56 protein-coding genes and 2 pseudogenes (2 of these 58 only partly in view) are annotated in these 56,692 nt (G+C 49.1%); 28 read left to right on the top strand and 30 right to left on the bottom strand.

Annotated features, from left to right (window positions below; all coding sequences use genetic code 11):
* Positions 1 to 1,394, bottom strand: partial view of a formate--tetrahydrofolate ligase gene (locus tag ACIHKT_RS03010; protein WP_086035420.1) — the 5' portion only. Its footprint begins 274 nt before the window's first position; the window shows 1,394 of its 1,668 coding nt (coding positions 1-1,394); its start codon is at positions 1,392 to 1,394; its stop codon lies off the left edge, out of view.
* A 211-nt stretch (positions 1,395 to 1,605) separates the two neighbouring features.
* On the opposite strand from ACIHKT_RS03010, the gene ACIHKT_RS03005 reads away from it, so the two are divergent.
* The 4 genes from ACIHKT_RS03005 (at position 1,606) to ACIHKT_RS02990 (ending at position 6,774) form a co-directional block, all read left to right on the top strand.
* On the top strand, positions 1,606 to 2,763 hold the full coding sequence (locus tag ACIHKT_RS03005; protein ID WP_174193322.1) for an FtsW/RodA/SpoVE family cell cycle protein: 1,158 nt from the start codon (positions 1,606 to 1,608) through the stop codon (positions 2,761 to 2,763).
* Between the two features lie 157 nt (positions 2,764 to 2,920).
* On the top strand, positions 2,921 to 4,516 hold the full coding sequence (locus tag ACIHKT_RS03000; protein WP_174403146.1) for a spore germination protein: 1,596 nt from the start codon (positions 2,921 to 2,923) through the stop codon (positions 4,514 to 4,516).
* 14 nt (positions 4,517 to 4,530) lie between these two features.
* Positions 4,531 to 5,679, top strand: a complete 1,149-nt coding sequence (locus ACIHKT_RS02995) for a Ger(x)C family spore germination protein (protein WP_174403145.1) — start codon at positions 4,531 to 4,533, stop codon at positions 5,677 to 5,679.
* Positions 5,680 to 5,691: 12 nt separating this feature from the next.
* Positions 5,692 to 6,774, top strand: coding sequence for an endospore germination permease (locus ACIHKT_RS02990; protein WP_086035416.1), 1,083 nt, complete (start codon positions 5,692 to 5,694; stop codon positions 6,772 to 6,774).
* Positions 6,775 to 6,862: 88 nt separating this feature from the next.
* Here the strand turns inward: ACIHKT_RS02990 and ispE are convergent, their stop codons facing one another.
* From ispE to ACIHKT_RS02970, 4 genes are all read right to left on the bottom strand, one after another.
* Positions 6,863 to 7,750 carry a 4-(cytidine 5'-diphospho)-2-C-methyl-D-erythritol kinase gene (gene ispE / locus ACIHKT_RS02985; protein WP_086035415.1) on the bottom strand — a complete coding sequence of 296 codons (888 nt, stop codon included), beginning with the start codon at positions 7,748 to 7,750 and terminating at the stop codon, positions 6,863 to 6,865.
* Positions 7,751 to 7,762: 12 nt separating this feature from the next.
* Positions 7,763 to 8,986: a pyridoxal phosphate-dependent aminotransferase gene (locus ACIHKT_RS02980; protein WP_086035414.1), complete on the bottom strand. Its 1,224-nt coding sequence runs from the start codon at positions 8,984 to 8,986 to the stop codon at positions 7,763 to 7,765.
* On the bottom strand, positions 8,940 to 9,425 hold the full coding sequence (locus ACIHKT_RS02975) for an Lrp/AsnC family transcriptional regulator (RefSeq protein ID WP_086035413.1): 486 nt from the start codon (positions 9,423 to 9,425) through the stop codon (positions 8,940 to 8,942). The genes ACIHKT_RS02980 and ACIHKT_RS02975 overlap by 47 nt, the downstream gene beginning before the upstream one ends.
* A 137-nt stretch (positions 9,426 to 9,562) precedes the next feature.
* Positions 9,563 to 10,378, bottom strand: coding sequence for a histidinol-phosphatase HisJ family protein (locus ACIHKT_RS02970; protein WP_086035412.1), 816 nt, complete (start codon positions 10,376 to 10,378; stop codon positions 9,563 to 9,565).
* Between the two features lie 318 nt (positions 10,379 to 10,696).
* Between ACIHKT_RS02970 and ACIHKT_RS02965 the strand changes: the two genes are divergently transcribed.
* The gene (locus ACIHKT_RS02965; protein WP_174193326.1) at positions 10,697 to 10,969 is read left to right on the top strand and encodes an ACT domain-containing protein; all 273 of its coding nucleotides are present in this window, start codon (positions 10,697 to 10,699) and stop codon (positions 10,967 to 10,969) included.
* Positions 10,970 to 11,007: 38 nt separating this feature from the next.
* Entirely contained in the window at positions 11,008 to 12,366 is a 1,359-nt protein-coding gene (locus tag ACIHKT_RS02960) for a PFL family protein (protein ID WP_086035410.1), read from the top strand.
* A 188-nt stretch (positions 12,367 to 12,554) separates the two neighbouring features.
* Here the strand turns inward: ACIHKT_RS02960 and ACIHKT_RS02955 are convergent, their stop codons facing one another.
* Together ACIHKT_RS02955 and ACIHKT_RS02950 are read right to left on the bottom strand one after the other, a co-directional pair.
* Positions 12,555 to 13,490, bottom strand: coding sequence for a hypothetical protein (locus ACIHKT_RS02955; protein WP_086035409.1), 936 nt, complete (start codon positions 13,488 to 13,490; stop codon positions 12,555 to 12,557).
* Entirely contained in the window at positions 13,487 to 14,692 is a 1,206-nt protein-coding gene (locus ACIHKT_RS02950; RefSeq protein ID WP_086035408.1) for a nucleotidyltransferase family protein, read from the bottom strand. The genes ACIHKT_RS02955 and ACIHKT_RS02950 overlap by 4 nt, the downstream gene beginning before the upstream one ends.
* Before the next feature lie 135 nt (positions 14,693 to 14,827).
* On the opposite strand from ACIHKT_RS02950, the gene ACIHKT_RS02945 reads away from it, so the two are divergent.
* A complete protein-coding gene (locus tag ACIHKT_RS02945) occupies positions 14,828 to 16,081 on the top strand; it encodes an acetate/propionate family kinase (RefSeq protein ID WP_086035407.1) in 1,254 nt (417 codons plus the stop codon).
* Between the two features lie 125 nt (positions 16,082 to 16,206).
* Here ACIHKT_RS02945 and ACIHKT_RS02940 read toward each other — a convergent pair whose 3' ends face one another.
* Positions 16,207 to 17,361: a DHHA1 domain-containing protein gene (locus ACIHKT_RS02940; RefSeq protein ID WP_174193328.1), complete on the bottom strand. Its 1,155-nt coding sequence runs from the start codon at positions 17,359 to 17,361 to the stop codon at positions 16,207 to 16,209.
* 246 nt (positions 17,362 to 17,607) lie between these two features.
* Here ACIHKT_RS02940 and ACIHKT_RS02935 point away from each other — a divergent pair, with 246 nt between their 5' ends.
* Complete coding sequence (locus tag ACIHKT_RS02935; protein WP_086035405.1) at positions 17,608 to 18,009, top strand: UbiA prenyltransferase family protein; 402 nt, start codon at positions 17,608 to 17,610, stop codon at positions 18,007 to 18,009.
* Positions 18,010 to 18,045: 36 nt separating this feature from the next.
* Here the strand turns inward: ACIHKT_RS02935 and ACIHKT_RS02930 are convergent, their stop codons facing one another.
* The 7 genes from ACIHKT_RS02930 to ACIHKT_RS02900 all read right to left on the bottom strand — a co-directional run bounded on the left by ACIHKT_RS02930 (position 18,046) and on the right by ACIHKT_RS02900 (position 25,019).
* Positions 18,046 to 19,797, bottom strand: a complete 1,752-nt coding sequence (locus tag ACIHKT_RS02930; RefSeq protein WP_236849662.1) for an ATP-binding protein — start codon at positions 19,795 to 19,797, stop codon at positions 18,046 to 18,048.
* Entirely contained in the window at positions 19,794 to 20,528 is a 735-nt protein-coding gene (locus ACIHKT_RS02925) for a response regulator transcription factor (protein ID WP_086035404.1), read from the bottom strand. Before ACIHKT_RS02925 ends, ACIHKT_RS02930 begins: the two co-directional genes overlap by 4 nt.
* Positions 20,529 to 20,548: 20 nt before the next feature.
* Entirely contained in the window at positions 20,549 to 21,226 is a 678-nt protein-coding gene (phoU, locus tag ACIHKT_RS02920) for a phosphate signaling complex protein PhoU (protein ID WP_086035403.1), read from the bottom strand.
* Between the two features lie 64 nt (positions 21,227 to 21,290).
* Entirely contained in the window at positions 21,291 to 22,196 is a 906-nt protein-coding gene (gene pstB, locus ACIHKT_RS02915) for a phosphate ABC transporter ATP-binding protein PstB (RefSeq protein ID WP_174193330.1), read from the bottom strand.
* Positions 22,197 to 22,219: 23 nt separating this feature from the next.
* Positions 22,220 to 23,122 carry a phosphate ABC transporter permease PstA gene (gene pstA, locus ACIHKT_RS02910; protein ID WP_174193332.1) on the bottom strand — a complete coding sequence of 301 codons (903 nt, stop codon included), beginning with the start codon at positions 23,120 to 23,122 and terminating at the stop codon, positions 22,220 to 22,222.
* Positions 23,119 to 24,018 (bottom strand): phosphate ABC transporter permease subunit PstC, encoded by a 900-nt coding sequence (pstC, locus tag ACIHKT_RS02905; RefSeq protein WP_086035401.1) that lies wholly within the window; start codon positions 24,016 to 24,018, stop codon positions 23,119 to 23,121. The genes pstA and pstC overlap by 4 nt, the downstream gene beginning before the upstream one ends.
* A gap of 71 nt (positions 24,019 to 24,089) precedes the next feature.
* Positions 24,090 to 25,019 (bottom strand): phosphate ABC transporter substrate-binding protein, encoded by a 930-nt coding sequence (locus ACIHKT_RS02900; RefSeq protein ID WP_174193334.1) that lies wholly within the window; start codon positions 25,017 to 25,019, stop codon positions 24,090 to 24,092.
* A 266-nt stretch (positions 25,020 to 25,285) separates the two neighbouring features.
* Here ACIHKT_RS02900 and ACIHKT_RS02895 point away from each other — a divergent pair, with 266 nt between their 5' ends.
* Positions 25,286 to 27,229: a fructose-1,6-bisphosphatase gene (locus ACIHKT_RS02895; RefSeq protein ID WP_086035399.1), complete on the top strand. Its 1,944-nt coding sequence runs from the start codon at positions 25,286 to 25,288 to the stop codon at positions 27,227 to 27,229.
* Between the two features lie 87 nt (positions 27,230 to 27,316).
* On the opposite strand, the gene ACIHKT_RS02890 is transcribed toward ACIHKT_RS02895, so the two are convergent.
* The 4 genes from ACIHKT_RS02890 to ACIHKT_RS02875 form a co-directional block, all read right to left on the bottom strand.
* Positions 27,317 to 27,748 (bottom strand): aspartate carbamoyltransferase regulatory subunit, encoded by a 432-nt coding sequence (locus tag ACIHKT_RS02890; RefSeq protein ID WP_086035398.1) that lies wholly within the window; start codon positions 27,746 to 27,748, stop codon positions 27,317 to 27,319.
* Positions 27,742 to 28,668, bottom strand: a complete 927-nt coding sequence (pyrB, locus tag ACIHKT_RS02885) for an aspartate carbamoyltransferase (RefSeq protein WP_086036822.1) — start codon at positions 28,666 to 28,668, stop codon at positions 27,742 to 27,744. The genes ACIHKT_RS02890 and pyrB overlap by 7 nt, the downstream gene beginning before the upstream one ends.
* A gap of 105 nt (positions 28,669 to 28,773) precedes the next feature.
* The gene (locus ACIHKT_RS02880; RefSeq protein ID WP_086035397.1) at positions 28,774 to 30,558 is read right to left on the bottom strand and encodes an aminopeptidase P family protein; all 1,785 of its coding nucleotides are present in this window, start codon (positions 30,556 to 30,558) and stop codon (positions 28,774 to 28,776) included.
* Between the two features lie 251 nt (positions 30,559 to 30,809).
* Positions 30,810 to 32,192 carry a citrate/2-methylcitrate synthase gene (locus tag ACIHKT_RS02875; protein ID WP_086035396.1) on the bottom strand — a complete coding sequence of 461 codons (1,383 nt, stop codon included), beginning with the start codon at positions 32,190 to 32,192 and terminating at the stop codon, positions 30,810 to 30,812.
* Between the two features lie 243 nt (positions 32,193 to 32,435).
* On the opposite strand from ACIHKT_RS02875, the gene ACIHKT_RS02870 reads away from it, so the two are divergent.
* The gene (locus tag ACIHKT_RS02870; protein WP_086035395.1) at positions 32,436 to 33,326 is read left to right on the top strand and encodes a CFI-box-CTERM domain-containing protein; all 891 of its coding nucleotides are present in this window, start codon (positions 32,436 to 32,438) and stop codon (positions 33,324 to 33,326) included.
* 321 nt (positions 33,327 to 33,647) lie between these two features.
* Here ACIHKT_RS02870 and ACIHKT_RS02865 read toward each other — a convergent pair whose 3' ends face one another.
* From ACIHKT_RS02865 to ACIHKT_RS02850, 4 genes are read right to left on the bottom strand one after another with little or no spacing between them, the layout of a single operon-like run.
* The gene (locus ACIHKT_RS02865; RefSeq protein WP_086035394.1) at positions 33,648 to 35,396 is read right to left on the bottom strand and encodes a glycoside hydrolase family 13 protein; all 1,749 of its coding nucleotides are present in this window, start codon (positions 35,394 to 35,396) and stop codon (positions 33,648 to 33,650) included.
* 57 nt (positions 35,397 to 35,453) lie between these two features.
* Positions 35,454 to 36,746 (bottom strand): maltose ABC transporter substrate-binding protein, encoded by a 1,293-nt coding sequence (locus tag ACIHKT_RS02860; protein ID WP_174193340.1) that lies wholly within the window; start codon positions 36,744 to 36,746, stop codon positions 35,454 to 35,456.
* Positions 36,747 to 36,773: 27 nt separating this feature from the next.
* On the bottom strand, positions 36,774 to 37,598 hold the full coding sequence (locus tag ACIHKT_RS02855) for a sugar ABC transporter permease (RefSeq protein ID WP_086035392.1): 825 nt from the start codon (positions 37,596 to 37,598) through the stop codon (positions 36,774 to 36,776).
* A gap of 3 nt (positions 37,599 to 37,601) precedes the next feature.
* Positions 37,602 to 38,933, bottom strand: a complete 1,332-nt coding sequence (locus ACIHKT_RS02850) for a carbohydrate ABC transporter permease (RefSeq protein WP_086035391.1) — start codon at positions 38,931 to 38,933, stop codon at positions 37,602 to 37,604.
* Between the two features lie 106 nt (positions 38,934 to 39,039).
* Here ACIHKT_RS02850 and ACIHKT_RS02845 point away from each other — a divergent pair, with 106 nt between their 5' ends.
* Positions 39,040 to 39,951 (top strand): LacI family DNA-binding transcriptional regulator, encoded by a 912-nt coding sequence (locus ACIHKT_RS02845; RefSeq protein WP_086035390.1) that lies wholly within the window; start codon positions 39,040 to 39,042, stop codon positions 39,949 to 39,951.
* Positions 39,952 to 40,022: 71 nt separating this feature from the next.
* On the opposite strand, the gene ACIHKT_RS02840 is transcribed toward ACIHKT_RS02845, so the two are convergent.
* From ACIHKT_RS02840 to ACIHKT_RS02815, 6 genes and pseudogenes are all read right to left on the bottom strand, one after another.
* Positions 40,023 to 40,712 carry a starch-binding protein gene (locus tag ACIHKT_RS02840; RefSeq protein WP_086035389.1) on the bottom strand — a complete coding sequence of 230 codons (690 nt, stop codon included), beginning with the start codon at positions 40,710 to 40,712 and terminating at the stop codon, positions 40,023 to 40,025.
* A gap of 64 nt (positions 40,713 to 40,776) precedes the next feature.
* A complete protein-coding gene (locus tag ACIHKT_RS02835) occupies positions 40,777 to 41,637 on the bottom strand; it encodes a class B sortase (RefSeq protein WP_086035388.1) in 861 nt (286 codons plus the stop codon).
* A 313-nt stretch (positions 41,638 to 41,950) separates the two neighbouring features.
* Positions 41,951 to 42,172 (bottom strand): annotated as a pseudogene (locus ACIHKT_RS02830) (hypothetical protein); the annotation flags it as partial.
* 15 nt (positions 42,173 to 42,187) lie between these two features.
* Positions 42,188 to 42,364 (bottom strand): annotated as a pseudogene (locus ACIHKT_RS02825) (DUF2213 domain-containing protein); the annotation flags it as partial.
* A 206-nt stretch (positions 42,365 to 42,570) separates the two neighbouring features.
* Positions 42,571 to 42,771 (bottom strand): CPCC family cysteine-rich protein, encoded by a 201-nt coding sequence (locus tag ACIHKT_RS02820; protein WP_086035387.1) that lies wholly within the window; start codon positions 42,769 to 42,771, stop codon positions 42,571 to 42,573.
* 1 nt (position 42,772) lies between these two features.
* Positions 42,773 to 43,546: a hypothetical protein gene (locus ACIHKT_RS02815; protein ID WP_157658903.1), complete on the bottom strand. Its 774-nt coding sequence runs from the start codon at positions 43,544 to 43,546 to the stop codon at positions 42,773 to 42,775.
* 289 nt (positions 43,547 to 43,835) lie between these two features.
* Between ACIHKT_RS02815 and ACIHKT_RS02810 the strand changes: the two genes are divergently transcribed.
* A complete protein-coding gene (locus ACIHKT_RS02810; RefSeq protein ID WP_157658902.1) occupies positions 43,836 to 44,129 on the top strand; it encodes a hypothetical protein in 294 nt (97 codons plus the stop codon).
* Positions 44,130 to 44,236: 107 nt separating this feature from the next.
* On the opposite strand, the gene ACIHKT_RS02805 is transcribed toward ACIHKT_RS02810, so the two are convergent.
* Positions 44,237 to 44,818 carry a site-specific integrase gene (locus ACIHKT_RS02805; protein WP_086036821.1) on the bottom strand — a complete coding sequence of 194 codons (582 nt, stop codon included), beginning with the start codon at positions 44,816 to 44,818 and terminating at the stop codon, positions 44,237 to 44,239.
* On the opposite strand from ACIHKT_RS02805, the gene ACIHKT_RS02800 reads away from it, so the two are divergent.
* The 16 genes from ACIHKT_RS02800 to ACIHKT_RS02725 form a co-directional block, all read left to right on the top strand.
* Entirely contained in the window at positions 44,817 to 45,551 is a 735-nt protein-coding gene (locus tag ACIHKT_RS02800) for a PBSX family phage terminase large subunit (protein WP_236849664.1), read from the top strand. The two genes, ACIHKT_RS02805 and ACIHKT_RS02800, sit on opposite strands and share 2 nt — an antisense overlap.
* 4 nt (positions 45,552 to 45,555) lie before the next feature.
* Positions 45,556 to 46,080 (top strand): phage portal protein, encoded by a 525-nt coding sequence (locus ACIHKT_RS02795; protein ID WP_086035383.1) that lies wholly within the window; start codon positions 45,556 to 45,558, stop codon positions 46,078 to 46,080.
* Positions 46,081 to 46,083: 3 nt separating this feature from the next.
* On the top strand, positions 46,084 to 47,025 hold the full coding sequence (locus tag ACIHKT_RS02790; RefSeq protein ID WP_086035382.1) for a phage portal protein: 942 nt from the start codon (positions 46,084 to 46,086) through the stop codon (positions 47,023 to 47,025).
* Positions 47,025 to 48,536, top strand: coding sequence for a hypothetical protein (locus ACIHKT_RS02785; protein WP_086035381.1), 1,512 nt, complete (start codon positions 47,025 to 47,027; stop codon positions 48,534 to 48,536). Before ACIHKT_RS02790 ends, ACIHKT_RS02785 begins: the two co-directional genes overlap by 1 nt.
* Positions 48,512 to 48,670 (top strand): hypothetical protein, encoded by a 159-nt coding sequence (locus tag ACIHKT_RS02780; protein ID WP_157658900.1) that lies wholly within the window; start codon positions 48,512 to 48,514, stop codon positions 48,668 to 48,670. The genes ACIHKT_RS02785 and ACIHKT_RS02780 overlap by 25 nt, the downstream gene beginning before the upstream one ends.
* A 170-nt stretch (positions 48,671 to 48,840) precedes the next feature.
* A complete protein-coding gene (locus ACIHKT_RS02775; RefSeq protein ID WP_086035380.1) occupies positions 48,841 to 49,419 on the top strand; it encodes a phage scaffolding protein in 579 nt (192 codons plus the stop codon).
* Between the two features lie 65 nt (positions 49,420 to 49,484).
* A complete protein-coding gene (locus tag ACIHKT_RS02770) occupies positions 49,485 to 50,024 on the top strand; it encodes a N4-gp56 family major capsid protein (protein ID WP_274379836.1) in 540 nt (179 codons plus the stop codon).
* Positions 49,913 to 50,566 (top strand): N4-gp56 family major capsid protein, encoded by a 654-nt coding sequence (locus ACIHKT_RS02765; RefSeq protein ID WP_338084225.1) that lies wholly within the window; start codon positions 49,913 to 49,915, stop codon positions 50,564 to 50,566. The genes ACIHKT_RS02770 and ACIHKT_RS02765 overlap by 112 nt, the downstream gene beginning before the upstream one ends.
* Before the next feature lie 7 nt (positions 50,567 to 50,573).
* Positions 50,574 to 50,918 carry a hypothetical protein gene (locus ACIHKT_RS02760; protein WP_086035379.1) on the top strand — a complete coding sequence of 115 codons (345 nt, stop codon included), beginning with the start codon at positions 50,574 to 50,576 and terminating at the stop codon, positions 50,916 to 50,918.
* A 1-nt stretch (position 50,919) separates the two neighbouring features.
* Complete coding sequence (locus ACIHKT_RS02755) at positions 50,920 to 51,261, top strand: hypothetical protein (protein ID WP_086035378.1); 342 nt, start codon at positions 50,920 to 50,922, stop codon at positions 51,259 to 51,261.
* A 5-nt stretch (positions 51,262 to 51,266) separates the two neighbouring features.
* On the top strand, positions 51,267 to 51,620 hold the full coding sequence (locus ACIHKT_RS02750; protein ID WP_157658899.1) for a hypothetical protein: 354 nt from the start codon (positions 51,267 to 51,269) through the stop codon (positions 51,618 to 51,620).
* A 13-nt stretch (positions 51,621 to 51,633) separates the two neighbouring features.
* Positions 51,634 to 52,212, top strand: coding sequence for a hypothetical protein (locus ACIHKT_RS02745; protein ID WP_404352711.1), 579 nt, complete (start codon positions 51,634 to 51,636; stop codon positions 52,210 to 52,212).
* A 62-nt stretch (positions 52,213 to 52,274) separates the two neighbouring features.
* Complete coding sequence (locus ACIHKT_RS02740) at positions 52,275 to 52,661, top strand: hypothetical protein (RefSeq protein ID WP_177344997.1); 387 nt, start codon at positions 52,275 to 52,277, stop codon at positions 52,659 to 52,661.
* Between the two features lie 188 nt (positions 52,662 to 52,849).
* A complete protein-coding gene (locus tag ACIHKT_RS02735) occupies positions 52,850 to 55,639 on the top strand; it encodes a phage tail tape measure protein (protein ID WP_086035374.1) in 2,790 nt (929 codons plus the stop codon).
* Complete coding sequence (locus ACIHKT_RS02730) at positions 55,590 to 56,276, top strand: hypothetical protein (RefSeq protein ID WP_404352709.1); 687 nt, start codon at positions 55,590 to 55,592, stop codon at positions 56,274 to 56,276. Before ACIHKT_RS02735 ends, ACIHKT_RS02730 begins: the two co-directional genes overlap by 50 nt.
* A gap of 45 nt (positions 56,277 to 56,321) precedes the next feature.
* Positions 56,322 to 56,692: the beginning of a peptidoglycan-binding protein gene (locus ACIHKT_RS02725; protein ID WP_174193402.1), read on the top strand. Its footprint extends 817 nt past the window's final position; 371 of the gene's 1,188 nt are visible here — the first part of the coding sequence; the start codon lies at positions 56,322 to 56,324; the stop codon falls past the right edge of the window.

Below are 56,692 nucleotides of genomic sequence, written 5' to 3'. Positions count from 1 at the left end.
TTTTTGGTATATACCACATCTTTGGCTCCGTAAATTTCCGAGGCAATACGGGAAATCTTATCTTCCAGCGGGCTGTCACCCTCATAGAGAAAATGGAAATGATTCGGCTGTTCGCATGCCTTGACTACTTTTTCGGCCACTGCTATGCCGCCTTCTCCGCCTTTGGCGAAAACTTCTGACAGCGCAAAATCAGCGCCGCGCTCATGACAGTATTTCCCGATATACTGCAGTTCTTCCTCCGGGTCATTGTTAAAGCGGTTGATAGCGACAACGACCGGCACGCCGTACTGATTCATATTGTCGATATGTGCGCCCAGATTGACAATGCCTTTCTTCAGCGCTTCCATATTTGGTGCCGCCGTGTCGGTCTTAGATACGCCGCCGTTATATTTTAGCGCACGGTCCGTTGCCACCAGCACGATTGCCGAAGGATGCAGTCCGGTTAAACGGCACTTAATATCCAAGAACTTTTCCGCACCAAGGTCACTGCCGAATCCGGCCTCCGTAATGCAGTAGTCGCCGAGCTTCAGCGCAATCTGTGTTGCACGCACACTGTTGCAGCCATGGGCAATATTGGCAAACGGTCCGCCGTGCATAATAGCTGGTGTATTCTCCAGCGTCTGTACTAGATTCGGGTTAATAGCGTCTTTCAGCAAAGCTGCCATGGCGCCCTGTGCGTGCAGGTCGCTGGCATAAATCGGTTTGCCCTCTACAGAATAAGCCACCAAGATACGGCCCAAACGCTCTTTAAGGTCATGCATATCCGAAGCAAGGCAGAAAATAGCCATCACTTCGCTGGCAACGGTAATGCAGAATCCATCCTCACGGACAAATCCGTTCGGCTTTCCGCCCAGCCCAACAACAACACTGCGCAGGGCGCGGTCGTTCATGTCCATGCAGCGGGTAATCAGGATGCGGCGAGTGTCAATATGCAGAGCATTTCCCTGATGAATGTGGTTGTCCAGCATGGCGCAGAGCAGATTGTTTGCCGCTGTAATGGCGTGCATATCACCGGTAAAGTGTAGGTTGATGTCCTCCATAGGGACAACCTGTGCATAGCCGCCGCCAGCCGCGCCGCCCTTAATGCCGAACACCGGACCAAGGCTCGGTTCACGCAGAGCGATGACCGCTTTCTTCCCGATTCTGCCCATTGCTTCGCCGAGACCGATGCTGGTAGTGGTTTTTCCCTCTCCGGCAGGAGTCGGGTTGATTGCTGTCACCAATACCAGCTTTCCATTTGGCCGGTCCTGCAGGCGGTCAAACAGCGACTGGTCCAGTTTGGCCTTATATCGGCCGTAAGGCTCCAGCTCTTCTTCCCGAATTCCAAGTTTTGAGGCAACTGCAGTGATTGGCTGCAGTTTTGCCTGCTGTGCAATTTCGATATCCGTCACGATGCGATTCCTCCTAGCACATTCTTGTTTTTAAGTATAACACAACTGCGGCCCTGGTGGAAGTACAGATTCTGTGCTTTTGCGACATTTTCCCGCTGGAACAGCCGAAAAACAAACTGCAGCGGCGGCTGCCGCAGGCTAGTGTACGGGTCTGTTTTGTGCTATAATAGCACAGGAAATCTGCCGCACACACTGCGGTGAAAGGACGTGTGTAATGAATCACTTTGGTGCCCGTGCGGCCGATTACTTTCGGCGCACTGACAAATTTCTGTGGGTAGTCATGCTTTTAATCTCCACCTACAACCTGCTTCTGCTGAAAACCGTCCCCCGAACCGACGGCGGCCGCAGCTGGCTTTCCGTGCAGCTTATGGCTATAATTGTGGGGTATATTGGTGCTGTGCTTCTTTCCCTTGTTGACTACCACACCATTGGAAACTATTGGTACATGGTAGGTGGCTTCTGCATTTTCTTGATTTTGCTGACTTTGGTAAAGGGTGTTACCATAGAGGGCACGGCTGGTGTTGCCGCCAAGGCGTGGCTGAAACTGCCGGGCGGCATGACGTTCCAGTCCAGTGAGCTTGTAAAAATCGGTTTCCTCATCACCTTCGGCAAGCATCTGGACGAGCTGCGGCGCCGGGAAGAACTGGACCAGCCGCTGCAGGTGTTGCTGTTGGCGGCCCACGCAATGATCCCCATTGTCTTGACGCACCTGCAGAAAGATGATGGTGCTGCCGTTATCTTTGCCTTTATGTTCCTATTTATGGCCTTTGCCGCCGGTGTACAGCTGCGTTATTTCGCCGCGCTGGCGGGCGTTCTGGCAGTTATGATTCCAATTGTGTGGAAATTTGGGCTGGAAGATTATCAAAAGACGCGGCTGCTAACTTTCCAGCACCCGGAAGCGGACCCGCAAGGGTACGGCTTTCAGCAGCTTGCCGGCAAGCTGAGCATTTCCAGCGGACAGCTGACCGGCCGCGGGCTTTTCGTTTCTCCACGTGTCAATTCCAGTTCCGTACCGCTGCAGTGGAGTGACTTTATTTTCTCCGTTGCTGGTGAAGAACTGGGCTTTGTCGGCTGCGTCGGCATTTTGGTCCTGCTGATTGCCTTAATGCTTGTATGCCTGCGCAACGCGCGCCGCGCAGAAGACCTGCTGGGCAGTAGCATTTGTGTCGGCTTTTTCGCCATAATCTTTTCGCAGACACTGTTTAACATTGGCATGTGTCTTAATCTGCTGCCGGTCATGGGCGTAACCCTGCCGTTCTTTAGTTCCGGCGGTTCCTCTGTCATGTGCCTGTATTTTGGCTTTGGCCTTGTGGAAAGCGTAGCGGTCCACCGCAAACGGAATAATATTGGGCAGCGGCTTTTTCTGGATTGACTGCTGTGCTTCTCGAGTGAAATTTTAATGTTTTGTCCCCGGTTTTTTACCGGGGACATTTTTTATTTACACTTAATAAATGTCAGCACTGTATTTTTGACCTTAAAGTTGAAACAATAATAAAAATCGCTTTAAAAATAAAGGTGTAGACAAAATCATGATACAAGCAATTTTGAAAAAAATCAGATACTGGCAGCTTATCAAAAATTCAAATAACACTGACGAAAAACCTGTGAAGAAGGAAAAAAAGAAGCTCAGTCTGTCATTAAGCACAAATATAAAATGGTTTAAGGAGCTTCTGGGAAAAAGCGATGATATTAAGGTTCGCGAATTTACATTTGGAAACAAACGTGTTGTAAATGCTGCTTTGATTTTCATTGACGGTCTGGTCAGCAATGAAATCATCACTGAAAGCATCATGAAACCTCTTCTGCTCTATGATGAATCATTACAGGAGACTCCCACAAACAATGCCCATGATTTGATGAATCAGATACAAAGGCGCGTTCTTTGTTCCGGCGATGTAACGGCAAATTCCTATGTGGAAGACTTAGTTACCAGCTGTCTGCGCGGCGATACAGTTCTGCTGCTAGATGGAACCTGTCAGGGTCTGGTCGTAAGCAGCAAAGGTTGGGATAAACGCAGTGTAACGGAACCGCAGACAGAATCTGTAGCAAGAGGTCCCAGAGAAGGCTTTACAGAAAATTTCAGAACTAATACTTCTCTTCTTCGCAGAAAAATTCGCAGTCCCGCGCTGCGAATGGACAGCTTTACAATAGGCGAAAAGACACACACGATGGTCTGCGTGGCTTATCTAAAAGGAGTTGCCGACGAAAAACTAATAGAAGAAATAAAGCGCAGACTGAACACACTGAAAGTAGATGCCATACTCGAATCTGGCTATATCGAGCAATATATCGAGGATGCACCATTCAGTCTATTCCCAACAATCGGAAAAAGCGAAAAGCCCGATGTAATTGCGGGAAAAATTTTAGAGGGACGTGCCGCAATCATTGTAGATGGTACACCATTTGTTCTAACCGCTCCCATGCTGTTTACAGAAAGTTTTCAAACCGCAGAGGATTATTACAGCCGAACTCTTTACGCCAGCGCCATCCGGCTGATGCGTTTCTTATCTTTTTTGATTGCTGTCTTTGCTCCGGCATTTTATGTGGCAGCGACCATATTCCACCAAGAAATGATTCCTACCAAACTTCTTTTTACCATTGCCGCTGCAAGAGAGGGCACACCTTTCCCTGCAGTAGTAGAAAGCCTTATTTTGCTGCTTGCATTTGAAGTACTCCGTGAAGCAGGACTTCGATTGCCTCGGCCTGTCGGACAAGCGGTAAGCATTGTTGGTGCACTGGTTATGGGAGATGCCTCAATTTCGGCTGGTTTGGTAGGGGCTCCGGTCGTTGTCACCGTTGCCATATCTGCAATGGCCGAATTCGTTACTCCGGAAAATCAGGACTCCATTACTTTGCTGCGGCTAATATTTCTTCTTTTGAGTGCAGCCTTAGGTGGCTACGGAATTATGCTCGGTACATTGGGAATGCTGATTGATTTGGCATCACTGGAATCTTTTGGTGTCCCCTATTTTGCCGGCATAGCACCGGCACACTCGCATGATATGGAAGATTTGTTCGTTCGGGCACCGCTCTGGTCAATGACTGAACGTCCACCAGAGTTTGCGCGTAAAGACCGGACGCGTCAAAAGGGATCCAAGCCACCTTTTTTTCATCATAAATCATAACGGCAGGAGATAAAATGAAACGAAAAAAATATATTGGCGTATTTCTTGCAGCTGTGCTAATTCTTTGCTCTTGTACCGGCTGCTGGGGCAGTAAAGAACTTACGGACATGGTTCAGATTATCGGCACCGGACTTGACAATGCAGAAAACGGACAAACCAAACTGACCGTTCAGGCTGGAAGCGCCAGCACTTCTAAGTCAGATAACAAAAAGAAAAGTGCCGAGTCACAGATAATTTTATATCAAAAAACTGGGAACGGAATTTTTGACATGGTTCGGGATATTACACACGAAAGCAATCGCAGACTGTTTATAGGACATAACCAGTGCATTGTTTTTGGAAAGGAAGATGCACAAAAAGGTGTTAAAAATCAGCTGGATTTTTTTCTGCGTGACTCCGAAGCTAGGATGGATGTCAACATTCTGGTTTCCGATTCTACCGCAGAAGAAATTTTAAGCACACAGACAGAAGACTATGATATGCCTGCAGTGGGCATTAAACAGCTTTTAGAAATGCAGCAGGCAAATGCTGAATCCGTCAGTACTGATTTGATGGACTTCTCCTTAGCTCTCGCCAGCGAAACCACCTGTCCTGTTGCATCCATGATTCATCTTTCCAAAAGCAATGGCAAACCAAGATTTGTTGTTTCCGGTACTGCCGTATTCAAAAAGGATAAATTGGTTGGCACATTGGATGAAGAAAAAACACGGGGATATTTGTGGGCAATGAATAAAATGAAAAACGGTGTTGTAAATATTCAATCCCATTCTCAGCCTGTCTGCCTTGAAATACTAGGCAGCCGGGCGGCTATAAAACCTGTGCTGCAGGCGAATCATCATTTAACCGTTCATTTTCCCATCAGTGTCAAACTTGGCATTCGCGAAATTAAAAATCAGGATGGCATCAGTTATGACGAGTTGTCCAAACAACTGGAACAGGATGTCAGTCACCTCATTCAGAAAAAGATTTCAGACTGTTTTCATGAAACGCAGCTGTACGGAACAGATATTTATGGAGTTGGAAAGTTGGTAGAGGAAAAATATCCGCAGGATTGGGACAATATCAAAGATAAATGGGACACTTTATACCGGAACAGCATTCCTGAAGTGAGCGTTGAGGTCAAGGTGAAAGATTCTGGTGAAATTTCTAAAACTTACGGCTAATCAGGGGCGGCTATGAAAAAGACGAAAATCAGCAGTTCACAACTATTTTATACCATAATATGCTATATACAATCATTTTCGATTGTTATGAATTTCTCATTCGGCATTTCCGGCAGAGATACTTGGTTTGCACTCCTTTTAGGAAGCGGAATTGCCTTCCTGTCTCTGCGAATAAATATAGCCATTATGCAACATTTTCCCGGTAAAACTTTGGTTGAGATCAATTCTATTCTTTATGGTCGCAAAGTTGGAAAAATCCTTTCGCTTTTTTATCTGCTTTATTTTCTGTTCCTGTCATCTGTTAATTTACACGATATAGGTGACTTTGTAGGCCTGAGCATTCTGCCTGAAACACCCACTGTTGTAATCCTTGTTTCCTTTATGATTGTTTGCGGCTGGGCAGTCATGAAAGGTTTAAGGGTTATTGTTCGGTACAGTGCCGCTTTCTCATGGATAACTTTTATTGCTTTCATTGTAACAACAATATTAGTCAGCAGCAAAGTGAACTGGCACAACTTACTTCCAGTTTTAACAACTGCGCCGAAAAGCATCCTGCAAAGTGCTTGGATTACTTCCTTTATTCCGCTTAGCAGTGCCGTTTTACAGATGGTTGCTCCCAATGTCTGCAAACCTAATGAGATTTCCAAAATACTGACCAAAGGGCTTTGGACTGGAAGCTTGTTTATGATTGCAGTAATTATCAGAGATACTGCTGTATGGGGAAATATGGCAAAGTCGTTTGTTGTTCCAGCTTATGAGACACTTCGCCTGTCCGGATTTTCAGAAGTTTTTCAGGGAATGGACGTTGTTTATGCGGTTATTCTGATAACCCTTGAATTTTTCAAAATCGCACTTCTTGAATCTGTTCTGCTGTCTGGTTTTTCCCAGCTAACAAATCAAAAATCTCATCCGAAGATAATGGCCGTGATTGTCAGCGTGCTGATGGCGCTGATTGCATCCCAGATTTTCCCATCCATTCCACGGCATATTGTTTTTGCACAGAAAACCGAACCATTTATTCTGTCAATATTTGAATTTTTTCTGCCTTGCATATCCCTTTTGCGCATAAAATGGACCTGCCGAAGCAGGTCCTGATGGAATCAGGCGGCGCCCTGCTTAGAAAATAGCATAAAAAATCTGCCGGGCCAAAGGCTCGGCAGATAAGCTTTCTGATGGGTTTTAATTAAAACTGCAGCTTATCCTGCGGTATGCATAGGAATGCGCAGGGATACTTCTGCTGCACCTCTTCAAGCGCCTTCTGTGCCGTCGGTTTTGTACAGAACAAACCGAAAACGGCAGAGCCGGAACCCGTCATACAGGCACCCAGCGCACCGGCCCGCAACAGCCGCGCACGAATATCCGCTGTTTCCGGCAATGGAATCAGTGTCTGAAAGGCATTGCACAAAGATTGCCCCACTGCTGCCAGGCTGCCGCGGCGCAGAGCCGCTTCCACTCTTGGTGTTCCACGCTGCGGGGGCAGGCCATCTTCATCGGCACGGCGGTATGCCATAGCTGTGCTGATACCGGCAGCAGGTTTACAGACCACAAACCAGCAGGGCGGCAGGGCCGGCAGCTCCGTCAGCTGTTCCCCAATGCCTTCCACACGTGCCGTACCTCCCTGTACACAAAACGGTACGTCTGCACCAATGGACTCTGCCGCACGGCACAGCCGCGGCGCCGGAATCGCACAACCATACAGACGGCACAAACCGCGCAGCGCCGCCGCTGCATCTGCACTGCCGCCGCCAAGCCCCGCCTGACTGGGAATCCGTTTTTGAACTGCAATGCACACATCTTGGTCCTGTATGCCGCTTAGCTGAAAAAACACCTCCGCCGCACGAAAGACCAGGTTGTCTTTTCCTTCCGGCACATTAGGGGCACCGGGTACGGCGGACAAAGCGGAATCCGGTTTGCAAAGGACCTGCAGTCCCTCTCCGCCGCGGGAAAAAGAAAGCGTGTCATGCAGGGAAATACTGACATTGACCATGGAAAGAAGATGATACCCGTCCACGCGCCGGCCGGTAATATCCAGCGAAAGATTCAGCTTGGCAAAAGCCGGTTCCTGCAGCATGAAGCATCCTCCTTACAATGTATTCGCGTGATGGCTCTGCATAAAATGCCTGATGCGGGACAGGGCCTCTGTAATATGTTTAATACTATAGGAATAGGACACACGAACAAAGCCCTCGCCACAGTCCCCAAACGCATTGCCCGGCACAACGGCCACATGTTCTTCATGAATCAATTTTTCACAAAAATCCTCACTGGAAAGGCCGGACGAACGAATACATGGAAATACATAAAAAGCCCCTTCCGGCTCGAAGCAGGACAGACCCAGCTTGTTGAACCCATCTACAATCAAACGGCGGCGCATATCGTACTGTTCCCGCATATAAACGCAGTCATTGTCCCCGTTGCGCATAGCTTCGACCGCCGCCAGCTGGCTCATGGTCGGCGCGCTCATAATAGCATACTGGTGCAGCTTTGTCATCTGCTGAATAATAGGTGCCGGCCCGAGTGCATAGCCCAGGCGCCATCCGGTCATTGCAAATGCCTTGGAAAAGCCGTTGACAACAATTGTGCGCTCACGCATATCCGGAATATCTGAAAAAGTGACGTGGCGGGTATCCCCGTATGTCAGCTCACTGTAAATTTCATCGGACATGACAAGAATATCCGTCCCGCGCAGCACGTCGGCAAGGGCATTCAGGTTTTCCCGGCGCATAACAGCACCGGTCGGATTGTTGGGGTAAGGCAGAATCAGCAGTTTAGTGCGGGGCGTAATGGCTGCCTTCAATTCCTTAGGTGTCAGACGAAAACCGTTTTCCGCTTTCGTTTCCAGAATAACCGGCACACCGCCTGCCATTTCCGTTAAAGGCTGATAGCAGACAAAACTGGGCTGCGGAATCAACACCTCGTCTCCGGGCTGAATCAGTGCACGAATACAGTTGTCGATTGCTTCGCTTCCCCCAACAGTGACCAAGCATTCGGTTTTTGGTTCATAGGCAATATGGTAGTGCCGCTGAAACCACCGGCAGATTTCCTCCCGCAGTTCCATAAAACCGCGGTTTGGACTGTAGAATGTTTTACCGTCCTCCAAAGAGCGAATGCCCGTCTGCCGAATATGCCACGGCGTAACAAAATCCGGCTCGCCGATAGAAAGGGATATGACGTCTTCCATCTCGCTCGCAATATCAAAGAATTTACGGATGCCGGAAGGCTTCAGTGCCTGAATATTTGAGTTCAGGCGTTCTGTGTAGTCAATCACAGAACAGGTCCCTCCTCTCGTCCTTTTCCTCGGCGGCATTCATGACAATACCGTCCGCCTTATAGCGTGTCAGGACGAAGTGCGTGGTAGTAGAAAGGACACTGTCCAGCGTGGAAAGCCGGCGCATGACAAACATGGCAATCTCCTGCATACTGCCGCCGTGCATAATGACACCGAGGTCATAGCCGCCGGAAACAAGGTAAACACTGTCCACTTCCGGCAGGCTCATAATTTTGCCGGCAATTTCATCAAAACCACGCTCCCGTTTGGGAGAAACCCGCAGTTCTATAATGGCAATGGCGTTGTTCCCATCCACCTTTTCCCAGTTGATAACAGCTTTGTAGCCGCGGATAACGCCGCTCTTTTCGTACTGGGTGATGGCGTTGCTCACTTCTTCTTCGGTTTTGTCCAGCATAACCGCCAGCTGGTGGGTTGTCAGGCGAGCATTCTCATTCAGCAAAGTCAGCAGTCTATCCATTGATTTCATTCACTCCTCAGGTTGTTTTTCTATTCCAGTCTGAAACAGAAAAATGCAGTTTCTCTTTTATTTGCTCCATTATAGCACACCGGTTCCTCATAAGCAGCTGCATTTTTTGCTTTTCGCCGCTTTTTTATTCAGGAAATCGGGTACATCTCCGCCTGCCGACCTGTATAAAGGGCAAAATGTGTAAATCCTAGATTTTCCAGCATACGCAGGCCATCTTCAATGCCGCTGGCCACGTCGGCCCAGCGATGGGCGTCGCTGCCCAGTGTTACCCGCTTACCGCCAAGCTCTTGGTAGCGCTTCAGAATCGGGCTGTCCGGCAGGGTGCGCCCAATACGCTGGCGCAGGCCGCTGGTGTTGACCTCCAAACTTTTTCCGCGGACAATCAGTTCCCGCAGCACGGCATCGATTTCCTCCCGAAAGGGTGCATAATCGATGTGCATGGCATTATGCTCGCCGCCGGTATAGCGCCATGGATAAGTCATATGTGCCAGTGAATCGAACTGTCCCCACTTCACTGTTTCCAGCATTTCCGCAAAATAACGGTGCAGAAGGGCATAAATGTCACAGGTGGAATAATCCAAATCATAAAAATCCGGCTGTCCCGTGACGTTGTGAATGCTGGCCAAAATGAAATCATAATTGCACTGGCTCAACACATGCTGTGCAGCCTTTACGTCCTGCAGCGGCTGCCCCAGCTCTATGCCCGCACGTACATGCAATCTGCCGCGGAAGGCAGCCTGTGCCCGGCGCGCCTCGAAATAAGACTGCAGCGCTACTCGGTCGTATTCTTTGGTCCAGTACTCATTACACTCGCAGTGGTCTGCTATTGTCAAAGAAAAGAGGCCCTGCCGTGCAGCACTGTCGCACAGCATCATAGCCGAGTCGTGGCCGTCAAAGCTGCAGTCCGTATGGCAGTGGGAATCCGATGTATAGCGATACCGCATAAACCAAATGCTCCTCTCTGGTATAACATAAACGCAGAACGGCCTCCGCCCCATAACAGAAACCTTTCTGTACAAAAACAACTCTTTTTATTGTAGCATAACCAAAAAGAAAATCCTACCTTCAAGGTTCCTTTTTTGCCATAGATGCCACCGAATATTTTGAACACTTTGACAGGACATTGACAATTTACCGATTCACGTTCATAATAAACTTATGCATTTTTATTGTTTCTTTCAGTCATTTCAATCACAAAACGCAATCTATACCGGCTTCTGCGTACAAAAAAGCGCAGAAAGAGAAAGTGGAGGGAAAAATCTATGCGGCGTGCCGTTATAACTGTACTGGGCAAGGACATGGTGGGAATTCTCGCAAAGGTTTCAGCCATCTGTGCGGAAAACAGTGTGAATGTGCTGGAGGTCACCCAGTCCGTTCTGCAGGACCTGTTTGCTATGATTATGCTGGTAGACATTACTGACCTGAAAGTTCCTTTCAGCCAGCTGATTGACTCTTTCAGTGCAATGGGCAAGAAAGAGAACCTGACCATTCACGTTATGCATGAAGATATTTTCGATGCCATGCACAAGATTTGAATACCTGCAAATACAGTAGTGAGGCGGTATAAAGAATTATGATCGACACCCATGATATCCTGGAAACTATCCAGATGATTGACAATGATAACCTCGACATACGCACCATCACCATGGGTATTTCGCTGCTAGACTGTATCGACAGCGACCCGGACCGCGCGTGTGATAAAATTTACGACAAAATTTGCCGCTATGCCGGCAAGCTGGTGCAGACCGGCGAAGAAATCAGCAAGGACTACGGAATTCCCATTATTCATAAGCGTATTTCCGTCACACCGATTGCCATTGTGGCCGGTGCCTGTCAGGACCGGAATCCCGTGCGCTTTGCCAAGACACTGGACCGTGCCGCCAAAGCGGTCGGCGTCAACCTCATTGGCGGCTACTCCGCACTGGTGCAGAAAGGCTTCGGTCCCGGCGACTATGCTTTAATTGACAGCATTCCGCAGGCTCTGGCGGAAACAGACTGTGTCTGCTCCAGTGTCAACGTCGGCACCACCAAAGCCGGCCTGAATATGGACGCCATTAAAAAAATGGGGCAAATCGTCCTGAAATGTTCAGAAGCAACCGTGGACCAGGGCTGCATCGGTCCCTCCAAGCTGGTCGTTTTCTGCAACGCACCCGAGGACAACCCCTTTATGGCAGGCGCCATGCATGGCATTGGCGAGCCGGACTGCGTCATTAACGTCGGCGTATCCGGCCCCGGTGTCGTGCGCGCTGCACTGCACAAGTGCCCGGACGGCGACCTTAGTGAAGTGGCGGATATTGTGAAAAAGACCGCTTTTAAAATCACCCGTATGGGACAGCTGGTGGCACAGGAAGCCAGCCGCCGCCTATGTGTGCCGTTTGGCATTGTGGACCTATCCCTTGCACCGACGCCAGCCGTGGGTGATTCAGTCGCGCATATTCTGGAGGAAATGGGACTGGAGCGCTGTGGTGCCTGTGGAACGACCGCCTGCCTTGCCTTGCTGAATGACGCTGTAAAGAAAGGCGGCATTATGGCAAGCTCCCATGTTGGCGGTCTGTCCGGTGCCTTTATCCCTGTATCAGAAGATGCCGGTATGATTGACGCGGCAAAGTGCGGCTGTCTGACAATCAACAAACTGGAAGCCATGACGGCCGTGTGCAGTGTTGGACTGGATATGATAGCCATCCCGGGCGATACGCCTCCTGAAGTGATTTCTGGTATTATTGCGGATGAAGCCGCCATCGGCATGGTCAACCTCAAAACGACCGCTGTGCGTGTGATTCCGGCCATCGGCAAAAAAGCCGGCGACGACCTCAACTTTGGCGGCCTGTTTGGTCACAGCCCAGTTATGGAAGTCAACCGCTGGTCTCCAAAGAAATTTATCGACCGCGGCGGCCGTCTGCCCGCACCCATGCAGAGCCTGAAAAACTAAATTGATGTGATTAGATAAAGAACAGCACTTCGATAAAATATCGAAGTGCTGTTTTGCCTATCAATCGGCCGTTTCAAATAGATTTTCGTCTGGATATAGGAGGTTCTTCATACCCGAAAGCAATGACGTCGATTCCACCGAATAGGCCCGCAAACGTGCGTCCTCTGTACTTTGCCGCCGGGAAACACCTAGATACCCAAATGACACACAAAGTCATCTACCGTTGCTTCCGGCAGATTCATCTGCAGGTCCGGCGAATGAAACAATGCGATATTTTCCACATGACGAATGCCCTCCCCCGGCTCTACTGTGTAGAGAGGCGAAAGCGTGCGCAGGTCCGCGTAGTCGTCGCAGATATACGTTTCCAGCGAAGAACCAAAGTCTGGATACGGCTGCCCCACCGCATGAACAAAGCGCTTAACCAGCGTACAGCCGTGATTGGAGTATCCAACCCAGCCCTGCAGGTCATTCACACCGAATTTTAAATTCTTTCCATACAGGGACTGCCGTACCAAAATATACTTATCCCCCAGTGACAGCCGCTCATCCCGGAAACTGGAAAAAGGCCATAGGCTGAAGTTCCGGTTCGGCATGTGTTTTTCCTCACTGCCAACGTTCTGCGGAATAACCACTATACCGCCCGGCGCCAGCATGGTGCTGCCGCATAAAGACAAACGCTTCTTTTCATGGGAACAGTTCCGCAGCTTATTGACAATCATTAGGTCAGAGGCATCTGCCCCCATCATAACGTCAAAGGACAGCTGCAGGTCATTTTTTTTCTGCTGCGGCGGTGTAAAGCTGACACCGCCGTTCAGCAGGCCGTAAACAACCGGTTCGTTGTCCGGGTAATAGCTTTGCGGCATTCGGTCCGGCGCAGGGCAGATACGGTGACCGCCATATTCATAAAATGCCGCTTTCGGTCCATAATAGGCTTTTAGCTTTTCATTGGCAAAGACGTGGCTTCTCTCCTCATCCCAGTAAAGCAGGTTGGGACCGTCCAAAAAGCCGATACGGGCAATGCGCGGGCCAAAGTCAATGGTAACCAGTACATCAATAAAGTGGTTGCTGATGCGCAGGCATCGGCCGTAGTTACTGTACTCCACTTCCTTGACATCGATACTCATGTACAACACTCACCTTTTTCAAGTACCAGTATTCCAGCAGTTTCATCCAGCCCTGCCGGACATGGTCTTGGGCAGCACAGTGCCCAGATATTTGTTGCTCTGCGTTCTAATGAAAGCACGTTTTGCCCCGTGCTGTCAAGTCTTTGTTTGTCGGAAGTATGTGTCAGCAGAGGCAGTGCACCCTTCCCCGCGGCACAGGCAAGGACCTGCCGGCCGCCGGGACCGAAGCCCAAGATGTGCAGATAGGGCGGATAATCGGTACTGTCTGCCGCACGCAAGCCAAGAAAAGCAGAAAGCACCACCCGATGCAGCCGTGCCAGACTGTAGCGCCGGGTTTTTGTGAGGCGAAACAATTCTTCCAGCGAACACGCCCTTTGTGCCGCCTTGAAGATCCGGTTTTCCAGCCCCTCGGAAAGGTCGGGCAAGCTGGCATATTCCGCGCGTGACATAGTGCGCAGACGATACAGGACTGCACGCTCCAGCCGGTCAAGAGAGGCTGGTGCCCTGCCCGCCTGCAGTTCCCGCCGCACAACGGCGGCGCTTCCTTCCGGCAGTGCATCGGCCCAGTTTCCATGGCTCTGCACCAATGTTCGGATACGGCTGGCAGAAGGAATGCTGCTTTCGGACATACTGCCGTGTTCTGCTCCCTGCCGGCAGATGGTAAATGGCTGCATACGGCTTTGCTGTATTTTCATTGCCTTACAATACTCAATTCCCAAAATGTTGTTGGGCGTACGCAGCAGTGCAGCCGTATCCGCCCCTGCCAGCGCAGTCACGGCTGCTTCCCGGGCCACGGCAAACGGCGTGCCGTCTTTCATCAGCCGCCGCAGCCGGGAACCGAATTCCGGGCACAGCAGCACTTCCGCGGCACGCTGCAACTGGTCTGCACTGCCGCATTCACTTCCAAAGGCCAGCATATCCGCGCCCAGCGCATCCGCCAGTGCCACCCCGCCCCGCGCAAAAGTTTCCGCACCGGAAACAGCCCATGGAACCGGCAGCTCGGCGACCAAATCCACGCCGCCCGCAAGGGCCTGTCGGGTTCGCGCCCACTTGGAAAAGCAGGCCGCCGCGCCCCGCTGCAAAAAGCTGCCGCTCATAATGGCCGCCACATGGGTGGCACCCGCCGCACGCACCGCACGCACCAGCGCCATATGGCCGCGGTGGAATGGGTCATATTCTGCAATAATGATTGCCAGCTGCATGGGTTCCTTTCTCCCTTTTTAACAATTACCGGACTTGAATTTCTATGCTTTTTGTATTATTATAATACCGTATTTAGGCTCTTTCCAAGCTGAATGACATAGAAAATGAATAAATGAATAATGGAGGTTCCAAAAATGAAAGTTCTTGTCATCAATGCGGGCAGTTCTTCTTTGAAATATCAGCTGATTGATATGGATACGGAAAAAATGATGTGCAAAGGCAACTGTGAGCGCATCGGTCAGGAAAATGGTCACTTTGGTGTGACCACTGCTGACGGCCGCAAAATGGGTGAGGATGTTTCCATTCCCAATCATAAGGCCGCTTTTGAGATGGTCACAAAAGTTCTGGTGGACAAAACTTATGGCGTCATCAAAGACCTGAGTGAGGTTTCCGCGATTGGCCACCGCATTGTGCAGGGCGGCGATTTGTTTAAGTCCTCTGTTCTTGTCACTGATGAAGTGAAGAAAGGCATTGAAAGCCTTATTCCGCTGGCACCACTGCACAACCGCCCCGAACTGGACGGCATCAATGCCTGCCAGGAAGTTTTTGGCAAAGACATGCCGGAAGTTGTTGTATTTGATACCAGCTTCCATTCTACCATGCCCGCAAAGGCCTTTATCTATCCGATTCCGTGGGAATACTACGAAAAGTACAAAATCCGTCGCTACGGCTTCCACGGCACCAGCCACCGTTATGTTTCCATGCATGTTGCCCACCTGATGCATGAACCAATTGAAGACCTGAAGATTATCAGCTGCCACATTGGCAACGGCTCCTCCATTACAGCTATTGAGGGCGGCAAAGTAGTAGATACCAGCATGGGCCTGACGCCTCTGGACGGCTTCATGATGGGCACACGTTCCGGCTCCCTGGACCCCTCCGTTGTTACATATATTATGAAAGAAGAAAACCTGACACCGGACCAGATGGACAACATCCTGAACCGCAAATCCGGTATGCTGGGTGTTTCCGGCTATGCGGATGACCGTGATGTCACCAATGCAGAAATCCGCGGCGAACACCGTTCAATCCTGACTCATCAGATTCTGAACTATCAGATTGCAAAGTTCATCGGCGCATACGCTGCTGCTATGAACGGCGTAGATGTCATTACCTTTGAAGCAGGCATCGGTGAAAACCAGCCTGTCATGCGTTACAACGTCTGCCGTTATCTGCACTACATGGGTGTTAAGATTGACGGTGTGGCAAACGATGCAACAAAGCTTGGCAAAGAAGGCAAAATCAGCGCATTTGATTCTCTGGTACCAGTGTATGTCATCAATACCAACGAGGAACTGATGATTGCCCGCGATACCCGTGACATTGTTGATAAACTGACCTACGCAAAGACAGAAGATAAGACAGTTGTCGACCCGGAAGACATCTAATTATTCCGGTCCCTTGTCATAAAAAGCAGAAATTTTTGAAACAAAAAGGTCTTGCCAGAGGATTCTCTGCAAGGCCTTTTTTCTGTCCAGTCTTTGCTGCCTTCCAAAGGACAAAAATTGATTGATTATTTTTGTGCAAACCAGTTTTCAATTTTGGTGCAGGAAGCCTGTACCTGTCCCTGTATGAAATTTGGTTTGCCGCCGCCGCGGCCGTTCAGCGCCGCACTCATTTCTTTGCCCAGCGGACGCACGTCCTCTTTTTCGCTGGCCAAAACAAAACGATACCTGCCGTCTTTTCCGCTGAAAACAGCTGCTGCACGCGGACACTTGGACGCCAGCAGTGACGCATAATGGCGCAGATCATCCGGCCGCAAACCATCTTCAAAACAACACAGAAGGCCATTTTCACCCGGTGTGGCTTCGTTTGCCTTGACAGTGAAAAGTTCGTTCTGTACGCTATCCAGCCGGCGCTGCAGGGTGTCTTTTTCTTCGAGAACATGCTGTACGGCTTCCGCCGCCTTCTCCGGTTTTGCGGAAAGCAGATTGGAAACCGCACTGATGTCAGCAAGGCGGCCGCTGTAATCTTTCAGCGCGCGGCTGCCGCACAGCATAAAGATGCGTACACCGCCCTTGTAGTGCATCCAATTCAGCACCTTGACCATACCGACTTCACCGGTGTGCGCGACGTGTGTGCCGCAGCAAGCGCAGACATCATAGCCGGGAATCGTTACAATGCGCACACGGCCGGTCAGTTCCTTTTTGCTGCGATAGTCCAGCGTTTTCAATGTTTCCGCGTCCGGGTAACTTATCTGCACCGGCAGGTCTTGGTAAACGGCCTCATTGGCAAGACGCTCCCCCAGCAGAATCTGGCTTTCATCCAGCGGCTTGTCCAAATCCAGCGTCACACAGGTACTGCCCATGTGAAAGCCGACATTGGTAACACCGAAAAAGCGGTGCAGCACACCGGAAAGAATATGCTCACCTGTATGTTCCTGCATACGCGAACGGCGCAGTGGCCAGTTAATGCCGCCGGTCACCTGCTTGCCAACCGGAAGAGGTGCGTCTGTTTGGTGCAGAATCAAGCCGTCCTTGATATGTGTATCCAGCACATTTACGCGGTCCAACACACCTTGGTCGCCCGGCTGTCCGCCGCCTTCCGGATAAAAAGCAGTGCGGTTCAAGACAATCTGCCAGCCAGACTTTGTTTTTTCACAGGAAAGCACCTTTGCACGAAAAGTACGCTGATAGCTATTTTCATAATACAGTTTTGCAGTTTCCAAAACACGAACACCTCGGCTGTATAAATTTTCTTTTCCTACATTATACCGCATGGGAAAGGGATATATAATTCCTTTATTGAAATATAAAGTCATTCCCGCAGATGCAGATAAATTCCTGTCCGGCTTTCTTGAACAAGTTGTAAAGAATGTTTAAAATTACTTTATATCTCATTGAAATAGCGCCGTCCCTGTTGTACAATCGATAACAAAGACGAATTTTTTCATTTTTATAGAAGGTGGTATTATATGAATTGGCTGCAGAGGTTCATGTACGGGCGCCATGGTCCTGACCAACTGATGCTGGGGCTGTTTGTACTGTTCCTTATCCTCAATGTTGTCTGTCTGTTCCTTCACGGTTTGCCCTACCTGATTTTTGCAGTTCTGTCGACTGCGGTCCTGCTGTTCGCACTGTACCGTATGCTGTCCCGTAAAAATGAAAAGCGCTGGGCGGAAAATCAAAAATTCCTTTCTATCATGCAGCCAGTTTTCCGTTCTTTTCAAACCGGGCGCGCACGCTGGGCAGACCGCAAGGTCTATCGCTACTACCGTTGCCCAAAGTGCAAAGCCACCCTACGTGTTCCGCGTGGACGCGGAAAGATCTGCATTAAATGTCCAGTCTGTAAAACAGAATTTATTAAAAAAGCGTAAAAGAAGGTCTTCGCAAAACAGCGAGGACCTTCTTTTTTAATCCGGCAGGCTATTGTTTTCTGCTTTCGGGCAGGCCAGCGGCAGACGTACCGTAAAGGTGGAGCCTTCCCCGACCTTGCTTTCCACACTGATATCACCGCCGTATAAAACGGCGATGTGCTTCACGATAGAAAGTCCCAATCCCGTACCGCCGATTTCACGGGATCGGCTGGTATCTACCCGGTAAAACCGCTCAAACAGACGCGGAATATGCTGCGGCGCAATCCCTATTCCCGTATCCTGTACCCGCACAGCAGCGGCCTCCCGCTGTACTGCACCCGTCACCGTAACGGTGCCGCCGGGCCGGTTATACTTGACCGCATTTTCAATCAGGTTGCCAAACAGCTGCTCCAGCCGCATGGGAGAACAGCAGACATAAAGCGCAGGGTCCACCTGACAGCTGACAGTGACCTCATTTTTCTGTGCGGCGGGCTTCAGCCGCTTCACGCTGGCAGCAACCGCTTTCGCTACACTGACAGGGTGCGCCGCCGGGTCCTCCCGCATATTTTCCAAACGGGAAAGCGCCAGCATATCGTCAATCAGGTGCTGCAAACGTTCCGCTTCCATATCCAGCACATCGTAAAAATAGGCTCGGGTTTCGGCATCACGATTTTCGCTTTTCAGCAGCTCGATGCTGGCACGGATAGAGGTCAGCGGTGTTTTCAGCTCATGGGTGACATTGCCCACAAATTCACTGCGCATCTGCTCTAAGCGCTTCATGCGGCTGATGTCACTGACAACAGCCAAAACACATTTATCCTCTTCCGCCACCGCCGCATACACGGTAAACTGCTGGCCCTCCGTCACACCGGCAATTTGTTCCTTATAGGGTACGCCGCTTATTCGTGCCTGCTGCATAACTCTGCCAACATGATTTAACAGCAGGCTGCTGTCAAGGGACGAACCGACCGCCAGATTGGGACAGGAAAGCAACTTTCGAAGCCGTTCATTAAAGAACAGGACGCGTCCCTCCCCGTCAATGGCAAGTACACCGTCGTCCATGCCTTCCAGCAAACTTTTCAGACGGCTTTGGCTGTGGCGCAGCTCTAGTATGGCATTTTCGGTACTGCAGCTCATTCGATTAAACGAGCGTGCCAGTCTGCCTACCTCATCATTGGGATTCTTTACAGACATTCGGCTGCTGTAATTTCCCCGGCTGATTTCCTCCGCCGCACTGGTCAGTTCCTGAAGCGGCTGAAACGTGTGGGACAGCATCGGCAGTGTTGCCGCACATGCAATGAAAATGCCGACAGCCAAACAAATACCCGCTGTGACCGCCAAATTCCGCATGGCCGTATCCATTTCGGTTGTGCGCAGCGCTGCACGCAGAATATACTGGGCATTCACGCGCTGTGCCGCATACAAATACCCTTCATGTGTGGTTTCACTCTGACGCAGGTCATAGCCGCGGCCGCTGTGCAGGGCTTGCTGTACCTCCGGCCGCTGCAAGTGGTTTTCGTGGATATCCTTACATTCGCTGTCCCCAATCACACGGCCGCTTCGTTCAATAATGCTGACACGCACCTGCTGCCCTGCTTTTTGCAGGGCACTGCCAAGCCTCTGTGCTTCCTTCTGCGGATTTTCTGCAAACTGCTCGGACTCCAACGAAGAAAGGGACAGAACCGCGTCCAGCCGTCGGCTGAATTCCCGCTGATACTGGCTGCGCAGCTGAAAAGCGCATAACAAAAAAGCTGCCACAAAGCTGACCACAACAATCAGAACATTCAGCAGCGCCATTTTCTTTTTCAAGTGTTCTCAGCCGCCTCCTGTGTACAAAATTTGTAGCCTACACCGCGCACAGTCAGGATTCGAGTGGGATTGTCCGGATTATCTTCTATTTTCTGACGCAGGTAACGCACATGAACGTCCACAGTGCGGGTATCGCCAAAATAGGCCACACCCCAGACTTTGTCCAACAGGGTGTCCCGTGTAAGGACCTTGCCCGCGTGACGCATCAACATACACAAAAGGTCAAATTCTTTTGCGGTCAGCTCCACTTCCTGCCCAACTTTTTGTACGGTATGGCGGGTAACGTCCACATGAATGCCCGCCCCATTCAGGACCGACTCCGGCACGTTCGGCTGCCGAGAAGCACGCCGCAGCACCGCACGCACACGGGCACACAATTCCTTTATGCCGAACGGTTTTGTTATGTAGTCATCTGCGCCCATTTCCAGGCCCAGGACTTTATCAATTTCCTCCCCTTTTGCGGTCAGCATCAAAATGGGAATCGCGTGTGTTTTCTCGTTCTGCCGCAGAGCACGACATATCTGCAGACCATCCATTCCCGGCATCATCCAGTCCAGCAGGACGGCATCCGGCCGCCGCAGACGGATGCCCTGCAGCAGCGTTTCTCCGTCCGGAAATTCGCCGGTTTCAAAGCCGGCGTCTTTTAAGCCAAATGCAATCAGCTTTCGAATATTCCGTTCATCATCTGCGATATACACCAGTGCCACTGCCTGTTCCTCCTCTTCCGGCATTTCTCTTACAGGAAAGCCCGTCAGGGAATAATTTTCCCACCTTTATTTAAATCTTTGTGTTCCCCTGTTACCATATAGATAACCCATTCCGCGATATTGGTTGCGTGGTCTCCCATGCGTTCCACATATTTAATAATGAACAATAAATCCGCGTCACGCATGACATGGGACGAATTCTGCGCAATGGACGTGCAAACTTCCAATACAATTTTCCCAAACAGAGCGTCCACTTCGTCATCGGCTTGGCAAATTTCTCTGGCCCGCTCCACATCTTGGCTTAGGAAAACATCCATCGCTCCAGAAAACATATTATCCACTTTTTCCAGTGTGGCAACGATATGGCTAAGCGGCAAGCTTTGGCTGTCCGACAACCCCTCGGCAGCAACCATTTCACAGATGTCCGCACACTGGTCCGCTTCCCGCTCCATATCCGTCAGGATTTTTAAACTGCCGGCAATGGTGCGCAGGTCACTGGCAATCGGCTGCTGACTGACAATTAGGTTCAGGCAAAGCTTCTCGTTTTCATTTTCCATATGGTCAATGCTGCCGTCACTTCCTGCAATCTGCCGGGCAAGTTCGGTATCCCCGGTACGAAGCACACGGATAGTAGACACAATCCGTTCGTGAATGGCATCTCCCATTTCGGTAATTCTCTGTGTAAGCTGTTCCAGCTCCTGGTCAAAATGTTTTCTGGGCAACTTGACTGCCTCCCTTATCATAGCATACTGACTGCATTCTGTCCAAATCTCCGCCCGGTCTTTGTCAGCCGAAACGGCCTGTAATATAGCGCTCGGTGCGTGCGTCTGTGGGGTTATTAAACATAGCGGTTGTATTTGTGTATTCCACCAAATGCCCCATCAGAAAAAATGCTGTATTGTCCGCAATGCGGGCCGCCTGCTGCATATTATGTGTCACAATAACGACCGTATACTTTTTGCGCAGGTCGTCCATCAGGTCCTCTATCTTCAGTGTAGAGATTGGGTCCAGCGCACTGGTGGGTTCATCCATCAATAGAATTTCTGGCTGCACAGCCAGCGCCCGTGCAATGCACAGCCGCTGTTGCTGCCCGCCGGACATACCCAGCGCGCTTTTTTTCAGCCGGTCTTTTACTTCGTCCCACAGGGCCGCTGCCTTTAGGCTGGTTTCCACAATCTCGTCCAGTTTTGCCTTGTTCTTAGTACCGTGAATGCGTGGTCCATAGGCAATATTATCATAAATGCTCATGGGAAAGGGGTTGGCTTTTTGAAAGACCATGCCTGCCCGTTTGCGCAGCAGGGTTACATCCATATCCGGTGCATAAATGTCCTGTCCGTCTATTGTAATGGAGCCGGTAATGCGGCAGCCAGGGACCAAATCATTCATACGGTTCAGCGTTTTCAGGCAAGTGGACTTGCCGCATCCAGAAGGCCCGATAAAAGCCGTAATGCGGTTTGATGCAATCCGCATAGTTAGATTTTTCAGCGCGTGCAGGGAATCCTGTGCACTTTCATAGTACAGGTTAAGATTTTCAATGCCGACTTTGACGTGGTCGATACCGGAAAGTTCCCCATAAACCGTTTTGTCCTCTTCCCCATCTGCCAGCTGTGCAGCAGTTTTTTCCTGCTGCGTTGTCTGCGGAGCGGCCGCTGTGCGGATACTGCTGCTCCATGTCATTTCTCCGTTATTCATACGCAACCTCCCTATTTTTCGGTTCATGACTCGGTACCGGTTGCTTTCCGGTCCAAATGGCGGTTAAGCAGACGTGCCAGCAGGCTGAAAAGCAGCACCAACAGGATAAGAATGGCGGAACTGAAGTTGGCAATCTGCGTCGCATTGGCGGCAATCGATTCCGTTCGGGAAGCCCATACCTGCAAAGCCAGCGTTTCACCGGGGCGGAATGGGTTGAGCGCACAGGTTGGCGAGGCCAAATTCCAGTTGCTCCAGTTGATGTCGGTACTCATACCCGCCGTGTACAGCAACGCTGCCGCTTCCCCAAATCCGCGGCCGGCGGCCAAAATGACGCCGGTCATAATGCGCGGGACACAGGCCGGCAGCAGCATTTTGGTAATGGACTGCCAGTGTGTTGCGCCCAGCGCCAGGCTTCCCTCTTTATACTCCTGTGGCAGTGCACGAAAAGCGTCTGCTGTTGTTGTGGTAATCAGCGGCAGACACAAAAGGGAAACAGCCAGCGCACCGGCAAACAGGTTCCACTGGGAATGCGTCATTAAAATGAATACCAGATAGCCGAACAGGCCGATGACAATTGAGGGCAGTGAAGAAAGCGCTTCCACACAAATGCGGACAAAATGTGTTAGTGGGCCGTCCTTCGCGTACTCAGCCAAATAAATACCCGCCAAAATGCCAATTGGGACACTGATAAGCAGTGCTAAAAAGACGAGATAAAGCGTATTAAACAGTTGGTTGCCCACGCCGTCCTCTGTAAAGGAAAGCATCTGCGGTGTTGCATCCCGAAAGCCATTAATCAAAATGTACGCCACAAAAGCGAGCAGCAACAGTAGGAAAAAGCCCGCCACTGCGTAAAACACACCGGTCATGAAGCGGTCCGCTGTGCGGCTGCGTCGGCTTGCTGCCTGTGCTTGTTCTTTATTTTTCATTTTCCCTTTTCCGCCTTTCCCAAAATAAGATGTACCAGAAAAATGAACAGGAGGGAAATCAGCAGCAGCAGCAGTGCCATGGTCCACAATGCTGTGTTATACTCGCCGCCTTCCGCCGCGCCGCCCATATCCGCGGCAATGGCCGCAGTCAGGTTGGTCGTCGGTGAAAAGATATTGACCGGAAAAGCTTTGCGCTGACCAATGACCATGGCCACCGCCAGCGCTTCGCCAAAGGCGCGTGCCAGCCCCAATATAATGCCCGTAAAAATTCCGGACTTAGCCGATGGCAGCACCGTTTTATAAATGGTCTGCCAACGGGTGGCCCCCAAGCCATAGGAAGCCTCCCGGCAGCTGCGCGAAACACCGCGAATGGCATCCGCCGAAACGGTCGTAATAGACGGATATATCATAATTGCCAATACGATTGCCGCCGTGAGTACACCGTATCCCATCTGCAGGTGAAACACACGACGGATAAACGGCACCAGCACACTCATGCCAACCCAGCCGTACACAACGGACGGGATTCCAACAAAGATTTCCGCCGCGGGCTGAAAGACACGTTCCCCAAAGCGCGGGGAAATTTCAGTCATAAACACCGCGGAAGCGATGCTGCCCGGCAGCGCAATGAGCAAAGCCAAGCCGCAGGTCAGCAGTGAGCCGACAATGAAAACCGCCGCACCGACCGAGCCGCCGCCCGTAAAATCATCCGCCGGGTCCCAGTGGGAAGAAAACAGGAATTCCCCCACACTGTGTCCATACTTTGTAAACGTACCCAGCCCTTTGTACGCAAGGAAAATTCCAATGGCGAACGTAATGGCAATCATAAAAATGCCGAAGGCGGTCACCACAATACGGCCGGCGTTGTCCTTCCTGACCTTATGCTTTCCCTTCATTTGCTCTGCATTCCTCTTTTCTCTGCAATGAAAAAAGGCAGCGCACGTCCGCCTTTTTCCGCTGGGTTTCTTTACTTGCTGGATTTGTTTTCTTCCGCGTTGCGGCTGTTGGTAACAGACGATTGTATTTTGGAAGTTACGCCATAGCCAAGTTCCTCCATTTTGCCGCTGTATTCACTGGATACAATATAATTGAGATATGCTTTTACGGCGCCTTTGGCTTCACCCTTTGTGTACATATGCTCGTAGCCCCAAACTGGGTATTTTCCGTTGTAGGTATTTTCTAGTGTCGGTGCCGTCCCGTCAATCGAAATGGTGGAAACACGGTCCTTGTTGTTGCCCACCAGATAGCTGAGCGCAACATAACCGACGGCGCCTTTATTCTCTTCAATGCTTTTCAGCAAAATTCCGGAGTTGTCAGTTTCGAGGGCTGCATTTGAGGCCTCTTCCTTACCCCCCAGCGCATATTTTGCAAACAGTGCGCGGGTTCCGGAGGTCTTTGGACGCGTCATCAGAACAATCGGTTCATCCGGCCCGCCAACTTCTTTCCAGTTCTTTGTCTTTGCCGTGAAAATATCAATTAACTGCTCTTTGGTCAGGTTTTTAACCTTGTCCCCCACGTCCTTGTTGACAATCGTTGCCATGGAAACAACACAAACTTTGTGGTCAACCAGTACAGATGCTCTATCAGATGAAAGCTTGGCCGCGGCGGCAACGTCCGAATTGCCGATATCAACCGAACCGTCGGCAACCTGCTTTAGGCCTGTGCCGGAACCGCCGGCATTCAGTGTAACCGAAACATTCGGATTCTTGGCTTTAAAAGCTTTTGCCGCATTCTGCGCCAGCGGCAGCAGTGCGGAGGAGCCGGAGCCAATCACTGTACCGGAAACAGCACCTGTACCGCTGCCTGTTCCGGAATACGGCGCGGCCGACTGACACCCCGCAAAGAAAACCGCCATACACATGGCTCCTGTTAAAACAGAACCTACTTTTTTTTTCATAACCAAGGCCCTCTTTTCTGTTTGTTTCCTTTTATTCTGCCCTCTGCGTTCGATTTTCATTTTATTTATCCTGTGTAAAATCCATGTTAAATGCGGATTAGATTCAGATTAAGATTGATTTTTTAGTGCTTTGCGGTTACAATAATGAATAGATTGTATAATATCTATAAAAAGTGCTTGCAAATTTTATTTGTTTCTTTTTTTCAGTCACAAAATCATTCGACATGGCGGCATTAGGCCACCAAAAAAGGAGAGGATTTGTAACCATGAAGGATGAACGCTTCCTAAAGCTAATGAGCCGAACCTACCCAACTGCACAGGCCACCGCCGCTGAGATTATTAACCTAAAGGCCATTCTCACCCTACCAAAGGGAACCGAATACTTTTTCAGTGACCTGCACGGGGAAAGCGGTGCGTTCCTATACCAACTGCGCAGCGCCAGCGGTGTTGTCCGCCGGAAAATCAACGACTTATTTGAACAGAGCCTTGGCACCGATGAGCAGGACGAGCTTGCTGCACTCATCTATTACCCGGAATCCGGACTGGAAAAAGCACACCGCCAAAAAGAAAATTATGACGACTGGTCACGCATTACTATTTACCGCCTAGTAGAGCTGTGCAAAGATGCCGGAAGCAAGTACACCCGCAGCAAAGTCCGTAAAAAAATGCCGGAAAACTTTGCCTACATCATAGACGAATTGATGCACGCAAGCGGCAGCAACAAACAGCATTATACCCATGAAATCATTTTTACGATTGTGGAAACCGGCATGGGGGACGATTTCATTATTGCGCTGTGCTACCTGATTCAAAGCATTTTAGTAGACCGCCTACATATTATCGGCGACGTGTTCGACCGCGGCCCACACGCGGACGTGATTATGGATGCCTTAATGGAGCAGCGAGACATCGACATTCAGTGGGGCAACCACGATATGTCCTGGATGGGTGCCGCCTGCGGAAGTCCGGCATTGGTTGCCAACGTGGTGCGCCTCGGCATTAGCTACAACAACTTTGATGTGCTGGAAGACGGCTATGGTATTAACCTGCGCCCGCTGTCCGATTTTGCAGCCCGCATTTATGCCGATGACCCCTGCTCCTGCTTCTCTCCCCACACACTGGATGCAAACGAATATGACCCCGTTGACCTGCCGCTGGCGGCAAAAATGCACAAAGCCATCACGATTATCCAGCTGAAGCTGGAAGGGCAGCTGATTCACCGGCACCCCGAATACCATATGGAAAACCGTCTGCTGCTGGAACGCATTGACTTCACCGCAAATACCACTCGGGTAGATGGTACTACCTATCCGCTGCGGGACACCCTCTTCCCCACTGTAAACCCCAAATCCCCGCTGAAACTGACAGCGGAAGAGCAGGAGCTTATGCACGCACTGGTTTCTTCTTTCAGTCATTCGGAACGCTTGCAGCGGCATATTCGCTTCCTGTTCTCCAACGGCAGCATGTATCTGTCCTGTAACTCAAACCTGCTGTATCATGGCTGCATTCCACTGAAAAAGGACGGTTCCTTTGCCACTGTTTCCATTAACGGCAAAACATACAGCGGCAAGTCCTATTTTGACTACATAGATACGACTGTGCGGCAGATGTTCTTCTCGCCGCATGGCAGCCACGTCCAACAAAACGCCGCCGATTTCGCATGGTACCTGTGGTGCGGTCCGCTTTCTCCTCTGTTCGGAAAGAGCAAGCTGTCCATGTTTGAACGGTATTTTCTGGACGACCCGAAAACACGCGTGGAGGTCATGAATCCTTATTATACCCATCTGGATGACCAAAAAGTCTGTGAAAATATTCTGGAAGAGTTCGGACTGGACCCCGCCACCAGCCATATTATCAACGGCCATGTGCCCGTTCGTCTGAAAGAGGGAGAGTCCCCCATTAAGGCTGGCGGAAAACTCTTTATGATAGACGGCGGCATCAGCAAAGCCTACCAAAATCAGACCGGCATCGGCGGCTATACGTTGGTTTACAACTCACACTATCTAGCACTGGCGCAGCACATGCCGCTGGCTCCTGGCAAACGAATGGAAGAGCAAAGCCCCAAGGTACAGATTGTAGAAGCGGTTAAAAAGCGCGTGACCGTCGGTGACACAGACACCGGCGCCGAACTGCGTCAGCAAATAGCGGAATTGGAAGACCTCCTGGCAGCTTACCGTTCCGGCCAGTGCAAAGAAAAGATTCGCAAATAATTCACGGCCGCTTTATTATAGAAAAAGAGGAAAGGCAAGCCACCGCTTTAGTGGTCTGCCTTTCCTCTTTTGTTGCATTCTTTCTAATCAATCCACAGGACGCTTGTATTCCTGTTCGCAGTAAATGCAGCGGTAGCGGCGTGTTTTTTCGTCACACAGCTGAAAAACCTGGTCAATGCCTTCTTCTATGGTTGTAATACAGCGGGGATTTTTACATTTGATAACATTCTTAATATACTTGGGCAGTGTCGGCGTTTTTTTCTTCGCAATATGTCCGTTTTCAATATAGTTAACGGTTACGTTTGGATCCAAAAAGCCCAGGACGTCCAAATCGACATCTACGTTGCCCTCTATTTTAATAATATCTTTGCGGCCGTACTTGCTGCTGCGCGCATTTTTAATGACAGCAACACAGCAGTCCAGCTTTTCCAGCTGCAGCAGGTCGTAAATACGCATACTGGTGCCGGCCTCGATATGGTCTATGACAATGCCTGTCTGTAAAGAATCAATATTCAGCATGGCAGCTTCACCCCCAGCAGTCTTAAAATCAAAGCCTGGCGCACATAAACACCGTTCTGGACCTGGTCAAAGTAGGCGGCACGCGGGTCGTCATCTACGTCCAGTGAGATTTCATTGACACGCGGCAGCGGGTGCAGAACGTACATATCCGGTTTGGCTGCTTTCATTTTTTCCGCCGTTAGCACATAGCTGTCCTTCAGACGGACATAGTCCTCTTCGTTAAAGAAGCGTTCCTTCTGGACTCGGGTCATATACAGGATATCCAGCTTTGGCAGGACCTCATCCAGACTTCTGACCTCTTGGAATGGAATATTCTGCGGCCGCAGGACTTCGTCAATAATATAGCCGGGTACCCGCAGCTCTTCCGGTGAAATGAGGATAAACCGAATGCCAGAATAGCGTGCCAATGACTTTATCAGGGAATGTACCGTACGGCCAAACTTCAGGTCACCGCACAAACCGATGGTTAAGTCATGCAAGCGGCTTTTTTTGCAGCGAATGGTCATCAGGTCCGTCAGTGTCTGTGTGGGGTGCTGGTGACCACCGTCACCGGCATTGATAACCGGAATTTTGGAAAAGTGTGCGGCTCGGCGGGGTGCACCCTCTTTGGGGTGACGCATAGCACAGATATCCGCGAAGCAGGAAACTACTCGAATGGTGTCTGCTACACTTTCCCCTTTGGTTGCGGAGGAGGTTGAAGCAGAATGAAAGCCCATAACGCTGCCGCCCATGTTCAGCATGGCGGTTTCAAAGCTGAGGCGGGTGCGGGTACTTGGTTCATAGAACAAAGTTGCCAGCTTTTTTCCGTCGCAGGCATGTGCGTACTTCTGGGGATGCGCAGAAATGTCATCTGCAAGGTTCAGCAAATCATCAATTTCAGAAACGGACAGGTCTAACGGGTCGATTAGATGTCTTACCATATTTCCTCCTGTATTTTTGCAGCCTGCCTGCATGAAACAGACTGCGGTGAAAGGGAGCCAGTCATCTGTGTTCCGCTTTCTGGGCATACAAGCTTTCCTGCGGTTTTATTTTTGGCAAAGCGGACGGCAGGCGTTCTTCAGCCATGCCTGTTCCTCCGCTGTCAGATGCGGTGCCAGTGTTTGGTAAACAGTGGCATGGTAGCGGTCGAGATAAGCAATTTCATCACTGGAAAGCAGCTCCGGCAGAATAGCCGTATGGTCTATGGGGAACATGGTCAGCGGGTGGAACGCGTAAAACTGACCGTATTCCGTTTTTTCGTCCATAACAACTTCCAGCGTATTTTCCGTACGAATGCCGAACTTGCCTTCCATATAGATACCCGGTTCATCGGTGATAGTCATGCCGGGAACCAGCGGAATCGCGGACCGGAAGCTGTGCGGGCCTTCATGTACAGCACCCATGTATCCCACGCCGTGGCCGGTGCCGCAGCGATAATCCAGCCCGTGCTTCCACACCTGCACACGGGAAAGAGCGTCCAGCTCATGACCGGTAGTGCCCTGCGGGAATTTGGCGTCTGCCAAATCGATATGGCACTTCAGCACCCATGTAAAGCATTCTTTTTCTTCCTGTGTCAGCGGGCCCATGGCGAATGTACGCGTCACGTCCGTCGTGCCGGTCAGGTACTGTCCGCCGGAATCCACCAGCAGAAAGCTCTTCGGCTGTAGGTCAGAGTGCTGCTCTTTTGTGGGGCCATAGTGCATCATCGCTGCATTCGGGCCGTAGGCCGCAATGGTTTCAAAGCTTTCGCCGCGGTTGTCCGGCTGCTGTGCACGGTACTTGTGGGCAATTTCCGCAGCATCCCATTCGGTCAGTGGCTCCCCCGCTGCCATGCGGCGCTCCAGTTCCATTTTGAAGCGTACCAGTGCAACACCGTCGTAAACATGGCAAATGCGCATATTGGCACATTCTGTCTTGTTTTTCACTGCCTTCAGGTTGGTAATGATGTCCCCGCCGGCCACTAACTTCCGGTCCTTGTTTTCTGCTAAGCAGGTGCAAATATCAAAACTGGTGTTTGCCCGGCTGACCAGCACGGTTCCGGCAGCAGCACCAGCACGCAGGTCCTCTTCCAGCTTGTTGTAGGGACGTACCTCTACGCCGGATTTTGCAAGATAATCCGCGGCTGATGCCTGAATCCGCTTTTTGTCAAGATACAGGTATGCTTTTTCTGTCGTGACCAGTAGGAATGCAATGGCAAAAGGATTATAGTCAACATCTGCGGCACGTAGATTGGTTGCCCACGCAACATCGTCCAGCAGGCTATACAGCTGTGCATCTGCTCCGGCCTTTTTAAGCTCTGCACGAACCTGTGCCAGCTTGTCCGCACAGGTGCAGCCCGAATAGCGGTCCTCCAGCAAGTAAACCGGTGTTTCCGGCAGCGCCGGACGGTCCTCTTTCCACACGTCCGCTACGAGGTCCAAACTGATGAGTTTAGCACCGGTGGTATCCAGTTCCTTCTGTACATTTTCAGCTTCCAGCTCCGAAAAAATGCGGCCGTCCACCGCCACTTTTCCCCCGGGAATTGCCTTTGCAAGATAGGCGCCAACAGTAGGAACACCGGGTTCACGCATACGCATCAGCCGAATCGGTGTGCCCTTCAGCTGTTGGTCCGCCTGAATAAAGAAGCGGCCGTCTGTCCACAAACAGCTCTCCTTTTTCGTAACAACCAGTGTGCCGGCATCTCCGGTAAAACCGGAAAACCACCGCCGAGACTCCCAGTGTGCCGGAATGTATTCACTCATGTGCGGGTCGCTGGTCGGCAAAATTACCGCATCTGCCCCATGCTGTGTCATCTGCTGACGCAGCGCCTCTAATTTTTCAGCAACAGTCATTGTTTCTCCTTTCCCGCGGACGGCTTTTTCTGCGCAGAAAAAAAACTCACCCGAAGAAACCTGCTCTTCGGATGAGCCTTTCCTTTACAAACGGTACTGCCGTACCGCGGTCTTATCTTTTTGATGGGAATAAAGGAATCCAGTCTTTTGGGCAGCACAAAACGGCGCCGCCTGCAGAGCGGGTTTAGAACAGTATACGAGTTTTCTCGCAAGCTGTCAAGTCACCTTTTTGATTTCGTACAAGGCAACGATTACTGCCGCTGCGAAAACGGCACATACGGCCGGTGCTGTGCAACCGATTTGTAGGCCGGACGGATAATTTTGCCGCCGTTAATGCGTTCCTCCAGCAAATGTGCACTCCAGCCCGCGATACGCGCCATGGCAAAGACTGGCGTAAACAGCTCGATAGGCAGGCCCAGCATATAATAAACGAAGCCGGAATAAAAATCGATATTTGCGCTGACGCCTTTGTATGTTTTCCGTTCCTGTCCGATAATTTTGGGTGCCAGCTGCGCCACCATAGCATACAGGTCGTACTCTTTCTGCCTGCCCTTTTCCTCGGACAGTTTTTCAACGAATTTCTGGAAAATGAGGGCGCGCGGGTCACTGATGCTGTATACAGCGTGTCCCATGCCATATATTAGTCCCTTGTGGTCAAAGGCTTCGCCGTGCAGCAGCTTCCGCAGATAACAGCCGACCTCTTCCTCATCGTTCCAGTCATGCACTTTTTCCATCATGTCTGAAAACATCTGCACGACCTTGATATTGGCACCGCCGTGTTTCGGGCCTTTCAGGGAACTGAGCGCCGCCGCAATGACAGAGTAAGAATCTGTACCGGAAGAGGCGACAACGTGTGTTGTAAAGGTAGAGTTGTTGCCGCCGCCGTGCTCAGCGTGCAGCACCAAAGCGAGGTCCAGAATACGTGCCTCCAGCTCACTGTATTTGTTGTCGATACGTAGCATATACAGAATATTTTCCGCCGTGGAAAGGTTATCACGCGGGGTATGAATGAAAAACGGCTGACTGGAGTCCGCATTATGGGCATACGCCTGATAGCCGTAAACCGCCAGCTGCGGGAACAGCGCAATCATCTCAATACACTGACGCAGCGTATTTTCCACACTGGTGTCATTGGCGCGCTCGTCATAGGCATACAGTGTCAGCACACTGCGTGCCAATGTATTCATCATGTCGCAGCTGGGCGCTTTCATAATAATATCCCGCACAAAATTGGTCGGAAGTGTGCGGTATTTGTTCAGCAATCCGCGAAATTCCTCCAGCTGACCGGCTGAAGGCAGCTCACCAAACAGCAGAAGATATGCTGTTTCTTCAAAACCGAAGCGGTTTTCCGTAAGAAAGCCGCGTGTTAGGTCATTGATGGAAATGCCGCGGTAGTATAATTCGCCGGGGATAGGAACCTTTTTGTCGTTTACAATCTTCTTTGCCCGTACCTCACTGATATCAGTCAGTCCGCAGAGCACGCCTTCCCCATTGATATCACGCAGGCCGCGTTTTACATCGTACTTCATGTAAAGGGAGGGGTCAAGGGCATCATGCTGTACACTTAGCTGTGTCAGTTCTCTAATTTTTGGTGTAATTTCAAAGAAATCACCGGCAGTATTTGTTTTAACCAAGTGGCTCACTCTCTTTCTCAAAAATCCCTTCTGTTTGATGACTGCTTTTTGCTTTACCGCAAAAAATTATAAAATTAGTATAAAGGAAATCAAATACGCCTTTATGTGTGCAATGTAAATTTTTTGTAAACAGGCGGGGCCGTACTTTTCTATGCACGGCATCCCGCTTGTTTTCATATAGGAATTCTGTTATACTATAATTATTTCATTTTATAAAAAATCCCGCCGAAAGGAGGCTCCTTTATGAATTATCAAATCATACACTGCCCTTACTGCGGGCTGGAACTGCATGTGCCGGAAGAAACCGGAAAAATCGTCTGTATGTATTGTGCCAAGCCGATTGACCTTAAGTCCCTGTTTGCTTCCACAACGCTGGAACCAGACGGAGGAATGCGGCTGCAGCATGCCCTCACCGCACTGGAGCCCTCTTTGTTCCGGTTTGAAAAGGAAGAACCCGCTTTTACCAAAAAAGACTATCCCACCTGTTTTGCCGCCTACAGCAGCCGCCTTGGCATTGCCCTGAATGCCCTGCACGGCGGTACAGAGGAAGACTGTGAGTCCTTTGCCCATGCCATAATGTCCCGCATTGCGGACGAGCTGGTAACACGCCATGTCCGTAGCAGCCGCAGCGGTGCTTTTTTTGCTTACCGCATGATGATAACGGTCTATCTGCTGCCCGTACTGCATGACAGTCCGGTACCGGAGGCGTCCCCTGTGCTGGAATCTTTCCTGAAAATATGGAACAGCAGGTATCCTGAAGAACCGCTGAATGCCGTTGGCTTTGATAAAATTAACACTGGTTGGCGCAAGCACGGGTGCTATATTACCACGGCTGTCTGTCACTCCCTGCGCAAGCCGGACAACTGTGACGAACTGCAGACGCTGCGCCGCTTTCGTGACAGCTGGCTTCTGCATCAGCCGGGAGGTCATCTTCTGGTACAGGAATACTACACGTTTGCACCGACGATTGCAGAAGCCATTGATGCTTCCCCCAGCCGCGCACAGACTTACCGTTCCCTTTGGGAACAGGCTATATTCCCCTGTGTGCAGGATGTCCATGCAGGAAGAAACGCTCGCTGCCTGCAGCGCTACACCTGCATGATGCTGCATTTGGAACGAACCTATCTTTCTTAAATAAAAACAGCAGATATCAAAATGGACCAGGCGGTATTTTCCCCACCTGGTCCATTTTTTATGTTTGCAGCAGCAAACTATTCTATTCTGCCGTCAGTCGTTCTGTCCTAAGCTAATATATACAAATTGCCCCATCGGCAATCGTGTCTGCAAGCGGCGTAACAGCTTTGGCGGTCACAACTATTTTTGCCAGCTCCCATATAACTGCATTCAGCGCGGCACTGCCGACCAGATAAACATTGATGCCGTCACCATAGTCAGCAGATGCATTGTTCGCCTAAAAACGGCCTAAAACCTGTGTGTGCCTGCCTCACTTCCCGGTTAAAACAGCCTGCAAATACATCCGCTAAATGGCTCTAAAACCCCATTTTCCCAACTCTCTGTACTGATTAACGGTTCAAAATCATCCTGCAGGGCAATCGTTTTTTTCTGGTCCGTGTTATTCAGCACAGTTGCCAACCTGCTTTCTCCGCAGGCTCTGATTAGGTAAAACACACCTTCTTCTGCATACATACGAATTGTTCCATACTGCAGTGCTTTTTCTTTTTTGCGCAGTGCAATGATTCTCTGATAGAAGTGAAACAAATCCTCGTCCCAGTTTGCACGGTTCCAGTCAAATGTTCGCCGGCAGTCCGGGTCACCGCCGCCTTCCATGCCAATCTCACTTCCATAATAAATGCAGGGCATCCCCACATAACTGAACAAAAATAATACTGCCATACGCAGCAGGCGCTTATCCCCGCCGCACCATGTTAAAAAGCGCATAGTATCATGACTGTCCAGAAGATTAAGCATGGCAAAATCGGCTTGCTCGGAATTGCACATTAGGAAGCCGGAAAGGTCTTCCGTAAACTGTGCGGCGTCCACCTCCCGCCGGGCAAAAAACTGGATGCACGACTTTGTGACTGGGTAGTTCATTACGCTATCAAACTGGTCACCCTGCAGCCATGGAAAAGCATTGTGCCAATTTTCTCCTATAATCAATGCTTCTGGATTTATCGCCTTTACGGTCTTGCGAAAATCGCGCCAGAAGCCATGGTTCACTTCGTCTGATACATCCAACCGCCAACCGTCAATGCCAGTGTCCTTTGTCCACATGGAAACAGTATTCAAAAGGTACGCTTCCAGTTCCGGATTTTCCGTGTTGAGTTTTGGCATACTGGGGCTGGTACCAAAGACGCGGTAATTCAGGCGGGAAAGGTCAAGCGGCTTGGTGTAATCATGCGCTTCTTCCTCAGTGAAGCGCCCCACCGGAAAGCTGTCGATGTGGAACCAATCTTTGTAAGGAGATTGCTCCCCGCGCTCCAGCACATCCTGAAACGGTGCAAATGACCAGCTGCTGTGGTTGAACACACCATCCAGCACAACGCGGATGCCCATCTCATGTGCCCGCTGCACCAGTTTACAGAGCAGTTTTTTGCTGCCGAACATCTCATCCACTTTACGGTAATCCGTTGTATCATATTTATGATTACTGGGTGACTGGAAAATCGGTGTCAGGTAAATTCCACTCACACCAAGTTCCTGCAGATATGGCAATTTGTCCAGCACCCCCTGCAAATCACCGCCGTAAAAGCTCTGCGATTTTGGCGGCTGTCCCCACGGTGTCAGCGGTTTAGGGTCATTCGTGCGGTCACCATTGCAGAAGCGCTCCACAAAAATCTGATAAAAAATGGTGGAATGTACCCAGTCCGGAATGCGGTGCAGGTCGGTTTCATTGATATACGGGTACTGAAAGTAATGGAAATAGGCATTCTGGTCATCAAACGTATCCGTAAAACCGGATTCCGAGTAAACCAGCGTCTGGGTACCATCGCTCACTTCAAAGTAGTACCCCAGCCGTGAATCCTCTGTATGAAAACGATACTGGTAGTAATCAAACAGCCGGTCGGAGAAAATTTTCTCCATTTTATATGCTTTTTTATCCTGCCAGCGATGCTTCAGCGAAATTACTACCCACACCTCTGTACAGTCGTCCTTCGCCGTACGCAGCCGGATGTCTAAATCCTTGTCTGTGTACGCATAAGCGTAGTTGCTTTTTGGAATATGACAAAAACCCTGGAGATTCAAAATATTATCCTTCTTTCCTGTTATTTGGAACGTGAAGCCGCAGCTAAATTCGAGATTTTATTCTTCTTTCAGGAAAGAATCCCAATCGCTTTTTGCCTTGGTCGCAGCAGCCTTCGGCGTCATCTGGCCGTCAAAAACTGAAGGTCCAACGTTGGCACAAATCGTCCAGAAGTAACTGATGCGCTTGGCCGTCGGCATTGGAGTGGATTCGTTGAAGCATTTTACAATGGCACTGAGCTGTTTGTCCTGTGCCAGTCCCTTAATCTTGGAAATGTCTTTGCGGGAAGTAACGCAGGAAGCATCAGAGTAAAGCAGTTCTGCACCCTCATCAGAAACCAGATACTGTGCAAAAAGCTGTGCCGCATTCGGATACTTGCTGTAAGCGGAAACCTGTGCATTCTGTACAAAGGCGAAGGAAGTTTCTTTCTTACCATCATATGTTGGCAGCGGCGCTACACCAAAATCGGTCTTGGAGTCACGTAATGTCTTGACGTTCCATGGGCCGCTGATAAGATAGGCAGTCTTACCAGTAACAAACTGATTGGTCAGGAAGTCCCAGTTTGCAAGGTCACCGGACGCGGCAGGCATCAAATCATGATACTTTTTAAGTACCTCCAAGCCCTTTTCAAATTCTGGTGTATCAAAATCAGGTTTGTCATTGTCTGTGCCGTCTTTTCCAAAAGGCTTGTAGCCGTATGTACTCAGCATTGGATAAATAGTTGCACCTTCACTGACATTAGAAAGGAACCAGAATTTATTCTGTGATGCGTTGTTAAAGCTCTTTGACTCCTTCAATAGCTGTTCAAAACTTGTCGCCGGAGCACCTTTGACCAGCTTCTTGTTGTAGAACATCACATAGGTTTCAACGGAGACCGGGACACCGTAAACACCGCCGTCCACGGTGACCGTCTTCATGGCAATGTCGCTGACATCCTGCTTCATTTTTGCAGTAATGCGGCCATCCAACTTCAGCAGAAGCCCCGCCCGCTGATTCTCAATGGTTTTGTCATGCGGGCTCATAAAGACATCCGGTCCTTTGCCAGAGACAGTTTCCAGATTCGTTTTGTTCTGGTCATAGACGCTGCCGTCCTCAGCAGTAACCGGCACACCGTACTTTGCCTCAAATTTCTTTGCAATCGCTTTTGCAAAATTCAGCTGGCTTGCGCTGCTGGTACGGAACGTCAGTTTTGCGCCGCTTTCCGGTTTCAGTTCACCGGTCGCGGAGGAAGCGGCTGCGCTGCCCGCCGCAGAAACGGTTTTTGCGTTTTGCGGCAAAGGCTTTCCGCAGCCCGCCATAGAACCAGCCATCAATACGCTGAGTGTTAATGCAAGCACTCTTTTCGATTTCATAATCATAGCCTCCTAGTATAAATAACTTCAGCCTTTGTTTGCACCTGCCGTAATACCCTGTACCAGATATTTCTGGAAAACAATGAACAGAATCGTAATCGGCACGGCAATAATTACAGCACCGGCGGCAAACATGGTGAAGTTTGTGTTTTCACGGCCGGTAATCAGACCATACAGGCCAACAGCCAGTGTTTTGCTGGTATCGCTGGAAAGCAGCATATTCGGCAAAATATAGTCCATCCACGGCATCATAAACTGGGAAACCGCGCAATATGTAATGATAGGCGTAGAAAGCGGCAGTACAATTTTACGAAATGTTCCAAAATACGAACATCCGTCAATGTAGGCTGCTTCGTCCACTTCTTTCGGCAAGCCGTCCAAGTAGCCCTTCACCAGCCAGACATTATAAGGAATGGCACCAGCCACATAGATGATTACCAATGCAACAGGTTTATCCAGCAGGCCGAAGTTCAGGAACAGCGTATACAGCGCTGTCATGGACAAAAAAGTCGGAAACATGGACAACAGTAGAATCGTCATCAGGCTGGTCTTTTTGCCCTTGAATTTAAACCGGGACATAATCCATGCTGTAATCAGAATCAGTGCCACACTGAAAACTGTATTCAGCACTGCGATTGTCAGGGAATTTAAAAACCACCGCTTATAATTCGTTTGCTGAAACAAATGGCGGAAATTATCAAGCGTCAGTGTTTTTGGAATCAGCGAGGTGGTTGCAAGACCGTTGCCCGGATTAAATGCGGAAAGCACAATCCAGACAATCGGTATCAGCACCAGCGCCGACATAAGTATTAGTTCCAGATGCACAAAAAAGGAATCTACTCTTTTTTTCATACCTCACATCTCCTTAAATGCATTGGTACGGCGGAAGTTCCAGATGGACACAGCAGCAATAAAGAGGAAAATCAGAATGTTCATGACCGCTGCCATATTGTACATCCGCTGGTCCAGTGTTAGCTTGTAAATCCATGAAATAAGAATATCCGTATCGCCCGCGAACTGGTAGGAAGGATTGGTCGGTCCGCCGTTTGTCAGGAAGTAGATGGAACCAAAAGCATTGAAATTACCCGCAAGGTTCATAACAATCAGCGGTGCGGTTGCGTTGGTCAGCAGCGGCAGCTTGATATGTGCAAACACCTGCATCTTATTTGCACCGTCAATTTCTGCCGCTTCGTACAAATTGGTATCCTGATTGGACATAATGCCAAGCAGCATAACCATAAACTGTGGGAAACCCATCCACAGGTTTACCAGAATTATAGAAATCTTCGCAATTGTCGGGTCAGTCAGAAACGGAATACGGCTGTGAATCAGGTGTATATCCATCAGGAACTGATTCAGTGGCCCAAACTGCCCGTTAAGCAGATTGCGGAATACCAGAAGTGAAATCATACCCGGAATTGCCCATGGCAGGATAAAGATTGCCTGAAAGATACCGCGGTGTTTGACATGGCGGCTGTTCAGAATAAGCGCCTGAAACAAGCCGAGAAAGTATGTGGAAAAAGTTGCGCACACTGCCCAGACAACTGTCCAGCCCAGCACACTGAAGAAAGTTTGTGACCAAATCGGCACATTGAAAAGCTTGGCGAAGTTTTTCAGTCCCACCCAGCTGACCAGCTGTGCCGGTGGCATATGGTTTGCATCATAGTTCGTAAAGGCTGTCAGCACAGAAAACACAATCGGCATAAAAACGACCAATGCAATAATGATACCGATTGGCAGCAGCACCAAATATGGAAACGCCTTGCGCCGCTGGATACGGCCTGACACCGTTTCAATCTTCCCAGTTTCATCCAGCTGCCGTCCAAGCCGGTACGCGTCCCGGATATTCCAGATGAAAATGCCCACAAACACCAGCAGTCCCATCAGCGCTAAAATTCCGTTGATAAGCAGCATCGTGGAATGGTCGCCGCCAACCCCCGGCACTGTGCCAAGTGTGAACAACCCCCACAGCCCTTTGGTGAAGTAGCCGCCGTAAATCCCTATGTCAAAGTTCTGAATTTCACCGGTAAACCAGTTGAGCCAATAGCCGGAAAGCAGCTCAATCGCCACCAGCAATATCTGCACCGCAAAGAACAAAATTCCCCGAACTTTCTTTTTTGCAATGAAAAACTGTCCGCTTCCCCAAAAAATGCAGGAAAGGATAACAGAACTGACTTTTTTCTTCATTTTTCAACCTCCCTAAATATCTTCCCACAAAAACAATTTTCAAATTGCCATTCATTTTTACCGGTGCTATAATAGCCACATAAGTACAAGGAAGAGAGCGCTATATATGGAAAATCGTAAAGTCACCATGCGAGATATTGCAAAAGACTGTGGTATCTCCGTCGCCACGGTATCCTACGTTCTAAATCATTCCGAGAAGGAGAAAATCAGCCATGAAACACGGCTGAAAGTGATGGAATCTGCCACACGGCTGCACTATGAACCGCATGCAGTGCGTGCTTCCAGCAAGACCAGAAGCGGTCTGATTGGCGTCATCATTAACCTGAAAGAAAGCAACTCCGCCGGAAAGAAAATGCTTTACTACGACCTTGCCGCCGAACTGAGCAATCAGCTGCGAACCATGGGTTACGAAACGATTCTCATCACCACCCGAAATCTTTCACAGGATATGGGCGTTGTGAAAAAGCACAGTTTGGATGCCGTCTTTATGATTGACACCGACAACCGGACAGTGCGAAAAATCACCGAAGGTTATTATGTACCCATCCTGTTCATGGACTGTATGGTGAACGACCCGCTATTCTGTGAAATCCGACCCAACTATGGTTCTCTGTTTACAACGGCAAAAGCACTGCTGCAAACGAAGCAGCCCTTTCTTCTGACGGAGGATTTCTGCTGTCAGTACCTGATGGATGAATTTTCTCAGTATTTTCTGACAAAAGACATCTTCATCAATTCCCCAAGTGCCAGCCTCCCGGCTTTTCTGCAAAGTCACGGGGGGCGCCGCGGTATTGTGCTGGGGGATTTGCTAGGTGTGCAGGCACAGCAGCTTTTCCCCTGCAAAGACCTTGTCATTTGTGCGAGTCTGGGAAGTGCTGGCCTTTTCCAAACCGGCTCACAAATTCTACACATATCCAACCGGACCAAAGCGGTGGTCGCCACGGAGATTCTGCTGGATATGCTCTCACTGGATTATCAGGCCAACAGCACCAACTGTGTTCTGCTGGAAAGTGAATGACTCTCATAAAAGCCGGGGGCTGCAGTGTTTTACTGTGCCCCCGGCTTTTGCAACTTTGGCTGTAAAATTTGTTAAGCCTTTACTCTTTTGCGGATGAGAATAGTACCCATACCGGCAAGCGCAAGCAGCGCAGCGGTTGTAACAATAATCGGTGCGTTTTCATTTGCGTCACCGGTCTTCGGGGAAGCATCAGTTGTTGCCGTAGAATCTGTGGAAGTTGTTGCGGCGGCTGTGCTGCCTGCCTTGCTGGAAGCCGCGGTGGTGCCGTTTTTCGTCGTTGCCGCTGTAGCTGCAGGCTTTGGGAATCCGGACTTTGCTTCGGTGTACACGGTAATTGCCGCACCCGCCGGTGTATAATTATTGTTGTTGGATTCGGTTGCACCGCCCGGCACAAACCAGTAAGCGTCCTTGTCAGCTGCAAGGTCCTTCGGTGTGTGATTTGCGGTCTGGTGCGGCTTTGGCTGCACATTGTCATTGAAGATAACATTGAAAGCCGTGCCTGCTGTGTACTTCAGTTCATACCAGTTATCTGTGCCGGAAACCTTGGTCATCTGTTTGCCGGGCCATGCCGGAGTACCTTTGATATTTCCGGAGCCTGCCCACATATAGGCGTATACATTGCTCCATTTTTCTGTGTTCTGGAAATAGATGGTTACCTCCTTGCCTGCTGCCGACGCGGGAACAGCAGTCATTGCAATCGCAGATGTCATCACCATAGCCATTGCCATGATGCCCGCTACCAGCTTCTTAAACCTTTTCATTTGTAATCTCCTTCCGAATCAATAATGTTTTTATTTCCAATGAGTCAGGTGAACTTTTAGGAGTTCATCTAACCTTTTTGGCTACGATTACAAGCCGGCCATCTTCCACATATTTATAACAGGTGGAAAGGGTCAGCAGCTGGTCTCCGTAAGAAGCGGTCATGCCGGTAGTGTAGTCCTCCCGCTTCTTCACATTCGTTATGTAAGTATTGAAAGCCTCCTGCGTTTCAATATCCGCATACTGATAATACTTAAATGCTTTACTGTCTGTTGTGTAAATTCTGGAACGAAAAACCGCTATTACTCGATAGTCCCCCATGCCGTATGGTGTATCAAAACGGATAATCGGGTGTTCTTTGCAAAAGTTCTGGTTCAAATATCCTAATAGTCCGGCAAAGGCGGTACCATCCTTCATATTGTGACCATACACCAAGTAGTTTCTGCTCTTTTTCAGTGTGGACTTTGCATCCAGAAACGGAAGTCCGCGGCTTTCCTCCTGTTTTTTTAGATTGCGATGCAGGTAAAATTCAGGATTCTTAGGCGTCTGCATAACCGGATAATTCACCTTTGTACCCTCAATCTGTATCCATGCTTCTATGTCGCTGTTCTGCTCCTGCAGCTTTTTAAACCGCGGTTGGGCGCGTACCGATGAGGAAGCAGTGGAAGCCTTGGATGCTTTGGATACTTTAGAAGAAAGTGTGGCAGAATTACATGCAGAACTGCCGGAGGGAATTTCCCGGCTAGAAGAAGCCTGCTGAGAAGAAAATGCAGCTTTCTGCAGAGCGGTCATCTGCGCTTCATTCTCTGCGGCACTGACATGGTAGGCAATCAGCCATACCGTGCAGGCTGCAAAAATAATCAGGAAGAGGAGCAGAAGCTTTCCCCTTGGCTGGGACATCTTTCCCTTATTCTGAAATCCATCCATCACGTATTTCCATTTTTATCACCACTTTCGATTCCTCGGTACGAAACAAATATAACATTTGTGCCTTTCTTTGTCAAGCATTTTGCATAATTATTTCTATTTATTTCAATTTTAAGTGTACAAATTGCACTGAAATTTAACTTAACTTAATTTTTGTTAAGTAGCCAAATTCAAAAAAGATTCAGGTGCCGCGGGATTTTTTACCATTCCCATGATTTTGTTAAGCACTTGAATAAAACTGCACGGAAATTTTAAAAAATTTTACGCACTGTAAAGTGCTTTGCCCCAATGATGGAAAATCACCGCCCCATGACACGGAATTGTTAATATCCAGCAGAGTCACCGTACTACCGGTTACGCACATTCCGATGTACCCAAGCAGAGCGCCACAAATGTCCACTTCACAGGAAACCGGAATGCCACGGGTGTTCATGCGGCTATCATCCTTATGGGCACAGTTGGATACCAGCAAGTCAAATTCACTGTTTTCCTGTATTTCCACACCAAGGTCATACAGCGCTTGAATTGGTGCGTTGCTCTCAATATTATGGATTTCGTCAATCAGCTGTGGGTCTGTTATGAATAGGTCCGCTACCGTCATTCCAGCGTTTGGACCTGTCCCTTTTCTTATGTTTTGTGTGTGCCCTTTTTCATACAGCTGTATATTATCTGCCGTTACATCTTCGGAAGGGTGGCCATTGGTTAAAAGGCTTTGACTGCTGCGCATGAGTCAGCTTTTTAAAGACTTTGTCGAAAGTATCGCCTTCCAATATTCCATCTGACAAAAAGCCGCCCAATTTCCGCAGGGCAGATTTATAAGAAGCTTCTATATGCTTTCTAGCTTCCCATGCCTTGAACTTCATCCTTTATCTCACTTCCTCACGCAGGGCATAAAAAAGCCGCCTCGAAAGGCGGTTAATTGTTCTGCTGAAATTATCTTAATTGCTTTCCTTGCCGATATGCCTCTCGTGCCTCATTCAGACTCATTTCGTTGGCACCGCCTTCAAGGTCGGGCTCATCTAATTGAACCCCATCATCTTCCCAGCCACATACAGGACAAATTTCGAAATCATCTGCATGTTTAAAAACCGCTTTGCCACATACAGGGCAAACTCGAGGATTGTTACGAGTCATATTAAATCCCCTCCCTTTTCTTCCATTTATCAAAATATTTCTTTCCTAATGTTGGTTTAAACATTGTGGCTATTCCGCCATTAGGATCTCCTTTTGCAAAATCGTTGGTCCTTACATCGTATCTTGCAACCGCTCCTGCTTTTGTAGCATACCCAAGAATATGCTCATTAGTTTCACTTTGGACTAAGTCTAACGCCCTTTTTGCATATTGTTCTTTCGTCATTTCTGGATACATGTCTTTATGGCCGTGGTGCTTGCTGTCTCCATCCCAATGCCTGTTAAGGTTCCTCTTAGAAAATCCTTTAAGAAAAGTGTTTTTCCCTATGGCACTTATTTTTTGATAAGATTTAAGTTTACCACTATTTTCTTCATTTGTCAACTGTTCGTTGGGGCTTTTCGGTAATTTACCGTCAGGGCTTTCTCCTTTTGCTCCAAACTTTCCATCTTCCCGCCGCGGGTGCTTATTTTCATCAAAATCCGCATCATCAGCAAATTCTTCATCTGGCGTATTTTCTGGTATATCTGTTGGCGTGTCAGTTGGAATATCTCCAATGTCAGGCATATTGTCTGCATCTTTAATGTCTTCATCTGAAAGCTCACTTAACTCTTTCAGTGCTATTTGTGTGCTGATAATGCCCTCGCTGTGCGCCTGTACAATCGCATTTACTTTGCTGGTAGCAATATCGGCCTTTTCTTTTTCTTCCGGCACACGGACAGGGCTAAAAACCATCTGCAAATCATCTGCGAATGCAGCGCAGCCATATGTGATTCCCATACACCTGACAGGGCAAGAGAAGCGGAGATCCATTCTTCGCTGGGCCTTGACTGAACATAAATGTCCGCCGACCTGCCAGCGGACATCATATTCAGAGAAGCAGCCATTACATGGACCGTCTTTACTTTCTGATAGTCACGGGCAGTAAGCAGTTCAGCAAGACCAGGCTGCCGCACCGGTGTCACTTTAAAAACAGCCGGTATTCGGTTCTGATAAAAGATTTTCTCACATAAGCTGATTTTCTGCACTGTCTGCTCCGTTTTCATATAATGAAAGGGACATACGCAATTTGCACGATACGTATACCGGCCATTCAGCCGAAGCTTCCAGTCCCCTACCTGGAGGTCTTTTTCCGCTGGCATGGCGTGAAGCATTATTTGCTCTATCGTTAGAATTTGTTCCTGCACTTTGCTCTCTTCCTTTCGGGTCCATGCAAAAGGTCCTGAAAACAGCGATTGCCATTTTCGGGGCTTTTTTATTTGGTGGGCCATCAGGGATTCAAACCCCGGACCGACCGGATTATGAGCCGAACTTAAAAAGCCTTAAAAACGGCGGTGCTATGCGACTTTTCATCCTTGCTTGACTTGCATCTGACTTGCATCAGATAAATAGGAATCAAGCTTTTGCATACTGCTGCGCTTATACAGTTTGTCAAGATGGGTGTAAATCTCTAACGTGATTTTAATATCACTATGCCCCCATTTGGTCACGGGCGGTCATCACATCCACGCTGGCAAGGTACATCAACGTGCAAAACGTATGGCGCAGTTGGTGCGGCGTAAATGTCTGTATCCGCATAGGGAGCTGACCCTGTAAGTTCCCATTCGCGTCTTTTTTATGCGCCGCTAATTTATTTTTCTTTCCACCGTATCCGTACTTGACGTTTAGGTCAGTCATATAGCTGCGCCAGAGTACACGCCATGCCTGATTAGTCATCATTTGATTTTTTGCCGTATGCACAACGTACATACAAATAGGATGTTCGGAGGCCTTTTCGGTAGTCAGAAAATTCGTCAGTATCTGCGGAATTTGTACGATGCGGACACCAGCAGCCGTTTTGGTGCTTTTAAGTTTTGGCTTGCCCCCAATCATCTCTACGGCTTTATCAACTCTGATTGTATCCGCCTGCAGATCAACATCTGCCCAAGTAAGCGCAGTCGCCTCCCCCCTGCGCAGCCCAGCGTACATCATGAGCATGGCTGCCCGCTGTGCGCGGTGTGGTGTATCAGTTACCCAGTGCCGCTGTTCCGGCGACGGCGCCTGCATCATCATGGACACGAACCCGGATAATCCGGCGCACTGGATGAAAACCGATTACATTGACAGAGCCAACGGCAAAACGATTGTGGAATTTCACTGGACGCTTGACGACAACACATTCTTGTCGGACCGGTATCGGCAAAATATCAAAGAATCCACCCCGTCCGGGATGTTTTATGACCGTGATATCAATGGCGCATGGGTGTCCGCAGATGGCATGGTATACCCTGATTTTGACGAAAAAATTCACTATATCACGGCTAAGCAGGTTCCAATTGATGAAATCAGCCGCTGGTTTGTCGGCGTTGATTTTGGCTGGGAGCACTGGGGCGCATTCGTGCTGATTGGCCGCACCCAGGACGGGCGGTATTACCTCACAAAGGAGTGGGCGGCACAGCATCGGCACATTAATGACTGGATTGCAATTGGCCTAAAGATTAAAGAGTGCCACGGCAATATCAACTTTTACTGTGATTCAGCACGGCCGGACTTAATTCAGCAGCTTCGTGTCGGCGGTCTGCGTGCAATCAACGCACGAAAAGACGTGCTGGCGGGAATTGCCGAGGTTGCAACACTGTACAAGCAAAAGAAACTGTTTATCGTTAAGGATTCTGCCCCGCAGTTTCAAAAAGAAATTTACGGTTATGTTTGGGAAAAAGACGCTAACAAACCGGAAAAGACAAACGATGATGTGCAAGATGCAATAAGATACGGAATTTATACAGACAAAAAATATGGGAGGTGATTATGTGATACCAGATTTTATACAGTCTGAATTAGTTGGTCCATATGGTTACGATGTCCTTAACAAACTCGGAAAGATTGAAGCCTACTATGATACATATCAGAACGGTGCAGATTTTACCGTTGACAGTTCAGCCGACTACACACCGGCAAAGCTGCGCAGCCACCAAATCAAGCAGCTTATACGCCGTGAAACTCAGTTTATGTTCGGCAAGTTTCCTGACTTCCTTGTCTCCTGCCCTGATGAAGCAAAAGTGGACGGCAACAAGCCAAACGAAGCTGCCATGCAAACTTACATAAATGCTGTTATGAAATCGAACCGAATGCCGGTTAAGCTTGTGCAGGGCGCGCATGACTGCTGTATTGGTGGCCGAGTAGCGCTAAAGGTGAGTGTATCAGAAGAAAAATTGTCAATTATGTTTGTGCCCGCCGACGGCTTTGTTTACGAAACCGCCATGGATGACGTTGACACACTGGAACGCATTGTATTCTTCTACACCATGGTTGATGATGAAGACCGTTCTCGATAGCGGATGTGGGTACAAAAGTACTGGATGGACAACGGCCGCTGTTTCACCAGTGAACGTATTACAGACGGTTACGGCGCGCAGCAGCAGTGGGGCGGCACAAAAGAAAATGTTGACACAAAGTTTGACCGCATACCGGCATACGTTATTTTGAATGACGGTCTTTCAGGCGACACCGATGGTGAATCTGAAGTTGCCGAGCTTTCCGATGATGATGCCTGGTACGGAAAACTGAAAAGCTACAACATTGATGCCTTGCGCAAGGGAATGAACCAGATCACCTGGATGTCCGGCGTTGACCCGGAGTCGAGTCAAAATTTCCGCTACGTTCCGGGTGCACTGTGGGATATAAAGGCAGACCCGTCACAAGCTTCCGGCGACAGCAACGCCGCGACAGTCCATGTTGGTACAATCTCAAATGGGTTTGAATATTCTGCTGCTTTTCAAAACAGCCTTTCAAATATTAAGCAGGATATGCGTGACCTGCTGGGAATACCAGACCTTAACCAGGAAAGCACGAAAGATATGATTACTTCCGGAAAAGGACTGAAAGCATTGTACTGGCCGCTTATTTGCCGCTGCGAGGAAAAGATGGCTTCCTGGAAACCAGCGCTTGAATGGCTTGCCGAGCTACTGCTTAGTGCTGCTGATGCCTTCCCTGCCCTGCATCAGGTGTATGGGGACTTTAAGGCGGCACCGTACGCTATTACGATTGACAATCAGTATCCTCTGCCAGAAGATGAAGGCGACGAAAAGCAGCTTGATCTGTCCGAAGTCAACGATAAAACACGCAGTGCAAAAAGTTATATCATGAAATGGGGTGGCGCCGCCACCAAGGGCACTGACCCGGATGATGCAGACGCAGAGCTGGAGCAGATTGCAAAGGAGCAGCAGATGTTCAACGACAGTTTTGTTGCTGAACCAGAGCTGATCGGTGGTGCTGAGTAATGTCGGGACGCCTTGGAAATTACCTTGACCTTGTTGCCACGGCACAGAAAAAGCGGCTTGAAATCACTTTACGACAGGAAAAACAGATTGCAAAAATCTATTTGCAGACTGCGGACGAATACGCAAGAGCTGCATCTCATTACGATCATGATTCTCTTACTTACCGTTGGCTTACCGATTACGCGCGGGCGCTGCAGCGTGGATCCCGTGTGCTTTACTCAAAGATTGGTAAGATAACCGCGGCTTCTGCTTTGGAAGCCGCACAGGCCGCCGCAGGGGCAGAACGGCAATTTTATTCCAGTATGGCACCTTATCTCTCCCGCCAATTTTCGGATGTGTTCTCCAATATTCCGCAGCAAGTGACGGATGAACTGATGTCCGGTGGAATCTATAAAAACTTTGTTGGGTTATCTACGAAAATATGGGACTACCAAAAGAAATACAAGCGCGACATCAGCACTATTATCACGCAGGGCATCAGTCAGCAGAAGTCGGCATTCGACTTGTCAAAGGATCTTGAACTGTACTTAAGGCCGGAAGCAAAGAAACCGTGGAACTGGGGAATTGTTTACCCCGGTTGTGCGCAGAAGGTTGACTACTGTGCACAGCGCCTTGCCCGCACCTCTGTTTCTCATGCCTATCAGCTGTCTTTTCAGCGCACTACACAGGATAATCCATTCGTTGAAAAGTATCAGTGGCACAGCAGCAACAGTGGGCGCGTCTGCCCCCTTTGCCGTCAGCGCGATGGCAGACTGTACGACAGAGACAAACTACCGCTTGACCACCCGAACGGAATGTGTGTCATAACGGCGGTCATTTCGAAAAGCTATGATGAAATCGGTGCGGAACTCGGCGACTGGGCCGCCGGGGAAAGCGATAATCCGGCGCTCGATAGGTGGCTGGGAATATTTCCTTCTGAATCCGGGTATACCGGTACAAACATTTCCCGCATTGGTTCCAACAGAGTTGATCTAAGCTATATAAAATCTACCGAATTCCGTAGCAAATTTAGCCGTTTGACAGAGAACAGCGCAGTCAATGACAGTATCCGCCGACACGCCACGGCCATGCTGATTAATCAGAACGGAACGGATGGCGAGGACTTATGCATTATTGACGCTAAAACGGGCAAACTATTATTGAATGCACAGGGGCCAAAGAACGCACTTGGAGTATCTCCGCCAGCAGATAGGATTGAGTTCTTGAGAAAAAATTATAGCGGCCAAATGATTGGACTACATAATCACCCGACAAATTTACCTCCCACCGGCGCTGACTTTTCAGCATCTGGATACCGTAGATATTGTTTTGGAATCGTTGTAACCCATGACGGGCAGGTATTTAAGTACGCACCGGGTAGTAAGGCTTTTGGGCCCCGAATTATTGATGAACGCATTGACAAATACAAACACCCACCGTATGATTTAGATGTTAAACAGGCTTTTCAACAAACGCTTAATGAAGTAGCAAAGGAGTATGATATTAAATGGACAGAAATAAAATCCATGTAAAGGGTAGCCCACCAAAACAGCCGGATACCTTTATATCCCATCCCAATTTAACCCCGGAAGAGCGCGAAGAACGTATCCGAAAAGCGGACGAAGAAAGCAGAAAATTAACAGACTGGCCAAATCCAGATCAGTAAACCACCCCCCAAATGGCAGGGTGGTATTTTTATGCCTAATTTCAGAACGAAGCAGCCCTGTAAAGGCTGCTTTTTTCATATCAAAATTTGACCGGCCCGAAGTCGCAAAACTACGGGGCAACGGAGGATCGGAACCTCGTTAAAAACGTGTGTTGTGAAAGGAGAACTTTATGGACAGAAAGTTTTTAGCTGACCTCGGTCTTGAGAAAGATGTTATTGACAAAATTCTTGACCAGAACGGCGCGGAAACAACCGCGCTGCGCACCCAGCTTAAAACCAAGGACACCGAAATCAGTACCCTACGCACTGACCTTACAGCCACCAACGGCAAGGTTGCAGACCTTGAAAAGGTGGACACTGCCGGTTTGCAGAAGCAGCTGGACGAGGAAAAGGCCGGCTGCAAAGCTGACCGGCAGAATTGGAATCTGAAAGCTGCGCTTGCAAAAGCGGGCTGTAAAGACTCTGATTATGTCATGTACAAGCTTGGTGATACAGTTGAGTATGCAGATGACGGCAATCTGAAAAATGTTGAAAAGTTGATTACGGACTGCAAGACGAACTACGCCGCAATGTTTGAAGCAGAGCCGCAGCCCGCAGGCGGCACCGGCAGTGCGGGAAACTTTCCCCGCTCTCGCGAACCTGCTAAACCGGAAGTAACAAAAGAACAGTTTGACAAAATGGGCTATATGGAGCGCCTGAAGCTCCATATAGAGCAGCCCAATGTTTATGCTGAGCTGTCCAAAGAATGAAAGGACTGTTTTAAATGGCAACAAACCAAATAACTAAACTTACCGATTTAATTGACCCGCAAGTCATGTCCGACATGATCTCGGCAAAGATTGAAAACAAGATCGTCGTAACCCCATTTGCAAAGATTGACCGTTCCCTTGTTGGTGTGCCCGGCGACACCATCACCGTGCCGCAGTATGCCTACATCGGCGATGCCGAGGATGTGGCCGAGGGAGCAAGTGCTACGACCTGCAAGCTGACAGCCTCCACCACTCAGGTGAAAATCAAAAAGGCTATGAAGGCCGTTTCTATCACGGATGAGTCGGTTCTCTCCGGTCTCGGCAATCCTGTCGGTGAAGCAACGTCGCAGCTTTCCAAAGCGATGGCTTCCCACATCGATGCGGACGCAATTTCCGCTCTGCTGACCGCGACGGTTCTGCTGCACAGATTTCCTACAACGGCATCATCGACTCAATCGATGAATTCAATGAGGAAGTCAACAGCGAAAAGGTCCTGTTCATCAATCCGAAGCAGCTCACCCAGCTACGCAAAGACAGCAATTTTCTCAGCGCGGATAAGTACGGTGCGGCGAACCTTGTCATGGTCACTGGGGAGGTCGGCATGATTGCAAAGACTCATATTGTACCTACTCGGCGTGTAACGCTTGACAGCACCGGCGCTTTTTATACCTGCCCACTCGTCAAGCTGACCAATGACACCGAGACCGAAGACGACACTGCAGCGCTCACCATCTACCTCAAACGCGACACCAATGTTGAAACTGAGCGTCACACATTGTCACGGACCACAGACATCTCCGCCGATAAGTTCTATACGGCGGCGCTCTCCGACCAAAACCGTGTTATCCTCGCAAAGTTCAAGAAAGAAATAAGGTGGCATATTATGGCTGACATGACCCCGCTTGGACAGCTTAGAATGCTGTGTCAGGAAGACCGTGTCCCCTACTTTACGGATGAACAGCTACAGTTTCAGCTTGACATTGCACAGGGTGACATAAGATTTGCGGCATATCACTGTCTTATTGCAAAGGCTGAAAACACTACTGTGCAGCTGTCCGGCATGACCATCCCCGATACTTCACGCTATTGGCTGCGGCTGGCGGCTATGGTGCGCCCTACCGCTTCCTGTATTATCAAAGGCGGGTGACGATACCATGCTGACACAAAACGCTTATACGCTGACACAGGCCATAAAGCATTGGGGCAAAGACTTCACCGTCACACGTTTCGGCACAAACGAATACGGGGAGCCCATCGGAAATATTCCGGTGGGCTCTTTTCGCGGGCTGTTCCACACATCCAGCAGATACCTTAACATTACGCTTCAAGAATCTGCTGCTGTCAGTACCGCGAAAGAGTTGCGGCTGCTTACTCTGTCGACCGACAAAGTACAGCAGGGTGACACCGTCACGCTGGACAACAGGAAGTACAGCGTAACCGGTACAGATGATGTCGGTGGTCTTCACCTGTGTACCGACATATCGCTGCAGGAGGTTTAAAATGCCACTTGATTTATCAGAGATTTATACAAGCCTGAACGCGTTGCCGGGCAGAGTTGAAAAAGCGGTAGCAGCTTATGGCCAAACCACCGCCAAAGCAATCGAGGCCAACGCTAAAAAGGACCGCCCTTGGACAGACCGAACAGCCCAGGCGAGGCAGCGCCTTCATGGTGATTGCACCCACATTGATACTGGAATTCGCATCAGCCTTTCGCATGGTGTTGCCTATGGTGTATACCTCGAATTTGCGCACGAAAAAAGGTATGCCATAATTTACCCGGTGCTGCGTGAAGGATCGGGAAAAGTTATGCATGGCCTTACAGGGCTGTTTGAGAGGTTGTAATGTCTATGGACTGGAAACGACTTTATCTGTACTTAAAGGAACACGGTTACGACGTTTACAGTATGGGGCAGCACAAAGGGAAATGCACCGCACCTTATATTGTTTTATGTAATAACGGGTCGACAAGAACAGGCGTCATAGAATATTCGCTGTATGAGCTGCTGCTATACTATCCCACCGCAGAGTACAGCAATTTTGAAAGCTACATTGATGGGATAGAAAAAGCTCTGAACCCCCTCTTCCCCACTCTCAAGCTGACCGACGGACCGGGAGTCCATTACCTTGACACAGACATAAACGCATATATGACGAGCCTGACTTACCAAGTACAAAAATTTTCAGCAACAAACAGAGTTTGAAAGGATGATATAAATGACACAGACAATTAGCAAAATGACCGGGCAGTCAGAAATACACGCCTCTATGGTGGAATTTGTTCCCGAGGATAGTACAAGCCCCGGGTTTGCGACAGAAACTATCAACAAGGTCAGTGCAGAGCCACAGACAAAGACCACAGATGCCGTATCAAACGAATGCAAGGGACAAATTCTTGCAACAATTCCCGAAACAACAACTGTAACTGGAACAAAACTGACGCTTACCGGTGTCACATTATTACTGGATGCTCTGCCGCTTTTACAGGGCGGCGCGATTGAAAAAGATGAGGATGGAACGTCTTTTAAATCTTATACACCACCAATAAACGGCCAAGTATCCGGTGCGGCGTTTACGACAAATGTATATGAGGCTGTCATGGAAGGCAGCAACGTAATGTATTATCACAAGGTTTCCTACCTGCATTGCAAGGGCACTCCAATTTCGATTAACGCAGAGGATAACACATTCTTCGCTCCTGAGTATACGGTCAACAGCACCCCCGGCAAGGATGAAGCGCCATACAAAATCACGAAAGTGGAATCTTTACCAGTTTACAACTACGTGAAGAAATGAGGTAATCATATGGCTGTGACGTCAATTGAAAGTATAAAAAATATTCCGATAGAGAAGTTGAATTGCCGGGGTGGGATCCTGATGCACCATTTGTTGCAAGTTTGCGGCGCCCATCCATGTTTGCCCTCGTATCTGAAGGAAAGATTCCGAATGGTTTGTTAGGGCCTGTTGCAAAGCTTTTCGGTGATGAGAAGAAATACACTGAGAAGGAAATGGGCGAAAACTTCAAGGAAATGTCCGAAATTTATATCATGATGGCGAAGGTTGCGCTTGTTAAACCGACGTACACGGAACTTGAAAAAGCAGGTGTTAGTTTAACAGACGAACAACTTTTGTACATTTGGAACTTTACACAGACGGGGGTAGACGCTATGCGTCGATTTCGTGGCGTCAAAGCGGATGCTGAATCTGATGGCGGTATCGCAAGTGTATCACAAAAGGCCGAGTGAACTGGTCGGAGGATTAGACGACTACACAGCCTATTGCTTCGATGAGGCAGCTCTATATTTACAGAGGCGCCGGGAGGATGGGGAGGAACCAGTTTACGTGTCAGAAGCGTCTACTCTTGCTGAATTTTACGGATTATCAGAAGACGATATACCATGGGATAAGAGCGAAACAAACAGGGGGCGATTAGATGCCTATTGATATGGGTGTTGCAAAGGGCCATATCGACATTGATTTTCGGAATTTGCAAACCGGCGTTGCATCTGCCACTAAGCAACTTAAAAGACTAAGCAGCGAATACAATCTGCAGGAATCGTCCCTAAAAAAGTTGGAGGCCGGGTTAAAACAGTCTGGCTGCGCTTTTCAACAGGCGGCACAGCACTCACAATACCTTTCAAATGAACTACAGTCCGCCAAAGCAAAAGCTGAAACTTACAATCGGAGCATTGCGGGGCTTAATGCAGTCATTGAGAAATCAAAGGCCGCGCAGGCGGAGCTGGCGCCGAAAATTGAAAAAGTAAGCGCACAATATGAACGGGCGCAGGCCAAAATAAAAGCTGCATCAGAGACCTACAAGGCCGCTGCAAACGCCACCAAAGAAGCGGTTAAAGCGCACGGGGAAGACAGCGAAGAAGCGAAGGCAGCGGCGCAGGCGGAAGAAGCAGCAGGAAAATCTTATAATTCCGCCCGCAGCAGCGTGGAAAAGTATAAAAATGAGTTGCTGCAGCTAAATGGCAAGCAGGAAGCTTATAGGCTAGATATTGAAGGAGCCAAAGACAAGACTGTTGAGTTTCAGACAGCACTTAACAGGTCACAGGCGGAAATAAAGAATCTGTCCAGTCAGTTGGCAACGGCGCAGAGCAAACTTATTACATTTGGCACAGCAGCGCAGCAGGTGGGTAAAAAATGGGAAGCTGCGGGCAAAAAGGTCAACGAAATAGGAAACGGGCTGACCCTTGGTGTATCCACTCCCCTTCTGGCCGTAGGCGGGGCTGCATTGAAAGTTGGCAATGACTTTGAGTCGCAAATGAGCCGCATCAAAGCAATTTCCGGTGCAACAGGAACCGAGTTCGAAAAACTAGAAAAGCAAGCGATTGACCTAGGCGCGCAAACATCATTTTCAGCTACCGAATCGGCAGAAGCGATGGAAAATTTAGCTTCGGCTGGTTTTGGAACAAATGAAATTATGGAAGCCATGCCGGGAATGCTCGATTTAGCCGCATCATCGGGTGAAGACCTTGCCAGCAGTGCAGATATTGCGGCTTCAACATTGAGAGGCTTTGGGCTAGAAGCAGGACAAGCAGGTCATGTTGCGGATGTGTTGGCAAAGAACGTCGCAGACACAAACGCGGCCATTTCAGATACTGGCACTGCAATGAAATACATCGCCCCGGTCGCGCATTCTGCGGGGTGGTCTTTGGAGGAAGTTACAACCGCAATTGGCAAGCTTGCAGACGCAGGTATTAAAGGTGATCAGGCAGGCACTACGTTGCGCGGCGGATTGGCACGACTCATGCAGCCGACCAAAGCCATGAAAAAGGCTACGAAGCAGTGCAGCACAGAATTTTATGATGCCCAGGGCAAAATGAAACCGTTGTCAACAATCATTGACGATTTGCAAAAAGGCACTGCAAAGATGACAGATCAGCAGCGCGATAACGCTTTAGCAACTATTTTCGGTACAGAGTCGCTCAGCGGTTGGAAGGTGCTGCTGGGATCCAGTAAACCAGAGCTGGATAAATTAACAAACGGTTTAAAGAATTGTGACGGGGCCGCAAAAGACATGGCGAATACCATGCTTGACAATACGGCAGGAAGTATAGAAGCTATGAAAGGCTCTCTGGAAACGGCCGGAATCACTTTACAGAAAGTAATGGCGCCGTCTGTCAAAATGATTGCAGATGATGTGACTAATCTTGCAAACAGCTTTTCAAAACTTCCTTCACCTATACAAGCTAACATTGTAAAGCTAGGGGCGCTTGCGATTGCAACTGGCCCTGTTGTGAAAGGCATCGGTGGAGTAATCTCTGGTGCTGGAAAAGCGGCTAAAACTGTCGGAAAACTTTCTGAAAAGCTCGGAAAAAAAGGCGTTGCGGCCGCCGCGGAAGAAGCGGCAAAAGCGGCTGGAGGAGCATCCTCTGCCGCAAAAACCGCGACAGCTGTTACTGGGGAGGCAACTGGATCAACTAGTGGATTAAATCTTGCACTGTCTGGCGTAGCCAAATCTGCGGGTCTATCTGCCGCCGGTGTCGGTGCCTTTGCCGGAGGCGTTGCTGCATTAGGTATTGCTGCTTATGCACTCGAAAAGCATCTTACACAAGCCGATTTGGCAAAACGGTTCGGGGAAATCACTCTTTCTGCTGAAGAATGCAGCACTGCAGCAAAGGACTTTGTTGATACAAAATGGTCCGCAAAGTTAAGTTTAGTTACCGATGCAAAGAAAAAATTGGACGAAACAAAAAAGCAAGTACAGGACACTGGTAAAGAGATTGAGAAGTATCACTATATGGCAACAGCCGGTATTAAGCTTACCGGCAATGAATCTCAGTCATACAAATCTGCTATAGGCAAGTACATAAGCGATTGCCAGGAATATTTGAGACAAAAGCAAGTAACTGGGGAACTTGCTATCAGCGCTTCATTTATCCCTACATCTAAAAGTTACAGTAGTTTGAATAGCGCGCTGGATGGTCTGTATAGTACATACAACGCAAAGTTGTCTCAGCTGTCAAAACAGATGAACAACTTGACTACAGCTGCGCTGAAAGACGGTGTGATTGACGCGGACGAGAGCAAAGCTATTGAAGCTCTCAAAAGCAAGATGCAGACGGTCGTTGATACGGTTAGTTATGAAAAGTACGATGCGCATCTTAAAGCATTGGAAATTACAACAACTGACACACGACTTAGTCTGCAAAGTGCTGGGCAACTTGCGGCAGAAGTTAGTAAAGAAAACGCAGTCTCAGCTGGACAAATATAATCAATCATATCAGTTGACGGTTGATGAAATTCAATTTGCACTTTCGCAGGGGGCCATAAGCCAAAGTGATGCAAAAGAACTCACAACTGAGGCGCAAGGCCAATTAAATGCACAAAAAACAGATATTGTGCTAAAGGGATTCACAGTATCCTTTGACACAAATATGCGCAGTTTTGAATCTGATTTGAATAAAGTCGGGAGCAGCATCACAGAACTGTTTTCTTCTAAAGCGTCAACTATCCAAGATGAAATGGCACAAGTAGACAATCAAATCTGGGATAACATGAGCTTGACGGAACGCAATAGCCTATCAACAGCATACAACAACTGCAAGAAAAGTTGCGACCAAATGGAAAACAGTTACCAGGATATTGTCAAGGCCGGTGAAGTGCCAAATAAAGCTTTTATGGACGGCTACTTAAAAATGGACCTCGCCAGAGCCATTGCAACACATGGCACGCCCTACCACGTCATTGCCAAAAGCATCATGGATAGCAACGATAAATCAACTGTCATGAAAAAATTGCAGGAAGAATTTGATACCCTTCCGAAAGGCGTACAGAATGCTCTTAACAAAGATTACGGTATTATAAAAGATTCATCTGGAAAAATCATACAGCAGCGACTTAAGACATAGCAAACAGCAGCGCAGGTGTTACAGGCGTCTTACAAACAGTTTGGAATGAATATTTCGACGGGGCTGGCAGAATCACTAAACAAAGCCGGACCGGAGGTTCAAAAAGAAGTACAAACGCTTTTTGGGAAACTGAAAGACGAAAAGGGGTTGTCTACATCTGAGCTCAAAAGTTATTGGGGTGACTTGGGTTATACGCTCCCAGAGAGTATGGCTGAGAAGCTGCAAAAGGCGGGTCCTAAAGTACAGAAGGAAGCATCTGACCTGTTGCTGAAACTGGAAAACGGTACAAAGTTATCGGGTCAAGAACTAAGCACTTACTTTAAAGATATCGGGATGAATGTTCCGAAATCGTTGTCTGCCGGGCTTAGCAGCATGAGCGGGGAAGCACAAAAGGATGCTGCGAATTTGCTGGCAAA

Source organism: Caproicibacterium sp. XB2, from assembly GCF_044880635.1.
Classification (GTDB): domain Bacteria; phylum Bacillota; class Clostridia; order Oscillospirales; family Acutalibacteraceae; genus Caproicibacterium; species Caproicibacterium lactatifermentans.
The sequence above is the reverse complement of the archived record's forward strand: the minus strand, read 5'-3'. Positions and strand labels throughout refer to the sequence as shown.

What these genes read in the sequence shown, in the direction of transcription:
- ACIHKT_RS02855 (WP_086035392.1), bottom strand. Translation starts at nt 37,598, where the DNA reads ATGAAAAAAAGAGTAGATTCCTTTTTTGTGCATCTGGAACTAATACTT.
- ACIHKT_RS02840 (WP_086035389.1), bottom strand. Translation starts at nt 40,712, where the DNA reads ATGAAAAGGTTTAAGAAGCTGGTAGCGGGCATCATGGCAATGGCTATG.
- ispE (WP_086035415.1), bottom strand. Translation starts at nt 7,750, where the DNA reads ATGCTGCAGGAACCGGCTTTTGCCAAGCTGAATCTTTCGCTGGATATT.
- ACIHKT_RS02800 (WP_236849664.1), top strand. Translation starts at nt 44,817, where the DNA reads ATGGACACGAACCCGGATAATCCGGCGCACTGGATGAAAACCGATTAC.
- ACIHKT_RS02785 (WP_086035381.1), top strand. Translation starts at nt 47,025, where the DNA reads ATGTCGGGACGCCTTGGAAATTACCTTGACCTTGTTGCCACGGCACAG.
- ACIHKT_RS02745 (WP_404352711.1), top strand. Translation starts at nt 51,634, where the DNA reads ATGACACAGACAATTAGCAAAATGACCGGGCAGTCAGAAATACACGCC.
- ACIHKT_RS02820 (WP_086035387.1), bottom strand. Translation starts at nt 42,771, where the DNA reads ATGACTCGTAACAATCCTCGAGTTTGCCCTGTATGTGGCAAAGCGGTT.
- ACIHKT_RS02850 (WP_086035391.1), bottom strand. Translation starts at nt 38,933, where the DNA reads ATGAAGAAAAAAGTCAGTTCTGTTATCCTTTCCTGCATTTTTTGGGGA.
- ACIHKT_RS03000 (WP_174403146.1), top strand. Translation starts at nt 2,921, where the DNA reads ATGATACAAGCAATTTTGAAAAAAATCAGATACTGGCAGCTTATCAAA.
- ACIHKT_RS02945 (WP_086035407.1), top strand. Translation starts at nt 14,828, where the DNA reads ATGAAAGTTCTTGTCATCAATGCGGGCAGTTCTTCTTTGAAATATCAG.
- ACIHKT_RS02860 (WP_174193340.1), bottom strand. Translation starts at nt 36,746, where the DNA reads ATGAAATCGAAAAGAGTGCTTGCATTAACACTCAGCGTATTGATGGCT.
- ACIHKT_RS02735 (WP_086035374.1), top strand. Translation starts at nt 52,850, where the DNA reads ATGCCTATTGATATGGGTGTTGCAAAGGGCCATATCGACATTGATTTT.
- ACIHKT_RS02880 (WP_086035397.1), bottom strand. Translation starts at nt 30,558, where the DNA reads ATGACTGTTGCTGAAAAATTAGAGGCGCTGCGTCAGCAGATGACACAG.
- pstB (WP_174193330.1), bottom strand. Translation starts at nt 22,196, where the DNA reads ATGAATAACGGAGAAATGACATGGAGCAGCAGTATCCGCACAGCGGCC.
- ACIHKT_RS02935 (WP_086035405.1), top strand. Translation starts at nt 17,608, where the DNA reads ATGAATTGGCTGCAGAGGTTCATGTACGGGCGCCATGGTCCTGACCAA.
- ACIHKT_RS02965 (WP_174193326.1), top strand. Translation starts at nt 10,697, where the DNA reads ATGCGGCGTGCCGTTATAACTGTACTGGGCAAGGACATGGTGGGAATT.
- ACIHKT_RS02900 (WP_174193334.1), bottom strand. Translation starts at nt 25,019, where the DNA reads ATGAAAAAAAAAGTAGGTTCTGTTTTAACAGGAGCCATGTGTATGGCG.
- ACIHKT_RS02925 (WP_086035404.1), bottom strand. Translation starts at nt 20,528, where the DNA reads ATGCCGGAAGAGGAGGAACAGGCAGTGGCACTGGTGTATATCGCAGAT.
- ACIHKT_RS02955 (WP_086035409.1), bottom strand. Translation starts at nt 13,490, where the DNA reads ATGAGTATCGATGTCAAGGAAGTGGAGTACAGTAACTACGGCCGATGC.
- ACIHKT_RS02750 (WP_157658899.1), top strand. Translation starts at nt 51,267, where the DNA reads ATGGACTGGAAACGACTTTATCTGTACTTAAAGGAACACGGTTACGAC.
- pyrB (WP_086036822.1), bottom strand. Translation starts at nt 28,668, where the DNA reads ATGGTAAGACATCTAATCGACCCGTTAGACCTGTCCGTTTCTGAAATT.
- ACIHKT_RS02970 (WP_086035412.1), bottom strand. Translation starts at nt 10,378, where the DNA reads ATGCGGTATCGCTATACATCGGATTCCCACTGCCATACGGACTGCAGC.
- ACIHKT_RS02755 (WP_086035378.1), top strand. Translation starts at nt 50,920, where the DNA reads ATGCCACTTGATTTATCAGAGATTTATACAAGCCTGAACGCGTTGCCG.
- ACIHKT_RS03005 (WP_174193322.1), top strand. Translation starts at nt 1,606, where the DNA reads ATGAATCACTTTGGTGCCCGTGCGGCCGATTACTTTCGGCGCACTGAC.
- ACIHKT_RS02895 (WP_086035399.1), top strand. Translation starts at nt 25,286, where the DNA reads ATGAAGGATGAACGCTTCCTAAAGCTAATGAGCCGAACCTACCCAACT.
- ACIHKT_RS02845 (WP_086035390.1), top strand. Translation starts at nt 39,040, where the DNA reads ATGGAAAATCGTAAAGTCACCATGCGAGATATTGCAAAAGACTGTGGT.
- ACIHKT_RS02835 (WP_086035388.1), bottom strand. Translation starts at nt 41,637, where the DNA reads ATGGATGGATTTCAGAATAAGGGAAAGATGTCCCAGCCAAGGGGAAAG.
- ACIHKT_RS02995 (WP_174403145.1), top strand. Translation starts at nt 4,531, where the DNA reads ATGAAACGAAAAAAATATATTGGCGTATTTCTTGCAGCTGTGCTAATT.
- ACIHKT_RS02775 (WP_086035380.1), top strand. Translation starts at nt 48,841, where the DNA reads ATGGACAGAAAGTTTTTAGCTGACCTCGGTCTTGAGAAAGATGTTATT.
- ACIHKT_RS02780 (WP_157658900.1), top strand. Translation starts at nt 48,512, where the DNA reads ATGGACAGAAATAAAATCCATGTAAAGGGTAGCCCACCAAAACAGCCG.
- ACIHKT_RS02805 (WP_086036821.1), bottom strand. Translation starts at nt 44,818, where the DNA reads ATGATGATGCAGGCGCCGTCGCCGGAACAGCGGCACTGGGTAACTGAT.
- ACIHKT_RS02980 (WP_086035414.1), bottom strand. Translation starts at nt 8,986, where the DNA reads ATGCCGCCGAGGAAAAGGACGAGAGGAGGGACCTGTTCTGTGATTGAC.
- ACIHKT_RS02975 (WP_086035413.1), bottom strand. Translation starts at nt 9,425, where the DNA reads ATGGATAGACTGCTGACTTTGCTGAATGAGAATGCTCGCCTGACAACC.
- pstC (WP_086035401.1), bottom strand. Translation starts at nt 24,018, where the DNA reads ATGAAGGGAAAGCATAAGGTCAGGAAGGACAACGCCGGCCGTATTGTG.
- ACIHKT_RS02760 (WP_086035379.1), top strand. Translation starts at nt 50,574, where the DNA reads ATGCTGACACAAAACGCTTATACGCTGACACAGGCCATAAAGCATTGG.
- ACIHKT_RS02990 (WP_086035416.1), top strand. Translation starts at nt 5,692, where the DNA reads ATGAAAAAGACGAAAATCAGCAGTTCACAACTATTTTATACCATAATA.
- ACIHKT_RS02790 (WP_086035382.1), top strand. Translation starts at nt 46,084, where the DNA reads ATGTGGGTACAAAAGTACTGGATGGACAACGGCCGCTGTTTCACCAGT.
- ACIHKT_RS02870 (WP_086035395.1), top strand. Translation starts at nt 32,436, where the DNA reads ATGAATTATCAAATCATACACTGCCCTTACTGCGGGCTGGAACTGCAT.
- ACIHKT_RS02815 (WP_157658903.1), bottom strand. Translation starts at nt 43,546, where the DNA reads ATGGGAATCACATATGGCTGCGCTGCATTCGCAGATGATTTGCAGATG.
- ACIHKT_RS02950 (WP_086035408.1), bottom strand. Translation starts at nt 14,692, where the DNA reads ATGCAGCTGGCAATCATTATTGCAGAATATGACCCATTCCACCGCGGC.
- ACIHKT_RS02960 (WP_086035410.1), top strand. Translation starts at nt 11,008, where the DNA reads ATGATCGACACCCATGATATCCTGGAAACTATCCAGATGATTGACAAT.
- ACIHKT_RS02890 (WP_086035398.1), bottom strand. Translation starts at nt 27,748, where the DNA reads ATGCTGAATATTGATTCTTTACAGACAGGCATTGTCATAGACCATATC.
- ACIHKT_RS02770 (WP_274379836.1), top strand. Translation starts at nt 49,485, where the DNA reads ATGTCCGACATGATCTCGGCAAAGATTGAAAACAAGATCGTCGTAACC.
- pstA (WP_174193332.1), bottom strand. Translation starts at nt 23,122, where the DNA reads ATGAAAAATAAAGAACAAGCACAGGCAGCAAGCCGACGCAGCCGCACA.